General features: G+C 65.3%; 58 protein-coding genes and 4 tRNA genes (2 of these 62 cut by a window edge). 16 read left to right on the top strand and 46 right to left on the bottom strand.

Features of this window, described 5'->3' with window-relative positions; genetic code table 11:
- Together AC13GF_RS09835 and dxs are read left to right on the top strand one after the other, a co-directional pair.
- A protein-coding gene (locus tag AC13GF_RS09835) for an HNH endonuclease (RefSeq protein WP_019336875.1) crosses the window boundary here: on the top strand, window positions 1-106 show its final stretch. It extends 560 nt beyond the left edge of the window; only the last 106 of its 666 coding nucleotides appear in the window; the start codon falls outside the window, past its left edge; its stop codon occupies window positions 104-106.
- 105 nt (window positions 107-211) lie between these two features.
- Window positions 212-2,119: a 1-deoxy-D-xylulose-5-phosphate synthase gene (gene dxs / locus AC13GF_RS09840; RefSeq protein WP_088028425.1), complete on the top strand. Its 1,908-nt coding sequence runs from the start codon at window positions 212-214 to the stop codon at window positions 2,117-2,119.
- Between the two features lie 153 nt (window positions 2,120-2,272).
- Here dxs and AC13GF_RS09845 read toward each other — a convergent pair whose 3' ends face one another.
- From AC13GF_RS09845 to AC13GF_RS09855, 3 genes are all read right to left on the bottom strand, one after another.
- Window positions 2,273-2,476 carry a hypothetical protein gene (locus AC13GF_RS09845; RefSeq protein WP_005417823.1) on the bottom strand — a complete coding sequence of 68 codons (204 nt, stop codon included), beginning with the start codon at window positions 2,474-2,476 and terminating at the stop codon, window positions 2,273-2,275.
- 167 nt (window positions 2,477-2,643) lie between these two features.
- Entirely contained in the window at window positions 2,644-3,207 is a 564-nt protein-coding gene (locus AC13GF_RS09850) for a DUF3011 domain-containing protein (protein ID WP_010486507.1), read from the bottom strand.
- A 133-nt stretch (window positions 3,208-3,340) separates the two neighbouring features.
- Window positions 3,341-3,547 (bottom strand): hypothetical protein, encoded by a 207-nt coding sequence (locus tag AC13GF_RS09855; RefSeq protein ID WP_088026625.1) that lies wholly within the window; start codon window positions 3,545-3,547, stop codon window positions 3,341-3,343.
- A 402-nt stretch (window positions 3,548-3,949) separates the two neighbouring features.
- Here AC13GF_RS09855 and AC13GF_RS09860 point away from each other — a divergent pair, with 402 nt between their 5' ends.
- From AC13GF_RS09860 to AC13GF_RS09875, 4 genes are all read left to right on the top strand, one after another.
- Entirely contained in the window at window positions 3,950-4,234 is a 285-nt protein-coding gene (locus tag AC13GF_RS09860; RefSeq protein ID WP_049445791.1) for a hypothetical protein, read from the top strand.
- Window positions 4,235-4,246: 12 nt separating this feature from the next.
- On the top strand, window positions 4,247-4,480 hold the full coding sequence (locus tag AC13GF_RS09865; protein ID WP_483004499.1) for a DUF1653 domain-containing protein: 234 nt from the start codon (window positions 4,247-4,249) through the stop codon (window positions 4,478-4,480).
- An 88-nt stretch (window positions 4,481-4,568) separates the two neighbouring features.
- Window positions 4,569-5,141: a TetR/AcrR family transcriptional regulator gene (locus AC13GF_RS09870; protein WP_483004500.1), complete on the top strand. Its 573-nt coding sequence runs from the start codon at window positions 4,569-4,571 to the stop codon at window positions 5,139-5,141.
- Window positions 5,142-5,154: 13 nt separating this feature from the next.
- The gene (locus tag AC13GF_RS09875; protein ID WP_483004501.1) at window positions 5,155-5,487 is read left to right on the top strand and encodes an SMR family transporter; all 333 of its coding nucleotides are present in this window, start codon (window positions 5,155-5,157) and stop codon (window positions 5,485-5,487) included.
- A 22-nt stretch (window positions 5,488-5,509) separates the two neighbouring features.
- Here AC13GF_RS09875 and AC13GF_RS09880 read toward each other — a convergent pair whose 3' ends face one another.
- Window positions 5,510-5,683 (bottom strand): DUF1328 domain-containing protein, encoded by a 174-nt coding sequence (locus AC13GF_RS09880; protein WP_006380555.1) that lies wholly within the window; start codon window positions 5,681-5,683, stop codon window positions 5,510-5,512.
- 94 nt (window positions 5,684-5,777) lie between these two features.
- Window positions 5,778-6,419, bottom strand: coding sequence for a LysE family translocator (locus tag AC13GF_RS09885; RefSeq protein ID WP_483004502.1), 642 nt, complete (start codon window positions 6,417-6,419; stop codon window positions 5,778-5,780).
- 156 nt (window positions 6,420-6,575) lie between these two features.
- Between AC13GF_RS09885 and AC13GF_RS09890 the strand changes: the two genes are divergently transcribed.
- Window positions 6,576-7,268 carry an aspartate/glutamate racemase family protein gene (locus AC13GF_RS09890; protein ID WP_060380206.1) on the top strand — a complete coding sequence of 231 codons (693 nt, stop codon included), beginning with the start codon at window positions 6,576-6,578 and terminating at the stop codon, window positions 7,266-7,268.
- A gap of 24 nt (window positions 7,269-7,292) precedes the next feature.
- On the opposite strand, the gene AC13GF_RS09895 is transcribed toward AC13GF_RS09890, so the two are convergent.
- Window positions 7,293-7,688, bottom strand: coding sequence for a hypothetical protein (locus AC13GF_RS09895; protein ID WP_012511691.1), 396 nt, complete (start codon window positions 7,686-7,688; stop codon window positions 7,293-7,295).
- Between the two features lie 240 nt (window positions 7,689-7,928).
- Between AC13GF_RS09895 and AC13GF_RS09900 the strand changes: the two genes are divergently transcribed.
- From AC13GF_RS09900 to AC13GF_RS09910, 3 genes are all read left to right on the top strand, one after another.
- The gene (locus tag AC13GF_RS09900; RefSeq protein WP_483004503.1) at window positions 7,929-8,444 is read left to right on the top strand and encodes a DUF3011 domain-containing protein; all 516 of its coding nucleotides are present in this window, start codon (window positions 7,929-7,931) and stop codon (window positions 8,442-8,444) included.
- A gap of 86 nt (window positions 8,445-8,530) precedes the next feature.
- Window positions 8,531-8,884, top strand: coding sequence for a DUF6713 family protein (locus AC13GF_RS09905; RefSeq protein WP_483004504.1), 354 nt, complete (start codon window positions 8,531-8,533; stop codon window positions 8,882-8,884).
- A complete protein-coding gene (locus tag AC13GF_RS09910; RefSeq protein ID WP_483004505.1) occupies window positions 8,881-9,336 on the top strand; it encodes a GNAT family N-acetyltransferase in 456 nt (151 codons plus the stop codon). The genes AC13GF_RS09905 and AC13GF_RS09910 overlap by 4 nt, the downstream gene beginning before the upstream one ends.
- A gap of 62 nt (window positions 9,337-9,398) precedes the next feature.
- Here the strand turns inward: AC13GF_RS09910 and AC13GF_RS09915 are convergent, their stop codons facing one another.
- The 10 genes from AC13GF_RS09915 to thrS form a co-directional block, all read right to left on the bottom strand.
- A complete protein-coding gene (locus AC13GF_RS09915) occupies window positions 9,399-10,118 on the bottom strand; it encodes a hypothetical protein (protein WP_483004506.1) in 720 nt (239 codons plus the stop codon).
- A gap of 5 nt (window positions 10,119-10,123) precedes the next feature.
- Window positions 10,124-10,200 (bottom strand) — tRNA-Pro (locus tag AC13GF_RS09920).
- Window positions 10,201-10,268: 68 nt separating this feature from the next.
- Window positions 10,269-10,625, bottom strand: coding sequence for a MerR family transcriptional regulator (locus AC13GF_RS09925; RefSeq protein WP_005410431.1), 357 nt, complete (start codon window positions 10,623-10,625; stop codon window positions 10,269-10,271).
- Entirely contained in the window at window positions 10,606-10,905 is a 300-nt protein-coding gene (locus AC13GF_RS09930) for an integration host factor subunit alpha (protein WP_005410432.1), read from the bottom strand. The genes AC13GF_RS09925 and AC13GF_RS09930 overlap by 20 nt, the downstream gene beginning before the upstream one ends.
- A gap of 27 nt (window positions 10,906-10,932) precedes the next feature.
- Window positions 10,933-13,314, bottom strand: coding sequence for a phenylalanine--tRNA ligase subunit beta (pheT, locus tag AC13GF_RS09935; protein WP_483004507.1), 2,382 nt, complete (start codon window positions 13,312-13,314; stop codon window positions 10,933-10,935).
- Window positions 13,315-13,399: 85 nt separating this feature from the next.
- On the bottom strand, window positions 13,400-14,395 hold the full coding sequence (locus AC13GF_RS09940) for a phenylalanine--tRNA ligase subunit alpha (protein ID WP_126929360.1): 996 nt from the start codon (window positions 14,393-14,395) through the stop codon (window positions 13,400-13,402).
- 193 nt (window positions 14,396-14,588) lie between these two features.
- Complete coding sequence (gene rplT / locus AC13GF_RS09945; RefSeq protein WP_005410435.1) at window positions 14,589-14,948, bottom strand: 50S ribosomal protein L20; 360 nt, start codon at window positions 14,946-14,948, stop codon at window positions 14,589-14,591.
- An 11-nt stretch (window positions 14,949-14,959) separates the two neighbouring features.
- Window positions 14,960-15,157 carry a 50S ribosomal protein L35 gene (gene rpmI, locus AC13GF_RS09950; protein ID WP_005410436.1) on the bottom strand — a complete coding sequence of 66 codons (198 nt, stop codon included), beginning with the start codon at window positions 15,155-15,157 and terminating at the stop codon, window positions 14,960-14,962.
- A 266-nt stretch (window positions 15,158-15,423) separates the two neighbouring features.
- Window positions 15,424-15,966 (bottom strand): translation initiation factor IF-3, encoded by a 543-nt coding sequence (gene infC / locus AC13GF_RS09955; RefSeq protein ID WP_005410437.1) that lies wholly within the window; start codon window positions 15,964-15,966, stop codon window positions 15,424-15,426.
- A gap of 48 nt (window positions 15,967-16,014) precedes the next feature.
- Entirely contained in the window at window positions 16,015-17,916 is a 1,902-nt protein-coding gene (gene thrS / locus AC13GF_RS09960) for a threonine--tRNA ligase (protein WP_483004508.1), read from the bottom strand.
- Window positions 17,917-18,345: 429 nt separating this feature from the next.
- Between thrS and AC13GF_RS09965 the strand changes: the two genes are divergently transcribed.
- The 3 genes from AC13GF_RS09965 to AC13GF_RS09975 are packed head-to-tail and all read left to right on the top strand — an operon-like array spanning window position 18,346 to window position 20,475.
- The gene (locus tag AC13GF_RS09965) at window positions 18,346-18,642 is read left to right on the top strand and encodes a hypothetical protein (protein ID WP_317218280.1); all 297 of its coding nucleotides are present in this window, start codon (window positions 18,346-18,348) and stop codon (window positions 18,640-18,642) included.
- Window positions 18,642-18,905 (top strand): hypothetical protein, encoded by a 264-nt coding sequence (locus AC13GF_RS09970; protein WP_099551923.1) that lies wholly within the window; start codon window positions 18,642-18,644, stop codon window positions 18,903-18,905. Before AC13GF_RS09965 ends, AC13GF_RS09970 begins: the two co-directional genes overlap by 1 nt.
- 10 nt (window positions 18,906-18,915) lie before the next feature.
- Complete coding sequence (locus AC13GF_RS09975; RefSeq protein WP_483004509.1) at window positions 18,916-20,475, top strand: PepSY-associated TM helix domain-containing protein; 1,560 nt, start codon at window positions 18,916-18,918, stop codon at window positions 20,473-20,475.
- A 129-nt stretch (window positions 20,476-20,604) separates the two neighbouring features.
- Here AC13GF_RS09975 and AC13GF_RS09980 read toward each other — a convergent pair whose 3' ends face one another.
- The 29 genes from AC13GF_RS09980 to AC13GF_RS10120 all read right to left on the bottom strand — a co-directional run bounded on the left by AC13GF_RS09980 (window position 20,605) and on the right by AC13GF_RS10120 (window position 50,473).
- Window positions 20,605-20,997, bottom strand: coding sequence for a VOC family protein (locus tag AC13GF_RS09980; protein WP_126929364.1), 393 nt, complete (start codon window positions 20,995-20,997; stop codon window positions 20,605-20,607).
- Window positions 20,998-21,087: 90 nt separating this feature from the next.
- A complete protein-coding gene (locus AC13GF_RS09985; RefSeq protein ID WP_483004510.1) occupies window positions 21,088-22,278 on the bottom strand; it encodes a glycoside hydrolase family 18 protein in 1,191 nt (396 codons plus the stop codon).
- Window positions 22,279-22,558: 280 nt separating this feature from the next.
- Window positions 22,559-24,667 carry a polyribonucleotide nucleotidyltransferase gene (gene pnp, locus AC13GF_RS09990; RefSeq protein ID WP_126929369.1) on the bottom strand — a complete coding sequence of 703 codons (2,109 nt, stop codon included), beginning with the start codon at window positions 24,665-24,667 and terminating at the stop codon, window positions 22,559-22,561.
- A 151-nt stretch (window positions 24,668-24,818) separates the two neighbouring features.
- Window positions 24,819-25,079, bottom strand: a complete 261-nt coding sequence (rpsO, locus tag AC13GF_RS09995; protein ID WP_005410445.1) for a 30S ribosomal protein S15 — start codon at window positions 25,077-25,079, stop codon at window positions 24,819-24,821.
- Window positions 25,080-25,251: 172 nt separating this feature from the next.
- Entirely contained in the window at window positions 25,252-26,160 is a 909-nt protein-coding gene (gene truB, locus AC13GF_RS10000; protein ID WP_483004511.1) for a tRNA pseudouridine(55) synthase TruB, read from the bottom strand.
- A 107-nt stretch (window positions 26,161-26,267) separates the two neighbouring features.
- Window positions 26,268-26,651, bottom strand: a complete 384-nt coding sequence (gene rbfA / locus AC13GF_RS10005; RefSeq protein ID WP_005410447.1) for a 30S ribosome-binding factor RbfA — start codon at window positions 26,649-26,651, stop codon at window positions 26,268-26,270.
- Window positions 26,652-26,780: 129 nt separating this feature from the next.
- Complete coding sequence (gene infB, locus AC13GF_RS10010) at window positions 26,781-29,426, bottom strand: translation initiation factor IF-2 (RefSeq protein ID WP_483004512.1); 2,646 nt, start codon at window positions 29,424-29,426, stop codon at window positions 26,781-26,783.
- 92 nt (window positions 29,427-29,518) lie between these two features.
- A complete protein-coding gene (nusA, locus tag AC13GF_RS10015) occupies window positions 29,519-31,030 on the bottom strand; it encodes a transcription termination factor NusA (protein WP_005410449.1) in 1,512 nt (503 codons plus the stop codon).
- Between the two features lie 4 nt (window positions 31,031-31,034).
- Window positions 31,035-31,625, bottom strand: coding sequence for a ribosome maturation factor RimP (rimP, locus tag AC13GF_RS10020; RefSeq protein WP_126929372.1), 591 nt, complete (start codon window positions 31,623-31,625; stop codon window positions 31,035-31,037).
- A 366-nt stretch (window positions 31,626-31,991) separates the two neighbouring features.
- Window positions 31,992-32,068 (bottom strand) — tRNA-Met (locus tag AC13GF_RS10025).
- 84 nt (window positions 32,069-32,152) lie between these two features.
- Window positions 32,153-32,229, bottom strand: a tRNA-Met gene (locus AC13GF_RS10030).
- Between the two features lie 127 nt (window positions 32,230-32,356).
- Window positions 32,357-33,817 (bottom strand): NADH-quinone oxidoreductase subunit NuoN, encoded by a 1,461-nt coding sequence (gene nuoN / locus AC13GF_RS10035; protein ID WP_483004513.1) that lies wholly within the window; start codon window positions 33,815-33,817, stop codon window positions 32,357-32,359.
- 15 nt (window positions 33,818-33,832) lie between these two features.
- On the bottom strand, window positions 33,833-35,341 hold the full coding sequence (locus AC13GF_RS10040; protein ID WP_032128647.1) for an NADH-quinone oxidoreductase subunit M: 1,509 nt from the start codon (window positions 35,339-35,341) through the stop codon (window positions 33,833-33,835).
- A 23-nt stretch (window positions 35,342-35,364) separates the two neighbouring features.
- Window positions 35,365-37,539: an NADH-quinone oxidoreductase subunit L gene (gene nuoL, locus AC13GF_RS10045; RefSeq protein ID WP_483004514.1), complete on the bottom strand. Its 2,175-nt coding sequence runs from the start codon at window positions 37,537-37,539 to the stop codon at window positions 35,365-35,367.
- Between the two features lie 7 nt (window positions 37,540-37,546).
- Window positions 37,547-37,852 (bottom strand): NADH-quinone oxidoreductase subunit NuoK, encoded by a 306-nt coding sequence (nuoK, locus tag AC13GF_RS10050; RefSeq protein WP_005417921.1) that lies wholly within the window; start codon window positions 37,850-37,852, stop codon window positions 37,547-37,549.
- Complete coding sequence (locus AC13GF_RS10055; RefSeq protein ID WP_032128645.1) at window positions 37,849-38,505, bottom strand: NADH-quinone oxidoreductase subunit J; 657 nt, start codon at window positions 38,503-38,505, stop codon at window positions 37,849-37,851. The genes nuoK and AC13GF_RS10055 overlap by 4 nt, the downstream gene beginning before the upstream one ends.
- A 9-nt stretch (window positions 38,506-38,514) precedes the next feature.
- On the bottom strand, window positions 38,515-39,003 hold the full coding sequence (gene nuoI, locus AC13GF_RS10060) for an NADH-quinone oxidoreductase subunit NuoI (protein ID WP_006381128.1): 489 nt from the start codon (window positions 39,001-39,003) through the stop codon (window positions 38,515-38,517).
- Between the two features lie 3 nt (window positions 39,004-39,006).
- Complete coding sequence (nuoH, locus tag AC13GF_RS10065; protein WP_046983974.1) at window positions 39,007-40,101, bottom strand: NADH-quinone oxidoreductase subunit NuoH; 1,095 nt, start codon at window positions 40,099-40,101, stop codon at window positions 39,007-39,009.
- Window positions 40,098-42,332, bottom strand: coding sequence for an NADH-quinone oxidoreductase subunit NuoG (gene nuoG / locus AC13GF_RS10070; RefSeq protein ID WP_483004515.1), 2,235 nt, complete (start codon window positions 42,330-42,332; stop codon window positions 40,098-40,100). The genes nuoH and nuoG overlap by 4 nt, the downstream gene beginning before the upstream one ends.
- Window positions 42,329-43,669, bottom strand: coding sequence for an NADH-quinone oxidoreductase subunit NuoF (gene nuoF / locus AC13GF_RS10075; protein WP_005410459.1), 1,341 nt, complete (start codon window positions 43,667-43,669; stop codon window positions 42,329-42,331). Before nuoF ends, nuoG begins: the two co-directional genes overlap by 4 nt.
- A gap of 4 nt (window positions 43,670-43,673) precedes the next feature.
- Complete coding sequence (nuoE, locus tag AC13GF_RS10080) at window positions 43,674-44,201, bottom strand: NADH-quinone oxidoreductase subunit NuoE (RefSeq protein ID WP_006381132.1); 528 nt, start codon at window positions 44,199-44,201, stop codon at window positions 43,674-43,676.
- Between the two features lie 97 nt (window positions 44,202-44,298).
- Entirely contained in the window at window positions 44,299-45,606 is a 1,308-nt protein-coding gene (locus AC13GF_RS10085; RefSeq protein ID WP_126929376.1) for an NADH-quinone oxidoreductase subunit D, read from the bottom strand.
- The gene (locus AC13GF_RS10090) at window positions 45,603-46,352 is read right to left on the bottom strand and encodes an NADH-quinone oxidoreductase subunit C (protein WP_483004516.1); all 750 of its coding nucleotides are present in this window, start codon (window positions 46,350-46,352) and stop codon (window positions 45,603-45,605) included. The genes AC13GF_RS10085 and AC13GF_RS10090 overlap by 4 nt, the downstream gene beginning before the upstream one ends.
- A gap of 33 nt (window positions 46,353-46,385) precedes the next feature.
- On the bottom strand, window positions 46,386-46,940 hold the full coding sequence (locus tag AC13GF_RS10095) for a NuoB/complex I 20 kDa subunit family protein (RefSeq protein WP_005410463.1): 555 nt from the start codon (window positions 46,938-46,940) through the stop codon (window positions 46,386-46,388).
- Window positions 46,931-47,287: an NADH-quinone oxidoreductase subunit A gene (locus AC13GF_RS10100; RefSeq protein WP_008265012.1), complete on the bottom strand. Its 357-nt coding sequence runs from the start codon at window positions 47,285-47,287 to the stop codon at window positions 46,931-46,933. Before AC13GF_RS10100 ends, AC13GF_RS10095 begins: the two co-directional genes overlap by 10 nt.
- Before the next feature lie 111 nt (window positions 47,288-47,398).
- A tRNA-Leu gene (locus AC13GF_RS10105) sits at window positions 47,399-47,483 on the bottom strand.
- 51 nt (window positions 47,484-47,534) lie between these two features.
- The gene (gene secG, locus AC13GF_RS10110) at window positions 47,535-47,972 is read right to left on the bottom strand and encodes a preprotein translocase subunit SecG (RefSeq protein WP_010486424.1); all 438 of its coding nucleotides are present in this window, start codon (window positions 47,970-47,972) and stop codon (window positions 47,535-47,537) included.
- Between the two features lie 31 nt (window positions 47,973-48,003).
- Window positions 48,004-48,759 carry a triose-phosphate isomerase gene (gene tpiA, locus AC13GF_RS10115; protein ID WP_483004517.1) on the bottom strand — a complete coding sequence of 252 codons (756 nt, stop codon included), beginning with the start codon at window positions 48,757-48,759 and terminating at the stop codon, window positions 48,004-48,006.
- A 778-nt stretch (window positions 48,760-49,537) separates the two neighbouring features.
- Window positions 49,538-50,473: an isopenicillin N synthase family dioxygenase gene (locus AC13GF_RS10120; RefSeq protein ID WP_032128257.1), complete on the bottom strand. Its 936-nt coding sequence runs from the start codon at window positions 50,471-50,473 to the stop codon at window positions 49,538-49,540.
- 195 nt (window positions 50,474-50,668) lie between these two features.
- On the opposite strand from AC13GF_RS10120, the gene AC13GF_RS10125 reads away from it, so the two are divergent.
- From AC13GF_RS10125 to AC13GF_RS10135, 3 genes are read left to right on the top strand one after another with little or no spacing between them, the layout of a single operon-like run.
- Window positions 50,669-52,555, top strand: a complete 1,887-nt coding sequence (locus AC13GF_RS10125) for a DUF3413 domain-containing protein (protein ID WP_483004518.1) — start codon at window positions 50,669-50,671, stop codon at window positions 52,553-52,555.
- A 20-nt stretch (window positions 52,556-52,575) separates the two neighbouring features.
- Entirely contained in the window at window positions 52,576-53,721 is a 1,146-nt protein-coding gene (locus AC13GF_RS10130) for a glycosyltransferase family 4 protein (RefSeq protein ID WP_483004519.1), read from the top strand.
- Complete coding sequence (locus AC13GF_RS10135) at window positions 53,714-54,571, top strand: polysaccharide deacetylase family protein (RefSeq protein ID WP_483004520.1); 858 nt, start codon at window positions 53,714-53,716, stop codon at window positions 54,569-54,571. Before AC13GF_RS10130 ends, AC13GF_RS10135 begins: the two co-directional genes overlap by 8 nt.
- A gap of 81 nt (window positions 54,572-54,652) precedes the next feature.
- On the opposite strand, the gene glmM is transcribed toward AC13GF_RS10135, so the two are convergent.
- On the bottom strand, window positions 54,653-55,568 hold the 3' portion of the coding sequence (glmM, locus tag AC13GF_RS10140) for a phosphoglucosamine mutase (protein WP_010483073.1). Its footprint extends 446 nt past the window's final position; only the last 916 of its 1,362 coding nucleotides appear in the window; its start codon lies beyond the right edge, outside the window; its stop codon occupies window positions 54,653-54,655.

Raw genomic sequence — 55,568 nt, forward strand, 5'->3', positions numbered from 1 at the left:
GCCCAGCTGGATCGAACACCTGATCCTGTCCAACCGCAACATCCTGGCCGACCAGATGGCCTTCCTGAAGGCGCAATTGCCGAAGCGTTCAAAACTGAGCACCTGAACGGCCGAAAATGCAACCCTCACCGTCCTGTCACGGGCGGCGGCGTTTGCTTGCCCCACCCCCGTTTGAGGGCGAAAATGGGCGTTCAGAACAAGTGCGAACATGATGATCGACTCTGCCCGCTATCCCCGCCTCGCGCGCATCCAGACGCCGGATGACCTGCGCACGTTCGACGAATCCGAGTTGACGGCGGTTGCCGACGAACTGCGCGCCTACCTCATCGAATCGGTGGGCAAGAGCGGTGGCCACTTCGCCGCCGGCCTGGGCGTGATCGAACTCACCGTGGCCCTGCACTACCTGTACCAGACTCCGGTCGACCAGCTGGTCTGGGACGTCGGTCACCAGACCTACCCGCACAAGATCCTGACCGGGCGCCGCGACGAGATCCACACCGTCAAGCAGAAGGACGGCGTCGCGCCGTTCCCGAAGCGCGAGGAGAGCGAATACGACACCTTCGGCGTCGGCCACTCCTCCACCTCGATCTCGGCAGCACTCGGCATGGCCATCGCCCGCCAGTCCGAAGGCGACGACCGCAAGGTCGTGGCGGTGATCGGTGACGGCGCGATGACTGCCGGCATGGCGTTTGAAGCGCTGATGCACGCCGGCGGCATGGAGCCGGAGCCGAACCTGCTGGTGATCCTCAACGACAACAACATGTCGATTTCCGAGGCGGTCGGCGGCCTGACCAAGATGCTCGGCCGTGCCACCGGCAGCCGCACGCTCAACGCGCTGCGCGAGGGTGGCAAGAAGATCCTCGGTGACAAGAAGAACAACCCGGCGCGCTTCGTGAAGCGCTGGGAAGAACACTGGAAGGGCATGTTCGTGCCGTCCACGATGTTCGAGGAAATGGGCTTCCACTACACCGGCCCGATCGACGGCCACGACATGCCCGCCCTGCTGTCCACGCTGAAGACACTGCGCGCTTCCAAGGGCCCGAAGCTGCTGCACGTGATGACCACCAAGGGCAAGGGCTACGAGCCGGCCGAAGGCGACCAGATCGGTTACCACGCCGTCGGCCCGTTCGATCCGGACAAGGGCCTGGTGGCCAAGGCCGGTGCCAAGAAGCCGACCTACACCGATGTGTTCAGCGACTGGCTGTGCGATGCCGCCGCCGCCGAGCCACGCCTGTACGGCATCACCCCGGCGATGCGCGAAGGCTCCGGCCTGGTGCGTTTCAGCAAGGAATACCCGCAGCGCTATTTCGACGTGGCAATTGCCGAACAGCACGCGGTCACCCTCGCCGCCGGCATGGCCACCCAGGGTGGCAAGCCGGTGGTGGCGATCTACTCGACCTTCCTGCAGCGCGCGTACGACCAGCTGGTGCATGACGTGGCCATTCAGGACCTGGACGTGCTGTTCGCGATCGACCGCGCCGGCGTGGTCGGCCCGGACGGCGCGACCCACGCCGGCAACCTCGACCTGAGCTTCCTGCGCTGCGTGCCGAACCTGGTGGTGATGGCACCGTCCAACGAGGCCGAGTGCCGGCAGATGCTCAGCACCGGCCTGCAGCACCCGGGCCCGGCGGCGGTGCGCTATCCGCGCGGCACCGGCACCGGCGTGGCTGCCGGCACCGACCTGTCCACCCTGCCGATCGGCAAGGGCGAGCTGCGCCTGCAGGGCAGCCGCATCGCACTGCTCGCCTTCGGCAGCACCGTGGCCGCCGCTGAGCAGGTCGGCCGCGAACTGGGCCTGAGCGTGGTCAACATGCGCTTCATCAAGCCGCTGGACCGCGAGCTGGTGCTGGCTGTCGCCGCCCAGCACGAGGGCCTGGTGACGATCGAAGACAACGTGGTGGCCGGTGGCGCCGGCTCCGGCGTCGGTGAGCTGCTCAATGCCGAAGACGTGCTGCGCCCGATCCTGCACCTGGGCCTGCCCGACAGTTACCAGCATCACGCCAGCCGTGAGGACCTGCTGGCCGAAGCCGGTATCGATGCCGCGGGCATCCGCGCGGCGGTGCTCAAGCGCTGGCCGCAGCTGGCCGCAGGCACCCCGCCGCTCAGCGCGGCAGGCTGAGGCCGGCCACGACCCAGTGGATCCACGCATGGCGTGGATCTACTGCGGAACAGGGGTCGATCCACGCCATGCGTGGAAGCAGATTCGAAGTAGAGCCACGCCATGCGTGGATAGCGGGCTCCGGAAACAGGATCTGGCCCGGAGCCTCAGCCCTCAGCCGTAGCTGACCGCTTCCACGAACGCGCCGCTGGCCTCCACTCGCACCGCAGCGCGCTGCCCGGTGTCGACAAAGTGGAGGCGTGCAAGGGTTTCAGCGAAATCGTAGGCCCGGGCACCATCGCGGAACTCGATCGGTTCCGGCCGGTCCGGGTGCAGCACGCGCCATTGGCGTTGCTCGCATTGCAGGCGGATCAACATGCAGCTCACTCCTTGAGGCAGCGTATCGACGGTGGCGGGACGGGCGTGCCGGTTACGGCAGACTTCATCGCGACGGATCAGGGGCACGCAGAGGTGCCCTGATCGCAGAAGATACGACGTTCAAAATGTGAGCTGTATCAGATTATTCTGATTTTCGAGGGGCGCGCTCAATTCACCTGGAACTGCGCCCGGCAGCCGTCGCTGACCCAGATGCCACGGCGGTCCCAGCCCCAGGTCTGGCCCTCGATGCAGGCGCTGCGTGAATCCTGGCGGACCAGGCGCACACCACGACGGATGCGGGCATCGCAATACTCCTGGCGGTGGCCGTTGGAATGGCAGGTGATCACCTCTCCCCCACCCCAGCCATTGCCGCCATTGCCCCAGCCGTTGCCATGGCCACCACCCCAGCCACCGCCGCGGCGGTACTCGCCAACGAACTCGGCACGACAGCCCTGGGTGACCCAGACCCCGTAGCGGGATTGCCCCCAGGTCTCACCCTCGACACACGGCGAACCCGACAACTGGCGGATCATCCGGGCACGGCCTTCCAGGCGGCATTCATTGCTGCGGTTCTTGATCGATTCGCAGCGTACGATGCCGCCGCCATCACGACCGCCATAGCGATCATCGTCATAACCGTAGCCATAGCTCTGCGCCTGCGCGCCGCCTGCGGCGGCCAGCATCGGCAGCAGCGTGCAGGCCAGGGTGCGCCAGGTGAGTGCCTTGCCCATCGGAATCTCCGGATGAATACGATGGCGCAAGCATCCGGGATTCGTGGCGCGGCGCACAGGGGGGCGCCCCACGGCGGTTTTTTCCCCATTCAAACAACTCAACCGTGGCTGACTGCGGCCCCGGCCGATGGCGTCAACCTCCGACGTGGAGTGCGTCCACGGAATTGCCGAGCGCCTCGACCCGTACCGTGCTGCGCTGGCCGGTACGGCGATGGTGTTCCAGGGCCCGCGCCGCGGCGACATCGAAGGCCTCGGCGCCCCGTGCATAACGGGTGGCGTCATGTGCCTGCGGATCCAGCACGGACCAGTGCCGGGCGTTGCATTGAACGGTAATGACCATTGGAAGACTCCTGCGGAATGAAGGCACGCCGGCAGCGGAAGGCCCTGAGTGCCGGTACACCATCAGGCTAGCGAGCGCCTCCGGGATGGCCCATCAGATTTGTACGAAAATGCCGCGCCACACTGTCAGACCGCGCCGCCCTCACATCCCTGAGGCCGTTTAGTGAATCCCTTTCGTGACCCTTGTCACGGAGTTGGCAGAGCTTCACACTACCGTCATCAACAGGGGCCCCTTCCACATGCGCACCTTCTTCTCGCAGCAGCGTTGGACGCTGCTGAAGTTCTATTTCGTGGCCAGCTATCTGGTGCTGATCGAGGAACTGATCCGCGCCGCCCTGCACTGAGCACTTGCTGCCGTTTTTCCTGCGGCCGACACTGTTGCTTTAGGCACGGAGCTTCGCCGATGAAATCCCTTCTTCTGATTCCAGCCCTGCTGGTCCTGGCCGCCTGTGCCAGCCCAGACAAGGCACCCACGCACGCCGAAGCGGCAGCCACGTCGCCGGCCACGCCGGTGGTCGGCGGTGATCGCGATGCGCATGGCTGCATCGGTTCGGCCGGCTATCAGTGGTGCGAGCACAGCCAGCGTTGCGAGCGCCCGTGGGAACTAGCGCAGGCACAGGGCCTGGCCAATACCGCCGAGGCCATCGATGCCTACTGCGCAAAGCCGGCCAGCCCGGCGCGCAAGTGAGTCGCGCCCACCATGGCTGAGCTGAGTCCGCTACCCGCCCTGGCCCCGGGCCGCTACCGCCACTTCAAGGGCGGCGAGTACGAAGTGCTCGACATCGTCCGCAGCAGCGAGACCCTGCAGCCGATGGTGCTGTACCGCGCGCTGTATGGCGAAGGTGGCCTGTGGGTACGCCCGTACGCCATGTTCGTCGAGCAGGTGCCCGGCGAGCACGGACCGCAACCGCGTTTCGCCCGCATCGACGCATGACGGTTCCGCTGCCGGCCTTGGCCGGCAGCACGCGGTAGCGCGGCGGGCCTGCGTTACAATCGTACCGTCCAGTCGGTTTCTTCCCGCCATGTCCGCATCCCCCTCCCGTTCGCGCCGCAAGGCGCCCGACAGCGTGCGCCAGTCACTGCTGCAGGCCACCATTGAAGTGATCGGTCGTAATGGCCTGGCCGCGCTGACCGTGCAGGACGTCGCGCAGGCCGCCGGTGTCAGCAAGGGTGCGCTGTTCCATCATTTCAGCAGCAAGCAGGTACTGGTGGATGAAGCCATCGGCGCACTCATCGGCGAGTTCGAAACGCGGGTACGTGCCCTGCTGCAGGACAACCCCGAAGGCCATGGCCGTTTCAGCCGCGCCTATGTGCAGGCCAATTTCGAGCATCTGCTGCAGCAGGAACAGGACAACGACATCGGCCTGACCCTGGGCAACCTGATGGAACCGGCCCTGCTCGCGCATTGGCGTACCTGGAAGCGTGCGATGCTGGCCGAGTTCGCCGGCGAAGCCAACGATCCCCGACTGTATGCGGCGCGCTGCGCTGCCGACGGCTACTGGGCCACGGCCTATGGACGTCCGCTGGACGAGGAAGAACGTGCCAACGCATTGGCCATGGCCGAACAGGCCCTGAAACTGTGCGACCCGCAGTGAGCTGGAGCGCTCGATGAATCCCTACCTCTACCTTGCCGCTGCCATCGTGCTGGAAGTGATTGCCACATCACTGCTGAAGGCGTCCGACGGCATGAGCCGGCTGGCGCCGACACTGGGCGCACTGGTTGGCTACGGGCTGTGCTTCTACCTGCTGTCGATGACCATGAAGTCGATCCCGACCGGCATTGCCTACGCAATCTGGTCCGGCGTCGGCATCGTGCTGATCTCGTTGATCGGACTGGTGATATTCAAACAGCGTCTGGATGCACCGGCGTTGATCGGCATCGGCCTGATCTGCGCCGGCGTACTGGTGATCAATCTGTTCTCGCGCAGCAGCGCACACTGAGTACGCTGCTGCGCGCCACACGCTAGCTGACCTTCTTCGCTACGGTCATGCCGAGCAGGAACAGCACCACGGCGATGATGATGCCGGCCCAGAACAGGAACTTGGCGATGCCGACCGCGGCACCGGCAATGCCGCCGAAGCCGAGCACGCCCGCAATGACGCCGATGATGGCGAAGATGATGGCCCACTTGATCATGTCAAACCTTTCCCCGCGGGGACTGCGTACTGGATGATCAGGCTAGGCCGTAGCCGATGCGGCAGTCGTGAACAGGCCGCGTGCGCGGCGTGAATCAGCGCGGACGGAAGCGCAGCAGCGCGACGGCAAACGCCAGGAACACGCTGCCCACCAGCCGCTCGAACCAGCGTCGCGCAAACGGCTTGGCCAGCCAGCGGCGCAGGCCATGGCCACCGGCTGCGTACATCACGTACCAGAACAGTTCGCACGCGGCGAAGGTCGCCACCAGCACGCTGTACTGCAGCGCCTGGCCGCGTGACGGGTCGACGAACTGCGGCAGGAACGCCGCCGCGAACAGCAGCAGCTTGGGATTGCTCAGGCCCACCAGAAGACCGCCACGGAATACCTTCCACGCGCCCAGCGACGCCACAACCGGCAGCGCGGCATCGACCGTTACCGGTGGTGCCGGCCGGCAACTGTCACGCCATGCCTTCAGGCCCAACCAGGCCAGATAGGCCACGCCCAGATAACGCAGCACCTCGAACAGCATCGGCGAGGAATGCAGCAGCGCACTCAGGCCGGCTGCGGAGGCCGCCAGCACCAGCAGCATCGCCAGCAGGCAGCCGGCCATCGCCGGCACACTGCCGCGGAAGCCGAGCCCGACGCTGCGGCCGAGGATATGCAGCATGTTCGGCCCCGGCGTACCACACAGAACGAACACCGTGGCGAGGAACCACCACCAGGTATGCAGGGCCATAGCGCACATCCACTTCAGAAGACCCTATCAGCATAGGGTGCGCCTGCAACGCGCGGCACATACAGCACAGCGTGTATATGGTGGTTACAGATCGCCGCCATCGGCAACCGGGCACCATCTGTGCTGCAATGACGGCTCCCCGGCATGGAGCTGCGCATGAAGACCCTTGGCCTGATCGGTGGCATGAGCTGGGAAAGCTCGGCCCAGTACTACCGGCTCATCAACGAGGACGTGCGGCAGCGCCTCGGTGGCGCACATTCGGCACAGCTGCTGCTGTGGTCGGTGGACTTCGCCCCGATCAAGCAGCTGCAGCACGACGGCGACTGGGATGCACTGGGCGACCACATGGTTGAGGCCGCACGACGCCTGCAGGCCGGTGGTGCCGATCTGCTGCTGGTCTGCACCAACACAATGCACACGCTGGCCGACCGCATCGAGGCGGCCTGCCCACTGCCACTGCTGCACATCGCCGACCCCACCGCCCAGGCCATCGTGCAGGCAGGCGCACGCAAGGTGGGCCTGCTCGGCACCGCCTTCACCATGGAGCAGGACTTCTACCGCGGCCGGCTGCAGGATCGTTTCGGATTGGAGGTGCTGGTCCCCGAAGCCGATGATCGCCGCAGCGTGCACGACATCATCTACCAGGAACTGATCGCCGGTGTGGTCAGCGAGCACTCACGACAGGTCTACGCCGGCGTGATCGCGAGACTGGTGGCGCGCGGTGCCGAGGCCATCATCCTCGGCTGTACCGAGATCATGCTGCTGGTACGGCCGGAGGACAGCGCAGTGCCGCTGTTCGATACCACTGCACTGCATGCGCGGGCCGCCGTGGACGCGGCGCTGGCGTGAATCAATGCGCGCCGGAACGCGGAATCAATCCGCGCCCTGCACTTCCAGCGCGGTGATCAGCCACTCGACCACCGCCTGTGAATCGCACAGGAAGAAGATGGCATCGCCGGAGCGCGCTTCGGTAAGCAGGCGATAGACCGTGATCGCCACCGCTGACTGGTTGGCGATGAACACTTCCGGGCTGCGCGGCCCTTCACTGTGCCCGGCCACGGCATGCAATGCCTTGCGCGCAGCCACGGTGGCAGCCGGGTCCGCGCTGCGGGTCAGTTCCGGCCCGCGAAGGCCCCAGGCAATGAACACATGCTTGCCCTTGAACGTAGTGTCCAGGACCCGCACCTCGGCGCCACCTGCGTCGGCCGAGCGATGAATGACGGTACTGCTGATCAACGCAACCCCCTGTGGTCGTCGTGGTCCGCGCATCCTCCTCCACGGGCCGGCCGCATGCCAGTGACAACAGCCACAGGCTGTGCCGACCGGCGTGGGAGACATGTAAGAGGGTGTAAACCGATGCGATCGGATGTGCAGCGATGATACGGGATGTAAGCCTCTGCATGGGCCCGCGCGTACTACTAAACCGCCACTGAGCCATCTCCGGAACGAAGCGTTCCGGCAGCCTCGGACTGGGCCATTCTTGCCGCCCGCCCCAACCCGAGCCTGCACATGACCCATCGCCTGCTGCTGACGATCACCGGCACCTCCCTTGCCCTGCTGCTGGCCGCCACCACCGTGGCCGCCCAGGACTACGACACCGATCACATTCCGGCGCTGCGCTGCGAATCGCAGTTCAACAAGACCGCGCAATGCCCGATCGAAGGCCCCATGCGCCTGGCCAGGCAGCTGTCGGTGACCCGTTGCGTGGAAGACCAGAACTGGGGCCAGAGCCGGCGCATGCTGTGGGTGACCGACGGCTGCCGCGCCGAGTTCGTCGCCGACGAACATGGCCGCTGGCCGGGGCATGGCCGTGGTCGTGGCCGTGATCGCGACAACGAGGGCGAACGCCTGGTCTGCGAGTCCTACGAGAACAAGGACAAGGAGTGCCGCGTTCGCGTGCGCCATGAGGTACGGCTGGTCAAGCAGAAATCGGTGACGACCTGCATCGAGGACCGCAACTGGGGCTGGGACCGCCGTGGCGTGTGGGTCAGCGATGGCTGCCGGGCCGAGTTCCGGGTGTATTGACTGCCGAGCACGCGCTGGCTGCAACGAGTAGGCGTGCGTGCAAGGCGGAGCCGATAGACTATGGCCCGCATGGCAGGGAGCACGACATGGAACGATGGTATCTGGCGACGCTGCTGGCGTTGATCCTGCATCAGATCGACGCTGCGTTCTGGCAGGAATGGGCCTTGTTCCATGTCCCCGGTGGCATCCAGGGCTTCCTGCTGTTCAACCTGTTCGCAGTCGGCCTAGTGCTTTGGGGCTATCGCCAGACCCTGCTGGGCACATCGACGGCGCGCGGCTATGCACTGGTGTGTGGCGTGCTCGGCATTGGCACGGCGCTGATCCATCTGGCGTTTGCCCTGCTCGGCCGCAACGAATTCGACCTGCCGCTGTCGATCGCCGTCCTGCTCGCCTGCTTTGTGTCGGGTGGCGGCCTGTTGCTGAAGCTGCGCACGCGATGAACCGGACGTCCTCTTCCCCGCACCTGCGCGACGGCATTCCGCAGGACGAAGATGCCTTGATCGCGCTCGACAGTGTGGCAGCCACTGATCCACGGCGAATCATGCAGATTGGCGACTGGCTGGCGCACGGCGGCGTGCAGGTCGCCGAGCAGGACGGCAGGGTCGTTGGCTACGTGGTCACCCATCACCACTTCTTCGGCGAAGCCTTCATTGAAATGCTGATGGTGGCGCGCGAACGGCGCAGCCAGGGCATCGGCGCCATGCTGCTGCGGCACGCAATCGCGCAGCGTGGTGGCGGCAAGCTGTTCACCTCGACCAATGCCTCCAACATCAGCATGCAACGCCTGCTCACTGCCCACGGCTTCGTGGGCAGTGGCATCGTGCATGGGCTGGACGAGGGCGATCCGGAACTCATCTATCGCTTCGCAAGCGCAGAGCAGCTCTCAAGGTAGGGAGTGAACCCGACTCTGACGCAAGACGCACGCGCAGACGGCATCGAGCCATTGGTTCAGCGCTAGCGGCCCTGCGCCTTGCAGGCCGTTGCAAAGTGATAGAGGTTGTCTGCGAGGGATTGGGCATCCAACTCAAGGGTCTTGATTACGCCTGATGCGGAGTGTTCATCAAGCTCCATTTCCCATGTAACCATGGCGAACGCGCGGATGCGTCCATGCATACCCAACGCCTTGGCTATATAGCCAGCCTCGATGCCGTCGAGGCGGTGCAGCCTGCCCACGGTTGCCTGCGCCAGCTCCAGATCGATCAACTGGTACTGCTGGCGAAGCTGATCCCTTCGCTTTCTGGAATGGATCAGCTCATTCATCCCGATGTGCTGGAACATTTCCACCAGCGTCTTGGCTTGGGCGGCAGCGGCTTCAATTTCGCCTCGTAGATAGTCCTTGATGACTCTTGCCTCGCGCTTGCGCTCCGCACTCTCCATTTCCTGCGTCATCTGCGCCAGTGCCTGTGCCGCCTTGGCAACCCCGTTGGCTTCACGACCGAGCTTCCATACGGCAAAAGCAGATACGCCAGCAACCAGAACTCCAACGATAGCCACCAGTAGCGCGACCGCTGCCGTTGCAACTGCCCAGGCATCCCACCAGGCAACACACCCGTCAACTCCGGGCGGCCAGCAGGTGCTCACAGCATCCAAGAGACTCATCTTCACGTCCTTGTTCACATCAGCAACGTACCCACAAAAAAGCCCACGCATTGCTGCGCAGGCTTCTTGATTCATCACAGTGGTCGGGACGGCCGGATTCGAACCGACGACCCTCTGCCCCCCAGGCAGATGCGCTACCAGGCTGCGCTACGCCCCGACTGATGCTGCGATGTGCCCGCCAGTGCGGCGGGCCGTGAAGTATAGCGGATTACGATGGAAATGGGATCAGCGGCGCAACAACTGCAGCACTTCTTCCAGCTCCATGCGCACCTGCTTGATGATCTGGTTGCTCAGCGCCGATTCCTCGCGGGCATCGGGACCATCCAGACGCAGGCGTGCACCACCGATGGTGTAGCCCTGTTCGTACAGCAGGCTGCGGATCTGCCGCACCATCAGCACGTCATGGCGCTGGTAGTAGCGGCGGTTGCCTCGGCGCTTGGCCGGCTCAAGGCTGGGAAACTCGGTTTCCCAGTAGCGCAGCACGTGCGGCTTGACGTCGCACAGCTCGCTGACTTCACCGATGGTGAAGTAGCGCTTGGCCGGGATCGGCGGTAGTTCGCGGTTACTGCCCGGATCCAGCATAAGCTTCCACCCTCTCCTTGAGCTTCTGGCCCGGACGGAAGGTGACCACCGTACGGGCGGAAATCGGAATTTCCTCGCCGGTCTTGGGGTTGCGACCCGGGCGCTGGTTCTTGCGCCGCAGATCGAAATTACCGAAGCCCGACAGCTTCACCTGACGTCCCTGTTCCAATGCTTCACGCAGCACATCGAAAAACGCGTCGACGAATTCCTTGGCTTCCCGCTTGTTCAGACCGACTTCGTCGAACAGCTTTTCCGCCATCTCCGCCTTGGTCAATGCCATTGCCTGCTACCCCCGAGTGCTGCCCGCTCAGCCGCGGATCCGGGCGTGGTGTTCACGCTCGATGGCAGTGACCGCCTCGGCCACCACCGCATCCACGTCGCGGTCCGTCAGAGTGCGCGACTTGTCCTGCAAAATCAAGCCCATAGCGAGACTCTTGAATCCCGGCTCGACGCCCTGTCCGACATAGCGGTCGAACAGGTTCAGGTCACGCAGCAGCGGGCCGGCGGCCTGGCGGACGGTGGCCGCCAGATCGGCCCAGGCCACCTGTTCAGGCACCAGGAACGCCAGGTCACGACGCACCGCCGGGAAGCGCGACAGCTCGCCTGCACGCGGCAGGCGACGGGCGGTCAGCGGCTCCAGGTCCAGTTCAAAGGCGTAGACGTCGGCTTCGATGTCCATCGCCCTGGTCAGGCGCGGGTGGATCTGGCCGATCCAGCCGATCGATACGCCATCGCGGAGCACCTCGGCCGAACGCGCCGGGTGGCCGTAGGCGCGGGCCGACGGACGGAACTCCAGCTGCGCGCCACTGGCGGCCGCCAGCGATTCCAGATCGCCCTTCAGGTCATGGAAGTCGACCTTGCGGGTCGGCAGGCCCCACTGCACCGCCTGCGCCTCGCCGCAGACCGCAGCGGCCACGCGCGGGGTTTCCAGCGGCGCCGGCTGGCCGTCTCCGGCCTGCTGGGCGAACACGCGGCCGAGCTCAAACAGGCGCACGCGGCCCAACTGGCGGGCAGCGTTGCGGCCCAACGTGGCGACCAGGCCCGGCAGCAGCGACGGGCGCATCACCGCCAGTTCGGCCGACAGCGGGTTGGCCAGCGGCACCAGGCCGTCGCGCAGCTGCCACTGGGTCAGCAGTGCGTCGTCGACGAAGGCGAAATTGACGGTTTCCTGCTGGTCACGGGCGATCAGCTGGCGACGCACGCTCAGTGCATCCAGCTGCGTCTCGCTCGGCATCGCCACACGTGAGGCACCGCCCGGCAGCGTGGTCGGGATCTGCTCGTAACCGTGGATACGGGCCAGTTCTTCGATCAGGTCCTCTTCGATGGCGATATCGAAGCGGCGGCTTGGCGCCGTGACCTGCCAACCGTCGGCGGTGGCGATCACGTCCATGCCCAGCGCGCGCAGGATGCGCTCGACTTCAGCATCGTCGATGGTGATGCCGAGCACGCGGGTGATGCGGGCGCGGCGCAGCACGATGGTTGCCGGCTGCGGCAGATCGGCTTCACGCACGGCCTCGGTGACCGGCGCCGGGGTACCGCCAGCCAGGTCCAGCACCAGGCGGGTGGCGTACTCGATCGCGGTGCGCGGCAGCGCCGGATCGACGCCGCGCTCGAAGCGGTGGCCAGCATCGGTGTGCAGGCCCAGCTTGCGGCCACGGCCCATGATCGCGGCCGGCGCAAAGTGCGCGGCTTCCAGGAACACGGCGGTGGTGGCGTCGGTGACACGGGTGTCGAAGCCGCCCATCAGGCCGGCCAGGCCGACCGCACGATCAGCGTCGGTGATCACCAGGAAGCTGTCGTCCAGCGCAGCATCGCGGCCGTCCAGCAGCTTCAGCGTCTCGCCCGCGCGCGAACGGCGCACGGCGATGCTGCCCTGCAGGGTGCCGAGATCGTAGGCGTGCATCGGCTGGCCCAGTTCCAGCATCACGTACTGGGTGATGTCGACCAGCAGCGAGACCGGACGCACACCGCTGCGGCGCAGGCGCTCGGCCATCCACAGCGGGGTCTTGGCAGCGGCGTTGACGCCTTCGATGACGCGGCCCAGGTAACGCGGCGCTTCAGCGCCGGCGTCGAGCTGGATGGCCAGCTCACGGCTGCCGACAGCCGCAATGGCGTCGGCCGCGAAGTCCAGCACTTCGCTGCGGGTGGCGGCGGCGACGTCGTAGGCGATGCCGCGCAGGCTGAAGCAGTCGGCGCGGTTCGGGGTCAGCTTGATCTCGATGCTGGCGTCCGGCAGGCCCAGGTACTCGACCAGGGTCTGGCCGACCGGAGCGTCGTCCGGCAGTTCCAGCAGGCCGGAAGCATCGTTGTCCAGGCCCAGTTCCTTGGCCGAGCACAGCATGCCGTTGGACTCGACGCCGCGCAGCTTGGCCGGCTTGATCTTCAGCTCGCCGATCTGCGCACCGACCATGGCCAGCGGCGCGACCAGGCCCGGGCGCGCGTTCGGCGCACCGCAGACGATCTGCAGCAGCTCGCCCTGCCCGGCATCGACCCTGCACACCTGCAGGCGGTCGGCTTCCGGATGGCGCACGGCTTCAACGATGCGTGCCACGACCACCTGTTCGAGGTCTTCGCCCAGCGCGGTCACTTCTTCCACTTCCAGGCCGATGGCGGTCAGCACTGCGCTCAGTTCATCGCGCGAGGCGGAGGTCGGGACGTGGCTGCGCAGCCAGTTTTCGGAGAATTTCATGGTGTCACCCTGGTGGGCCCGGCGCATGCGCCTGGGCCTGCGAATTTAGAAGCAGTCGAGCAAGCTCGACGCTGCGGACTGGCGCTTACGCGAACTGTTTCAGGAACCGCACGTCGTTCTCGAAGAACGCGCGCAGGTCGTTGACGCCGTAGCGCAGCATCGCAAAGCGCTCCACGCCCATGCCGAAGGCGAAGCCGGTGTAGCGCTCCGGATCGATGCCGACGTTGCGCAGCACGTTCGGATGGACCATGCCGCAGCCGAGCACTTCCAGCCAGCGGGTGCTGCCATCGGGCTGCTGCCAGGCGATGTCCACTTCCGCACCCGGTTCAACGAACGGGAAGTAGCTGGGGCGGAAGCGCATCTCGAAGTCGCGCTCGAAGAACGCACGCACGAACTCGGCCAGCGTGCCCTTCAGGTCGGCGAAGGTCGAATGCTCGTCCACCAGCAGGCCTTCCACCTGATGGAACATCGGCGAATGGGTCTGGTCGCTGTCGCTGCGGTACACCTTGCCGGCGGCGATCATGCGCAGCGGCGGCGCGTGGTCGCCCATGTAGCGCACCTGCACACCGGAGGTATGCGTGCGCAGCAGGCGGCCGTCACCGAAGTAGAAGGTGTCGTGCATGGCGCGCGCCGGGTGGTGCGGCGGGAAGTTCAGCGCCTCGAAGTTGTGCCAGTCATCCTCGATCTCCGGCCCTTCCGACAGCTCATAGCCCAGCCGGCCGAAGATGCCGGTGATGCGCTCCAGGGTGCGGGTGATCGGATGCAGGCCGGCACGGTCGCCATTGCGGCCCGGCAGGGTGATGTCGATGGATTCGGCGGCCAGGCGCGCATCGAGTGCCGCGTCTTCCAGCAGCGCCTTGCGCTCGCCCAGCGCGCGGGTCAGCGCGTCGCGGGCCTGGTTGATCGCTTCACCGGCGGCCTTGCGCTCGTCGGCCGGCAGGGCGCCGAGCTGCTTGAGCTGCGAGGTGATGCTGCCACTCTTGCCAAGCAGGGCCACGCGCAGCTGCTCCAGCACGTCGGGGCTCTGTGCGGCGGCCACATCGGCCAGCGCCTGGGTGGTGAGGGATTGGATGTCGCTCATGGGGGGCCGGAACTCCAGTCGATCTGCCATCGCGATGCGCGAAGGGCCGACCCCTGTCGCCACCGCCGTCCCCGCGCTGCCGCCATGGCCTCGCCGGGACCCAAAAAAGAATGGGGAAGGACTTGCGCCCTTCCCCATGCATTGCCTTGACCTGACACCGTTCCGAGTGAACGGTTACGGCATCGGGAAGGACTTATGCCGCCAGCGCGCCCTTGGCCTTTTCGGCCAGCGCAGCAAAACCGGCTGCGTCGTGCACGGCGATATCAGCCAGGACCTTGCGGTCCAGGGTGATGCCGGCCTTCAGCAGACCGTTCATGAAGCGGCTGTAGCTCAGGCCGTTGATGCGGGCAGCCGCATTGATACGGGTGATCCACAGCGAACGGAAGTTGCGCTTCTTCTGCTTACGGCCGATGTAGGCGTACTGCTGTGCCTTGATGACCGCCTGCTTGGCGACGCGGAAGACCTTGCGACGGGCGTTGTAATAGCCCTTGGCGAGATCCAGAATCTTCTTGTGGCGGCGACGCGCCTGTACGCCACGCTTAACTCGTGCCATTTTTCAGTTCCTCAGAGGTAAGGGAGCATGCGGTCCAGACGGCCTGCGTCTTCTGCACGGACATGGCCCGTCTGACGCAGATTACGCTTACGCTTGGTCGCTTTCTTCGTGAGGATGTGGCTACGGTTGGCGTGGCCGCACTTGTACTTGCCCGAGGCGGTCTTGCGGAAACGCTTGGCCGCTGCCCGGTTGGTCTTGATCTTGGGCATTGCAATGTCCTTGATGGGATATGACCCTGGTTTCTGACTGATCTGGCGGCGGCCTGGGCCGCTCTTTCCGTCCTGCCATGATCGGCGTACGACCCGTCCTGGGTGGGTCGAGCCGGGCATGATACAGGCAAAACCGCCCTGCCACCAGCCCCTGCAACCCTTTCGCCGGCAATTCACCGGCTTCCTGCAAAAGCAAAGGGACGCCAATGGCGCCCCTCTACCCTGAACCATTCAGCCAGGCGCCCCGAAAGGCGGCCCGTCAGGCCTCAGGTCTTCTTCTTCGGCGCGATCATCATGACCATCTGACGCCCTTCCAGGCGCGGACGGGATTCAATGACGATGTCCTCGCCCAGATCGGTCTCGATCCGGTTGGCCATTTCACGGCCCAGTTCCTGGTGGCTCATTTCACGGCCACGGAAGCGGATGTTGACCTTGATCTTGTCACCATCTTCGAGGAACCCGCGCATCTTGCGCAGCTTGATCTGGTAGTCGCCCTCGTCCGTGACCGGACGGAACTTCACTTCCTTGATCTCGACCTGCTTGGTCTTCTTCTTGGCCTCGCTGGCCTTCTTCTGCGCTTCGAACTTGAACTTGCCGAAGTCCATGATCTTGCAGACCGGCGGATCGGCCTGCGGCTGGATTTCGACCAGGTCCAGGCCTTCATCTTCGGCCATGGACAGCGCTTCGTCGCGCGACAACACGCCGATCATTTCTCCGTCACTGCCGATCACGCGGACGCGCGGCACACGGATTTCCTGATTCTTGCGGTTCTGTTTGTTGTCAGGGGTGCTGATATTACGTTCTCCCAAGGGTATCGAACCGGTCCGGGTGCCTGTGCGCCCGGACCGGACCTTTGCTTACGCGCCCTCGGCGTGGAGCCGCTCGATGAAGGCCTGCAGGCTCATGCTGCCCAGGTCTTCGCCAGAACGCGTACGCACCGCCACAGCCCCATTTTCCTTCTCGCGGTCACCAATGACCAGCAGGTAGGGCACGCGCTGCAACGTATGCTCGCGGATTTTATAGCCGATCTTCTCGTTACGCAAATCCGAGCTGACGCGGAAGCCTTGCTCCGCAAGGGTTTTGGTCACGCCCGAGACGTAGTCGGCCTGGGCGTCGGTGATGTTGGCCACCACCACCTGGGTCGGCGCCAGCCAGGCCGGGAACTGGCCGGCATGGTGCTCGATCAGGATGCCCAGGAAGCGCTCCATCGAGCCGACGATGGCGCGGTGCAGCATGACCGGGTGCTTCTTCTGGCTGTTCTCGTCCACGTACTCGGCGCCAAGGCGGCCCGGCATCATGAAGTCGACCTGCATGGTGCCCAGCTGCCAGGTACGGCCGATGGCGTCCTTCAGGTGGTACTCGATCTTCGGGCCGTAGAAGGCGCCCTCGCCCGGCAGCTCCTGCCATTCCACGCCACAGGCGGACAGCGCCGAGCGCAGCGCGCCCTCGGCCTTGTCCCAGGTGGCGTCGTCACCCAGGCGCGATTCCGGACGCAAGGCGATCTTGATCTGGATTTCGTCGAAGCCGAAGTGCTGGTAGACCGCCAGCGCCTGCTGGTGGAAGGCAGTCACTTCCGACTCGATCTGGCTTTCCGTGCAGAACACGTGGCCGTCGTCCTGGGTGAAACCACGCACGCGCAGGATGCCGTGCAGCGCGCCGGACGGCTCGTTGCGATGGCAGGAACCGAATTCACCGTAGCGGATCGGCAGGTCGCGGTAGCTGTGCAGGCCCTGGTTGAACACCTGGATGTGGCCCGGGCAGTTCATCGGCTTGACCGCGTAAGTGCGCTTCTCCGACTCGGTGAAGAACATGTTGTCCTGGTAGTTGTCCCAATGGCCGGACTTCTTCCACAGGCTCACGTCCAGGATCTGCGGGCAGCGCACTTCGCCATAGCCGCTGTTGCGGTAGACCTTGCGCATGTACTGCTCGACCACCTGCCACAGCGCCCAGCCCTTGGGGTGCCAGAACACCAGGCCCGGGGCCTCTTCCTGCAGGTGGAACAGGTCCTGCTGCTTGCCGATGCGACGGTGGTCGCGCATTTCAGCTTCTTCGATGCGCTTGATGTACGCCTCGAGCTGCTTCTTGTCAGCCCAGGCGGTGCCGTAGATACGCTGCAGCTGCTCGTTCTGCGCGTCGCCGCGCCAGTAGGCGCCGGAGATGCGGGTCAGCTTGAAGGCCTTCAGGAAGCGCGTGTTCGGCACGTGCGGGCCGCGGCACATGTCCACGTATTCCTGGTGGTAATACATGCCCATCGCCTGGATGTCGTCGGACATGTCCTCGATCAGGCGCAGCTTGTAGTCCTCGCCACGGGCCTTGAAGATCTCGATCACTTCGGCGCGCGGCGTCACCTTCTTGATGACGTCGTAGTCCTGGGCGATCAGTTCACCCATGCGCTTCTCGATCGCCGCCATGTCGTCCGGGGTGAACGGGCGCTCGGAGTAGATGTCGTAGTAGAAGCCCTCGGCGATCACCGGGCCGATCACCATCTTCACGTCAGGGTACAGCTGCTTCACGGCGTGGCCGACCAGGTGGGCGCAGGAGTGGCGGATGATTTCCACGCCCTCCTCGTCCTTGGCGGTGATGATGCGCAGGCTGGCATCGTGGTCGATGACGTCGCTGGCATCGACCAGCACGCCATCCACGGCACCGGCGATGGTGGCCTTGGCCAGGCCGGCGCCGATCGACTGGGCGACCTGCATGACGCTGACGGGGTTTTCGAATTCGCGGCGGCTGCCGTCGGGAAGAGTAATGTTGATCATCGCAGTGGCTTCGTGCGGGGCCCGCTGGGCGGGCTGGAAAGCGTTCCCGGGGCGGCGCCCGGGCAATAAAAAAGCGCCGCGAGGGCGCCTGGAACACAGGGCCTTCGGGGGCAGGTCAACAGTGGGCGGTCGTAGTGCTCATGTCACACGCTCGGCCGGCGCTGGGCGCGGGCCACCTTGTTCCAGTCAGGGTTCTACGCTGATCTTAAACCAGCGCACGGGAAAGCCCAAGGCCTACCGTACGGTCCGCTGAATGGGTCTCGCTGGCGGCGTGAAATTGCAATGATTACCATGTCGGCGCAGGCCGCCCCGTGCCAGCCTGCCCGCTTTCCCCCAGGACCCTGTGATGCGCCACCCGCTCCGACCGGCTCCCGCCGGCCCCGCCCGTGCCCCGCGTTCGCCGGCCCGCTGCCACGCTGGCCGCCCGCGATGATCACCGTCGGCCTTTCCACGCTCGGCTTCTGCAGCCTGGGCATACTGGCAGCGATGTTCTCGGCGCTGGCCTTCTATGCCGCCTCGCCGCACTGCCGCTGGCCGCGCCTGCGCCGCGCCGGCCGCCTTGGCCGCCAGATCGGCCTGGTCGCTGCTGCCGCCGCGCTGTGGCTGTGGATGGCCGAGCTCGGTTTTGCCGCCGGCCTGGTGGCGATGCTGTGCACCTGGATGCTGGCCGCAATGCTGCTACCGGCGCTGGCCGCGTGGCACCGCCCCGGCACGGAGTCGCCCTGATGTGGCCGCGTGCCCTTGCCGGCATCATCGCCGGTTTCCTCCTCGCCGCAGCCGCCACCGGCCTGCTGGCGTGGCTGCCGCCCGGCCCGTGGCAGCGGGCGCTGGTGCCGACCCTGATCGCCTTCATCCCGCTGTGGATGCTGGCCGCCCTGTGGGCGTTCAGTTTCCGCAGCGCGCTGCGCGCCTGGCTGGTGCTGGCCGGCAGCGCCGCCGCCGGCTTCGCCGTGCTCGGGCTGCTGCGCCTGACCGGCGCGGTGCAATGAGACCTCTCCCATGAAGTTCAGTTCGCAGACGCTGCGCACGTTTACCACCCTGCACACCTGGGTCGGCCTGGTCGCCGGCTTCGGCCTGTTCGTGGCCTTCTACGCGGGTGCGCTGACCCTGTTCCATCACGACCTGCCGCTGTGGCAGACCCCGGGCGCAGCCACCGCACTGCCGGCGGGCCTGGACGACGCGCAGTACCTGCTGGAAGACGTACTGGCGACACACCCGGAAGCCCGCCGCCACATCGGCATGACCTTCCCCGGCGCCGAACATCCGCAGCCACTTGCGTACTGGCAGGCCGGTGATGGCAGCTGGCGCTATGCCTGGCCCGGCCAGATCGCCGGCAGCCCCACACCGCCACAGACCGGACTGGCCGAACTGGTCAACGAGCTGCATTACAGCCTCGGCCTTCCAGTGGCCGGCATCTACGTGATGGGCATCGTCAGCCTGCTGTATGGCATGGCGCTGCTGAGCGGCCTGGTGATCCACCTGCCGAAGCTGTTCGGCGATCTGTTCGCGCTGCGTCCGGGCCGCAACCTGAAGCAGCTATGGCAGGACGCGCACAATGTGATCGGCGTGCTCAGCCTGCCCTTCCACCTGATGTTTGCGGTGACCGGCGCCCTGCTCTGCCTGGTGTTCGTGCAGATGGCCCTGCTCAACCCGTTGATCTACGACGGCAAGGCGCTGCAGGCGGTGCCGACGGCGATGGACACCGCGCCTGTACGCGACGCCAGTGGCATTCCGGCACCGCCAGGCAGCCTGCGCGTGCTGCATGCGCGCGCACTTGAAGTCGCCCGTGCACAGGGCGTGGCCAACTTCGAGCCGGCCTACCTGAAGCTGGCCAATGCCGGCGATGCCAATGCCACCATCGAGATCACCGGCGAATCCACCGGCACGCTCGGCCCGCTTGGCGCGGTGGCACTGGACGTCACCACAGGTAACGTTCTGGCCTCGCAGCTGCCGGGCCAGCGCGACGCCAACCACGCCACGCTCAGCGCCGCCTACGCGTTGCACTTCGGCGAATTCGGCAACGGCGTGGTGGTCTGGCTGTACTTCCTGCTCGGCCTCGGCGGGGCCTTCCTGTTCTACTCCGGCAACCTGTTGTGGATCGAGTCGCGGCGCAAGCGCCGCCAGCCGCAGCAGCCGCGTGCCGGCGTGAACATGGCGCGGGCCACGGTCGGCGTGTGCATCGGCCTGTGCGTGGCGATCTCGGTCGCCTTCGTCACCGCACTGGTGCTGGAGCGGCTGGCACCGTCGGCAGTCGACCACGGCATCCGCTGGGCCTGCTTCGGCAGCTGGGCTGTCTGTGCGCTGTGGGCCGCACTGCGACGCCCGGCGCAGGCGGCACGCGAACTGCTGTGGGCGGCGGCGATCAGCACCGCGTTGGTGCCGATCCTGCACGGCGCACTCAATGGTGACTGGCTGTGGCGTGCTGCGGCGCGTGGCCACTGGCCGCTGTTCTGGGTCGATGCCATCGCGCTGGCCATGGCCTTCGGCTTCGCCCGCCTGGCAGTGGCCAGTCAACGCCGCGCCCGCAACGGCGATCCCAACAGCGTCTGGGCCAACTGAGCCTTCGCCGGGCATGGCCCGGCGCTACCTACCGTTGCGCGCAACGCCCCCTGTAGCGTCGAGCTTGCTCGACTGGCGTTGATTTCGCGCCAAGCACCGTCGAGCAAGCTCGACGCTACACAAGCAGGATCATGCCTCGCCGGGGTAACGACTCACTTCGATCAGGTTGCCATCCGGGTCGCGGAAGTACACCGATTCGATCGGCCCCAGCGCGCCGGTGCGTGCAACCGGCCCCTCCTCCACCGCAACGGACTGCGCCTGCAGGTGGGCCAGCACATCGACTGTCGCCGTACGCGTGACCAGGCACAGGTCGGCACTGCCCGGCGTGGGCCGCAACGCATGCGGCTGCAGCGGGGCACTGGCCGGATGCAGATTGATCTTCTGCTGGCCGAACTGCAGCGCGGTACGGCCCGCGCCGAAGCGCACAACCTGCATGCCGAGCACGCGCTGGTAGAAGTCGCAGCTGCGGTCGATGTCAGCGACGGTGAGGACCAGGTGGTCCAGTCGTTCGAGGTGGATCATGCCCGCAGCGTAACGCTGCGGGCGTGGACGTGCTGTGCGAGGTCGGGCCGATGGCATTGCAGCATTGCGCCGGACATTGCCTGATGCAGCTCAATCGCCGATGCGCGCCTTCTGCCAGGGGCCCAGCATGGCGTTGAGCAGGCTGGCCTGTTCGTCGTCGCCGGTCAGCTCCCACATGAACACCCCGGCCAGGCCCTGCTCACGGGCGAACTGCGCACGCAGCCCGATCGAGCGCGGGTCTTCATAGCTGATGAAGATCTTCTGCCCGGCGTTGTACAGCCACGGGCTCTGCGCCTGCGACTGCCAGTGTTTCGTCCAACCCGGCTGGTCGAGATAGCGCGCCTTGATCACCCGCCAGTCGCCGGCATCAGCCGGCGCACTGTAGGACTGGTACAGGCCATCCGGGGCATCGCCGGTGACCTTGAAGCCGCGCCCGTAGAACGGCACGCCCAACACCAGCTTGTCGGCCGGCACACCGTGCTCGCGGTAGTACTGCACCGCGCCGGCCACGTTGTTCCAGCGCCGCAGCTCCGGCGCCAGCGGATCGGCCGGCACTTCATGCAGCGGCGCATTGAAGGTCGACACCGCAGAGAAACCGGTGCCCATGTCGTAGCTCATCAGGTTGATGAAATCGAACACCTTGGCCAACGCCGGCAGGTCGTAGCTGGCGGCCGGATCGTAGGGGCCATCGGTCTGAAGGCGACCGGCGGCCAACGCGGCGGTCAGCAGCATCGGCTGTCGCTCCTTGCGCCCGTGCGCGTCGAGTGCCACGCGGAACGCCTGCGCGAGCCTGGTCAGATTGGCGCGATCCTGCGGGCGGTGCGCCAGCTCCTTCGGGCCGCCACTGACAGGAAATTCCCAGTCGATGTCCACGCCATCGAAGCTGCCGCCATGGCGATCGAAGAACAGCGCCATGCACGAGTCGACCAGGCGCTTGCGGCTGGCCTCGGTCAGCGCTGCATCGGAGAATCCACCTGCGCCCCATCCGCCAATTGAGATCAGCGTGCGCAGATGCGGGTGCGCCTTCTTCAGCTCGGCCAGCGCAGCGAAATTCTTCGGCGCTTCGGCACCGATCGTGCAGCGCCCGTCCTCTATGGTGGAGAACGCGTAGAACAGGTGGGTGAGGCGCTCGGCCGGAATGCTCGACACCGGGTAGCGCTCGGCCGAACCACCGGGGTAGTAGGCACCGAAGATCGGTGGCTGCGCGGGCGCCGCATGCACGGCAATGGGCAAGGCACCGGCAATCAGCACGGCAAGGACAGCCACGGTCTGGCGGAACATGGGATCTCCCGGTTCGAAGGCGCAGCCACGTTAGCAAACGGATGGGGCTGTGGGACGGTTGTCGCGGCATGTCGTCCAGTGGACAGGTGCGATCCGCGTAACCGTGACAGAACGATGGCCGCGTAGCGCCTCTCATGCACTGCAGCAGGACATGCAACGACCTGGGCGAGCGGTTCTTCATAACAGCGAGGCAAAGAAAAAGCGGGCCGAAGCCCGCTTTTTCATTTGCGAAAGCGTGAGGACCAACGGTCCTCACCCACCGCACAATCAGCAGTACCGATTACTCGGCGCTGACGGCGTCGCCTTCTTCCACGGCCTTCATCGACAGGCGGATACGGCCCTGCTTGTCGACTTCCAGCACCTTGACCTTGACCACATCGCCTTCCTTCAGCACGTCGCCGACCTTCTCGACGCGGTCGCTGGAGATCTGCGACACGTGGACCAGACCGTCCTTGCCCGGCAGGATCGTGACGAACGCACCGAAGTCCATGATCTTGGCGACCTTGCCTTCGTAGATGCGGCCCGGCTCGACGTCCGAGGTGATCTGCTCGATGCGGGCCTTGGCAGCCTGGGCAGCGATGGCGTTGACCGAAGCGATGACGATGGTGCCGTCATCCTGGATGTCGATCTGGGTGCCGGTTTCCTTGGTGATGGCCTGGATGGTCGAACCACCCTTGCCGATCACTTCGCGGATCTTGTCCGGGTGGATCTTGATGGTCAGCAGGCGCGGCGCGTAGTCCGACAGCTCTTCACGCGGAGCGGTCAGGCCGTGGGCCATTTCGCCCAGGATGTGCAGACGGCCAGCCTTGGCCTGCTGCAGAGCCTGCTTCATGATCTCTTCGGTGATGCCTTCGATCTTGATGTCCATCTGCAGGGCGGAGATGCCCTCAGCGGTACCGGCCACCTTGAAGTCCATGTCGCCCAGGTGATCTTCGTCACCCAGGATGTCCGACAGGACGACGAAGCGCTCGCCTTCCTTGACCAGACCCATGGCGATACCGGCAACCGGTGCCTTGACCGGCACGCCGGCGTCCATCAGGGCCAGCGAGGAACCGCAGACCGAGGCCATCGACGAGGAACCGTTCGACTCGGTGATTTCCGAGACAACGCGGATGGTGTACGGGAAGGCTTCCAGCGACGGCATGACAGCCAGCACGCCGCGCTTGGCCAGGCGACCGTGGCCGATTTCGCGGCGCTTCGGGCCCATCATGCGGCCGCACTCACCCACCGAGAACGGAGGGAAGTTGTAGTGGAACAGGAAGTTTTCCTTGTACTCACCGGCAACGGCGTCGATGACCTGGCCGTCACGGGCGGTGCCCAGGGTGATGGTCACGATGGCCTGGGTTTCGCCGCGGGTGAACAGCGAGGAACCGTGGGTACGCGGCAGCACGCCGGTCTTCACGGCGATCGGGCGGACGGTGTCCAGCGCACGGCCGTCGATGCGGACCTTGGTGTCCAGCACCGAGTCACGCATGGTGCGGTATTCCAGCTCGCCGAATTCCTTCGACAGCTCGGCCGGGTTCCAGCCTTCAGCGGCCACACGGCCAGCCAGGCTTTCAACCACGTCCTTCTTGATCGCCGAGATGGCGTCACGGCGCTGCAGCTTGTCACGCACCTGGAAGGCTTCGCCCAGGCGCGGGCCGATGGCTTCCTTCAGGGCGGAGATCAGCACGTCGTTCTTGGCCGGGGCTTCCCAGGTCGACGGCTTGGTGCCGGCTTCGACGGTCAGCTCGTTGATCGCGTTGATGACCTTCTGCATTTCGCGGTGACCGAAGGTCACAGCGCCCAGCATCACTTCTTCGGACAGCAGCGCGGCTTCGGACTCAACCATCAGCACGGCATTGGAGGTACCGGCGACGACCAGTTCCAGCTGCGAGTCAGCCAGTTCGCTGACGGTCGGGTTCAGGATGTACTCGCCGTTCTTGTAACCGACCTTGGCAGCGCCGATCGGGCCCATGAACGGGGTGCCAGCCAGGGACAGGGCAGCCGAGGCACCGATCAGGGCAGCAATGTCGCCGTCCACGTCCGGGTTCAGCGACATGACCGTGGCGATGATCTGCACTTCGTTCTTGTAGTCTTCCGGGAACAGCGGACGGATCGGACGGTCGATCAGACGCGAGATCAGGGTTTCCTTCTCGGTCGCACGGCCTTCACGCTTGAAGAAACCACCCGGGATACGGCCGCCGGCGTAGAACTTCTCCTGATAATCGACGGTCAGCGGGAAGAAGTCCTGGCCTTCGCGCGCGCTCTTGGCGGCGACGGCGGTGACCAGCAGTACGGTGTCGTCCATCTTGACGATGACGGCACCGCTGGCCTGACGGGCAACTTCGCCGGTCTCGAGCGTGACGGTGTGCTTGCCGTACTGGAAGGTTTTGGTGATTTTTGCCACGGAGGGTGTCCTTGGGGATGCTGTCTGCGAATTTGGACCGTCGGCGACCCTTGCCGCCAGCGGGTGGCCGGATCGTTCCGGCCTGAATCGGGGATTGCGGTGCTACAAAACAAAACCGCGGCGCATCGCTGCGCCGCGGGGGATTCGTTGCTTAGCGACGCAGGCCAAGCTTCTCGATCAGGGCCTTGTAACGCTCGACGTCCTTCTTCTTCAGGTAGTCGAGCAGGCTGCGACGGCGGTTGACCATCTGCAGCAGGCCGCGGCGGCTGTGGTGGTCCTTCTTGTGGGTCTTGAAGTGGCCGGTCAGCAGTTCGATGCGGGCGGTCAGCAGTGCAACCTGGACTTCCGGGGAGCCGGTGTCAGCCGAGCTGCGCTTGTTGTCTTCAATGACCTTCTGGGTGTCGATCGACATTTCTTTTTTCTCTGTGATGCGTGGCCGGCAGGAACGCGCTTCGCGCACCGCCAGGCTCGCCGTGGACTACGAGGATGAAACCTGCGCGAGGCAGGCTGCCGGAAAACGGCCGCGAAATTGTAACGGTCGGGGGCTTCCGGGACAAGGACCGGGGCTGAACCGCCCGGGCCGGTCAGAGGTTGAATCGACGCTGCGGCGCCAGCAGGCCACTGTCATCGACCTGGCCCAACCCCTGGACAGCATCGTCCGGACCGAACACGGCCACCAGGCCATGCGGCCAGGACAGGTCACGCTGGCGCTGGCCGACGCAGAAGCGGTGGGTCTGGTCGGCATCCAGGTCGACCCTTGGGTATTCAGCCAGGCCGGCCGCCAGCGGCAGCAGCAGCGCGTCCATGCCGGCCTCATCACCTGCCTCGACCATCGCCCGCAGCTGATCCAGGGTGACCATCGCCGGTTCACGGAACGGCTCGACCCAGAGCCGGCGCAGCGCAGTGATGTGAGCACCGCAGCCCAGGCTTTCGCCAAGGTCGCGGGCCAGGCTGCGGATGTAGGTGCCCGAGCCGCAGGTCACCCGCAGGCGCAGCCGTTCCGGCTGCTGCTCCAGCACCTCGATGGCATGCACCTGCACCTCGCGCTCAGGCGCTTCGATGACGTCACCACGACGGGCCTTCACATACAGCGGTTCCCCACCCTGCTTCAGCGCCGAGTAGATCGGGGCGCGCTGGCGGATGCTGCCGGTCAGCGGCACCAGCGCCGCCTGCAGGGCCTCGGCACTGATCGAAGGCACCGGGCGCTGCAGCAGCACCTGGCCTTCGGAATCGTCGGTATCGGTGGTCTGGCCCAGCATGATCTCGGCGTCGTAGGCCTTGGCCGAGCCGAGCAGCAGGCCGGCGATCTTGGTTGCCTCGCCGAAGCACAGCGGCAACAGGCCGGTGGCCAGCGGATCAAGGCTGCCGGTATGGCCGCCCTTTTCGGCACGGAACAGGCGACGGGCCACCTGCAGGGCGGCGTTGGAGCTCATGCCGGTCGACTTGTCGAGCAGCAGGATGCCATCCAGGCGGCGGAACTGAATTCGGGTCATGACAGGATTTTGTAGAGTCGAGCCATGCTCGACTGCCGCAGCGCGGTCTGCATCAGACATCGCGCAGCCGAAATGCGACGACGCCGGGCATGCCCGGCGTCGCGCGGTTATTCTTCGTCGCTCTCGCGACGCTTCTCCGCGGCCAGCGTATCGGGCAGGTCGCGCAGGATGTTGTCGATGTGCTCACCACGGTCGACCGAGTCGTCGTAGTGGAAATGCAGCTCCGGCACGTGGCGCAGCTTCATCGCGCGGGCCAGGTCCATGCGCAGGCGATAGCCCAGCTCCTTCAGGCCGGCCACGGCTTCGGCCGAACGTTCCGGCATCAGCGCGGTGACGAACACCTTGGCATGCGCCATGTCGCGGGTGATTTCCACGTCGGACACGCTCACCGAGGGCAACCCGTGCTCGCGCACGGCGTTGTGCACCAGGGTGCCGAGTTCACGGCGCAGCTGGGCGGAGACACGGTCGGTTCGATGGAAAGTCTTGGGCACGAGGAGCTCTTGGTTCAGTTGCCGCCCGACCAACGGTCGGGCGCTACCTTTGATTCGATTGTCGCCCGACCAACGGTCGGGCGCTACATGTGCGTGGTGGGGCCCGACCGTTGGTCGGGCCACATCACATTACAGGGTGCGCGGCACTTCGATACGCTCGAAGCACTCGATCTGGTCACCCGGCTTGACGTCGTTGTAGGCCTTCACCGCGATACCGCACTCGGTACCGTTGCGGACTTCCTCGACGTTCTCCTTGAAGCGACGCAGCGATTCCAGCTCGCCCTCGAAGATCACCACGCTGTCGCGCAGGACGCGGATCGGCTTGTTGCGCTTGACCACGCCCTCGATGACCATCGAGCCGGCAACGGCACCCAGCTTGGAGCTGCGGAAGACGTCGCGGACCTCGGCGATACCGATGATCTCTTCGCGGATCTCCACGCCCAGCAGACCGGAAGCCACCTGCTTCACCTGATCGATCACGTCATAGATGATCGAGAAGTAACGCAGGTCGACGCCGTTGGATTCGATGATGCGACGGGCCGAAGCATCCGCTCGCACGTTGAAGCCGATGACGGTGGCCTTCGAAGCGGCCGCCGAGTTGGCGTCCGACTCGGTGATGCCGCCCACGCCGGAGTGGATCACGTTGATGCGGATGTCTTCGTTGGACAGCGCGACCAGTGCCTGGCTCAGGGCCTGCACCGAACCCTGCACGTCGGCCTTGATGACCAGGTTGAGGACCTGCTGGCCCTCGCCCTTGCCCAGGGTCGCCATGATGTCTTCCATGCGGCTGCCGGCGGTGGCGACCAGGCGCGATTCACGGCGCTTGGTCTCACGCTGCTGGGCAACGTCCTTGGCCAGGCGCTCGTCCTCGACGACCACGAAGTCGTCACCGGCTTCCGGCACGCCGGACAGGCCCAGGACCTGCACCGGGATGGACGGGCCAGCGAATTCCGGCTGCTTGCCGGTTTCGTCGAACAGCGCACGCACGCGGCCGTACTGGATGCCGCACACCAGGTAGTCGCCCTTCTTCAGGCGGCCCTGCTGCACCAGCACGGTAGCGACCGGGCCGCGGCCCTTGTCCAGCGACGATTCGATCACCACGCCCGAGGCGCGGCCTTCGTCGACGGCCTTCAGTTCCAGCAGTTCGGCCTGGATTGAGATGGCATCCAGCAGGTCGTCGACGCCCAGGCCGGTCTTGGCCGAGATCTCCACCATCTGGGTGTCACCACCGAAGTCTTCGGCCACGACCTGCTCGGACAGCAGTTCGTTCTTGACCCGCATCGGGTCGGCATCGGACTTGTCGATCTTGTTGATCGCCACGATCAGCGGCACACCCGCAGAACGCGCGTGCTGGATCGCTTCCTTGGTCTGCGGCATGACGCCGTCATCGGCGGCCACGACCAGCACCACGATGTCGGTCAGCTTGGCGCCACGCGCACGCATCGAGGTGAATGCCGCGTGGCCCGGGGTATCCAGGAAGCTGATCACGCCCTTCGGCGTATCCACGTGGTAGGCACCGATGTGCTGGGTGATGCCGCCGGCTTCGCCGGTGGCAACCTTGGTGCGGCGGATGTAATCCAGCAGCGAGGTCTTGCCGTGGTCGACGTGACCCATGATGGTGACCACCGGCGGACGCTGGGTGGCTTCGCCCTGGTTTTCACCGGTCGAGGCCAGCAGTGCGTCTTCGGCGTCGTTGTCGTTGGCACGGATCGCCTTGTGGCCGAGTTCCTCGGTCACCAGCGCGGCGGTGTCGTGGTCGATGGACTGGGTGATGGTGGCCATCACGCCCATCTTGAACAGCGCCTTCACCACCTCGCCGCCCTTCAGCGCGAGCTTCTGCGCCAGGTCGGCCACGGTGATGGTGTCGCCGATCGCCACTTCACGCACCACCGGTGCGGTCGGACGTTCGAAAGCGTGCGGACCCGCGTTGTTGCCACCACGCGACATGTCGCGACGGCCACCGCTCTGGTTGCGGCCACCGGGGCGACCGCGGGTGTTGCTGTTGTTGCTGTTGCCACGACGCGCACGATCAGCCGCCGACAGGTGCATCTGGCCGGCGAAACGATCGCCCGGGCCACGCTCGTTGCGCGGCGCGCTGCGGTTGTTGCGGTCGTCGCTGCGCGGCGGCGGCGGTGCACTACGCGGCGCAGCCGGGGCTGCGGCCGGGGCGCGCGGCGGGCGCGGCGCGGTTTCGTCGATCGGAGCGCGCTTGGGCTTGGTGGCAGCCTGCGCCTCGGCCACCTTGGCGGCAGCGGCAGCTTCCTCGGCGGCCTTCTTCTCGGCCTCTGCGCGTTCCTTGGCGGCAACCTCTTCCTCACGGGCGCGGACGATGGCTTCGTCGCGCAGACGATCCTTTTCGGCCAGGGCCTGCTGTTCGGCGAGGTTGCGCGCGCGCGACTCTTCCAGCTTGCGCAGGATGTCGGCGCGCTCTTCGTCCGGGGTCATGGCGCGAGCACCATCCTTGACGTAGGTACGCTTCTGGCGCACCTCGACATTCACGGTCGTCTTGCTGCGACCGGAACTGACCGTCACTTCCTGCTGTTTCCGGCGGTTGAGCGTGATCTTCTTTGCAGACTGATCGGTCTCTTCCGGGGCCTGCTCGGGCTTGCCGTGCGAACGACGAAGGAAGCCCAGGAGCTTCACCTTCTCGGTGCTGGTCACGACCTGGTCGGGACCGCTGAACTTCATGCCGGCACCGGCCAGCTGTTCCAGCAGTTTTTCGACCGGCGTGTTGACCAGTTCGGCAAGCTTGCGGATGGTGGTTTGCTGCGACATTCGGATCCTATGATCTTGTGGGCGCCCCCCCGCATATGGAGGTGGCGCGGATTCTACGCCCTGAGCGGCTCAGGGCCCTGTTCATTGCCGGCTCATTCGCCGCGTTCCAGTCGGGCGATCTCCTCGGCACGCGCGGCCAGGATCAGCGCAGCGGCGCGCGCCTGATCCAGCCCTTCGATGCCGAAGTCCATGACCTCGTCGGCGGCCAGATCGGACAGGTCCTCACTGGTGCGCACGCCGTGGCCGGCCAGCGCATACGCGGTGGCTTCGTCCATGCCCTTCAGGGACAGCAGGTCCTGCGCCGGCTGGCCGTCTTCAAGGCCTTCCTCGACTGCCAGGGCCTCATTGAGCAGCGCATCGCGGGCACGAGCGCGCAGCTCTTCGACGATGTCTTCGTCGAAACCTTCCACGGCCAGCAGTTCGCCGACCGGGACATATGCGATTTCCTCGACGGTGCCGAAGCCTTCGCTGACCAGGATGCCGGCGATTTCCTCGTCCACTTCCAGCTTGTCCATGAACAGCTGGCGGGCCGAAGCCTGCTCGGCCTCCGACTTGGCGGTGACCTGGTCCTGGGTCATCACGTTGAGCTGCCAGCCGGTCAGGCGGCTGGCCAGGCGCACGTTCTGGCCGCCCTTGCCGATCGCCTGGGCCAGGCGGTCTTCGGCAACGGCCAGGTCCATCGAGTGCTTGTCTTCATCGACGATGATCGACTGCACTTCAGCCGGCGCCATCGCGTTGATGACGAAGTTGGCCGGGTTGTCGTTCCACAGCACGATGTCCACGCGCTCGCCATTGAGCTCGTTGGACACGGCCTGCACGCGCGAACCGCGCATGCCGATGCAGGCACCGATCGGATCGGTGCGCTGGTCGTGGGCCAGCACGGCGATCTTGGCGCGGTCGCCCGGATCGCGGGCGCAGGCCTTGATTTCCACCAGGCCCTGGCCGACTTCCGGCACTTCCAGCTTGAACAGCTCGATCATGAATTCCGGGGCGGCGCGGCTGATGAACAGCTGCGGGCCACGCGGTTCCGAACGGACTTCGGCCAGGTAGCCGCGCACGCGGTCACCGGCGCGCAGCACGTCGCGCGGAATGCCCTTGTCCTTCGGGATGAAGCCTTCGGCGTTGCCACCGAGGTCGACATAGATGTTGCCGCGCTCGGCGCGCTTGACCACACCGGTGATCAGCTCGCCGACGCGATCCTTCCACGCATCCACGACCTGCTGGCGCTCGGCTTCGCGCACGCGCTGGACGATGACCTGCTTGGCGGCCTGGGCGGCAATGCGGCCGAAATCCGGGTTTTCGATCTGCTCTTCGATGTAGTCGCCGACGTCCACGCCTTCGGCTTCATCGACAGCATCCATCAGGCGGATCTGGCGATCCGGCGATTCCATGACCACGTCATCGGCCACCACTTCCCAGCGGCGGAAGGTTTCGTAGCTGCCATCCTTGTGGTCGATGACCACGCGGGTCAGCACTTCCTCGTCGGGATAGCGCTTCTTCGCTGCCGAGGCCAGGGCGGCCTCGATGGCATCGAAGATCACTTCACGCGGCACGCCCTTCTCGTTGGCGACCGCGTCGACTACCAGCAACAGTTCCTTGCTCATTGGCTCACTCCGCGCGCGGCTTTTTTGCCGCCGGCTCGTTGGAAGAAGAATTCGTGTTCGGCTTCGGACGCTTCGGTGCCGGACCAGTCGGCTTGCTCGGGGCCAGCCCCAGCGCCACCCAGTCGGGCATGATCCGTGCCTTGTCGATGTTGTCGGCCGACACGACCACTTCGGCCTTGTCGACGACGAAGGTGATGGCACCTGCAGTCTCGTCGATGGCTTCGATGCGGCCCTGCAGGCGACGACGGTTGTCCTGCGGCAGCTTCAGCGTGACCTTGGCCATTTCGCCGAGGTGACGGCCGAACTGCTCCAGGTTGAACAGCGGACGATCGACGCCCGGCGAAGACACTTCCAGCGTGTAGTTACCGCTGATCGGGTCTTCGACGTCCATCTGCGCCGACACTTCGCGGCTGACCCGCTCACAGTCGTCGACATTGATGATGCGCTCGGGCTGTTCAGCCAGCGGCACGTCGATGTAAAGGCGCAGGGTCGCACCGCCGGGGGCCGGCAGATACTCAACGCCCAGCAGCTCCAGGCCCAGCGACACAACGGTCGGGGCGAGCAGATTCGCGATGTCGGTTGCCTTGTCGCTCACAGCCTGCCTTGATCTCTTGGTTGGGTGCCGGCCTTGGCCGGCATGGAAACATGACGCCCCGGAAACGACAAAGGGCCCGCTGGGCCCCTTTTCCGGAAAGACTCCGGTGACTGGATTCCGGTTGCAACCTGCAGTGCCTGCCGGTTGCGGCCCTCCTTCCGGGTCCGGACTCCCGCTGGGAGGCCGCCTTCAGGGGTATTGCTAGGCCGCTGATGATAGCGACTGCACCGCGCTGGTGCAAGGTGCGGACCCGGGGTCAGATCCCTTTTCCGCGGGGAAAGGGATCTGACCCCAAGCACGCGGAAAGGACACAAACCCCAAAGAAAAACGCCCTCGAAGCAGGACTTCGAAGGCGATCTCTTTACTTGGTAGCGGGGGCAGGATTTGAACCTGCGACCTTCGGGTTATGAGCCCGACGAGCTGCCAGACTGCTCCACCCCGCATCAGAAGCGGAATTATGAGGCATAACTTCAAAACCTGCAAGCTTTTCCTCATTCATCGAACCGGTTGGCGCCGATTCGATGTTTTGGTAGCGGGGGCAGGATTTGAACCTGCGACCTTCGGGTTATGAGCCCGACGAGCTGCCAGACTGCTCCACCCCGCACCGGAAGTGTTTGAACTGCTGCCCTGCTCTTTCGAGGAGGGCTACCGCAACGATGTTCTGGCTGAACCGCTGCAGTGACAACTCAGGCTGCGCATATTACACGAATCGCGCAGCTTTGTGTCAACTTTTATGCAATGTGCGCAAATGCCTTCTGGCACCAGACCATGATCGGGTTCCAGGCCAGGCCCAGCGCCAGCAGCGCCAGCGCGTTCACGCCCAGCACCAGGCCCAGCACGCGGTCGTTGTCGCGCGGCATGGCCTCGCCCACCGGCTCATCGAAGTACATGACCTTGATGACGCGCAGGTAGTAGAAGCAGCCGACCACGGCACACAGCACGCCGAGGATGGCCAGCCACAGCAGGCCGCCGTTGACAGCCGCGCCCAGCACCGCCAGCTTGGTCCAGAAACCCAGGAACGGCGGGATGCCGGCCAGCGACGCCATGATGCACAGCACCAGGCCGGCCATCCACGGGTTGCGGGCATTCAGGCCCTTGAAGTCTTCGATGTTCTCGGCTTCGAAACCGGCACGCGACAGCGCGATGATCGCGCCGAAGGCGGCGGTGGACATGATGGCGTAAGCCAGTGCGTAGAACAGCGCGGCGGCATAGCCCTGCGAACCGCCACCGGCGATGCCCATCAGCAGGAAGCCGATGTGCGAGACGGTGGAGAACGCCAGCATGCGCTTGAGGTTGCTCTGCGCGATGGCCATCAGGTTGCCGATCACCAGCGAGACCGCGGCCAGGCCGGCAATCAGCAGCTGCAGTTCGGTCGACAGCGGGCCCACGCCCATTTCCAGCAGGCGGTAGGCCATGCCGAACGCGGCCAGCTTCGGCGCCGAGCTGATGAACAGTGCGATCGGTGCCGGGGCACCCTGGTACACGTCCGGCAGCCACATGTGGAACGGCGCGGCACCCAGCTTGAAGGCGACGCCGGCGATCATGAACACCGCACCGGTGATCAGCAGCACGCGCTCTTCCGAGTGCGGGATGGCCTCACGGATGACGTCCAGGTGCAGGCTGCCGGTGGCGCCGTAGATCAGCGACATGCCGTACAGCAGCAGGCCCGAGGCCAGCGAACCCAGCACGATGTACTTCATCGCCGCTTCCGAGGCCAGGCCGTTCTCACGGTTGCTGGCAACCAGCGCGTAGGAGCACAGCGCCAGCAGTTCCAGGCCCAGGTAGACCATCAGCAGGCTGCCGGCCGAGACCAGGATCATCATGCCGGCGGTGCCGAACAGGATCAGCACCGGGATCTCGCCCTGGAACAGGTTGCGGTCACGCAGGTAACGCCAGCCGTAGACCAGGGTCAGGCCGCTGAGCAGCACGATCCCGGTCTTCATCACGTCCGCGGCGGTATCGCGCACGAACATGCCATGGAAGACCTCCCCCTGCCCGCCCACGCCGGTGGCCAGCATGAACAGCACCACGGCCAGCGCAGCGAGCGAGAACAGGTGGGTGACGATCTTGTTCCGGTTGCTGACGAACAGGTCGAGGATCATCAGGGCGAAGGCGCTGCCGATCAGCACCAGCTCGGGAGCGAGCGGTGGCAGGTCAGCGGCGGTCAATGGCAGCAGCGGCGAGGTGGTCATCATCAAATCCTGGAATTACAGCAGCTTGCTGGATGCGATCTGCATCGCCAGCTTCGCGATCGAGGGCTCCATCAGGTCGGTCAGCGGCTTGGGGTAGATGCCCAGGGCCAGCACGCCGATGGCGAACACGCCCAGCACCAGCCATTCGCGACCGTTGATGTCCTTCAGTTCGGCAACGTGGCTGTTGGCCACTTCACCGAAGAAGATGCGCTTGTACAGCCACAGGGTGTAGGCGGCGCCGATGATCAGGGTGGTGGCCGCGCCCAGTGCGATCCACGGATTACGCTGGAAGGCCGCGAGGATGACCATGAACTCGCCGACGAAACCGCTGGTGCCCGGCAGGCCCGCATTGGCCATGAAGAACAGCATGGCGAAGGTCGCGAACCAGGGCATCACGTTGACCACGCCGCCGTAATCGGCGATGCGGCGGCTGTGCATGCGGTCGTACAGCACGCCCACGCTGGAGAACATCGCGCCGGACACGAAGCCGTGCGAGATCATCTGCACCATGGCGCCCTGCAGGCCCAGGCGGGCCGCATCGGCGTTGCCAGCTTCACGCACCAGCCACAGCGCGATGAAGGTGCCCAGGGTGACGAAGCCCATGTGCGCGATCGACGAATAGGCGATCAGCTTCTTCATGTCGTCCTGCACCAGGGCGACCAGGCCGACGTAGATCACCGCGATCAGCGACAGCGCGATCACCAGCCATGCCCATTCCTGCGACGCGTCCGGGACGATCGGCAGGTTGAAGCGCAGGAAGCCGTAGCCACCGATCTTCAGCGCGATGGCAGCCAGGATCACCGAACCGGCGGTCGGCGCTTCCACGTGGGCGTCCGGCAGCCAGGTGTGGACCGGGAACATCGGCACCTTGACCGCGAAGGCGATCAGGAAGGCGAAGAAGATCCAGGTCTGTTCCTTGGCCGACAGCGGCAGCGCGTACAGGTCGGCCAGCTGGAAGCTGCCACCCTTCATGTACAGGTAGATCAGCGCCACCAGCATCAGCACCGAGCCGAGGAAGGTGTACAGGAAGAACTTCAGCGCGGCGTAGATGCGGCGCGGGCCGCCCCAGACACCGATGATCAGGAACATCGGGATCAGCATCGCCTCGAAGAACACGTAGAACAGCATCGCGTCCGTGGCCGAGAAGATACCGACCGTGACGCCTTCCAGGATCAGGAAGGCGGCCACGTACTGGTTGACGCGCTTGTCGATGGCGCTCCAGGCGCCGATCAGGGCAAGCACGCTGACCAGGGTGGTCAGCAGGATCAGCGCCACGGCGATGCCGTCCACGCCCAGGTTGTAGCCGATCTTGTACGCCGGGATCCAGGCATGGGTCTCGACGAACTGCAGACCGTCGATGCCCGCGTTGTAGCCGCTCAGCAGCGAGAGGCTCGCCACGAACGTCAGCACCGCTACGCCCAGCGACGCCCAGCGGGCGGTCTGCGCATCACGGATCGCAAGGATCAGGGCGCCACCGATGATCGGCAGCCAGATGAGGACACTGAGTAGAGGCCAGTTCGACACGTCTTCTTATTCCGTACAGGTCATCAACGCAGGTAATGCATCAGCACGCCCAGAAGGGCAATCAGGCCGATGATCATCGCGAAGGCGTAGTGATAGAGGAAACCGGATTGGGTACGACGCAGCACGCCGGCTGCGACGTCCACAACACGTGCCGAAAGATTGACCACGCCGTCGACGATGTTGCTGTCGATCCAGCGTGCGACCTTGCCCAGCTTGACGCTGCCACCGGCAAAGCCATCGATCCACAGCTTGTCGAAGCCGTACTTGTTTTCCAGCACCGACACCAGCGGGGCGAAGGTCTTGCGCGCCTTGCCCGACAGGTCCGGCTTCCACAGGTAGAACAGCGCAGCCAGCAGGAAGCCCGCCAAGGTCAGCCAGAACGGCGGCAGCATCATGCCGTGCAGCGCGAACGCCACCGGCCCGTGGAACTCTTCGCCCAGGAAGGCAACGGTGTTCTTGGCCGGGTCGTAGAAATCGACGATACCGGTGAAGAACGTGTTGACCTGGCCCTTGATGGCGTCGTGTGCATGGTGGCCGGCCCAGTCGGTGCCGTGCAGCATCGGACCGATGCTGAAGAAACCGATGGCGATCGACGGGATGGCCAGCAGGATCAGCGGCAGGGTCACCACCCACGGGGTTTCATGCGGCTCATGCGGACCATGGCCATGGCCGTGGTCGTCATGGGCATCGCCGTGGTGGGCATCAGCATGGTGGGCGTCAGCGGCGTGGTGATCGTCATGGCCATGACCATGATCGTCGTGTGCGTCGCGGAAGCGCTCCTTGCCGTGGAAGGTCAGGAACAGCAGGCGGAAGCTGTAGAAGCTGGTCACCAGCACGCCACCCAGCACAGCCCAGTAGCCATAGGTGGCCACCCAGCTGTTCTGCATGTGTGCGTGGATTTCGGCTGCCTCGATGATGGTGTCCTTCGAGTAGAAGCCGGAGAAGAACGGCGTACCGACCAGGGCCAGCGTACCGATCCACATGGTGACGAAGGTGATCGGCATGTACTTGCGCAGGCCGCCCATCTTGCGCATGTCCTGCTCGTGGTGCATCGCGATGATGACCGAGCCGGCACCCAGGAACAGCAGCGCCTTGAAGAAGGCGTGGGTCATCAGGTGGAACACGGCGGCCGAGTACGCCGACACGCCCAAGGCAACCGTCATGTAGCCCAGCTGCGACAGCGTGGAGTACGCGACGACGCGCTTGATGTCGTTCTGCACAATGCCGATCAGGCCAGTGAAGAACGCGGTGGTGGCACCGATGAAGAGGATGAAGTTCAGCGCGGTCTGCGACAGCTCGAACAGCGGCGACATGCGGGTGACCATGAAGATACCGGCGGTCACCATCGTCGCGGCGTGGATCAGTGCCGAGATCGGGGTCGGGCCTTCCATCGAGTCCGGCAGCCACACATGCAGCGGGACCTGGGCCGACTTGCCCATGGCACCGATGAACAGGCAGATGCAGATGACGGTGGCGATCGACCAGATCACCGGCTCGTTCAGCAGCTGCATGCCGAACATGGTGCCGTCCCAGATCTGCAGCTGGGCGCGCGGGTCAGCCAGCATGCCGGCCTGCGAGAACACCTGCGAGTAGTCCAGGGTACCGAACACCCACAGCACGCCGGCGATACCGAGCAGGAAGCCGAAGTCACCGACGCGATTGACCAGGAACGCCTTCATGTTGGCGAAGATCGCGGTCGGACGCTTGAACCAGAAGCCGATCAGCAGGTACGACACCAGGCCCACCGCTTCCCAGCCGAAGAACAGCTGCAGGAAGTTGTTGCTCATCACCAGGGTGAGCATCGAGAAGGTGAACAGCGAGATGTAGCTGAAGAACCGCTGGTAGCCCGGATCGTCCTGCATGTAGCCGATCGTGTAGATGTGGACCAGCAGCGACACGAAGGTCACCACCACCATCATCATCGCGGTCAGCTTGTCGACCATGAAACCGACGTGGGCCGAGTACTGGCCAACTTCGAAGAACGTGTAGATGTTCTGGTTGAACGGCTGCGCACCGCCCCACAGCAGCTGGTAGAGCGTGTACATCGACAGGCCGCAGGCAACCGCGACGCCGAGGATGGTGATGGTCTGCGCGCCGAAGCGCTTGACCTGGCGACCGAACAGGCCGGCGATGATGCTGCCGAACAGCGGTGCAAGCACCACTGCGATCAACAGACTCTTGGAGAGAGTGATTTCCATCTGTGGATCAGCCCTTCAACGAATCGACTTCGCCGACATTGATCGTGCGGCGTGTACGGAACAGGGTCACCAGGATCGCCAGGCCGATGGCGGCTTCCGCGGCGGCGACGGTCAGGATGAAGAACACGAACAGCTGGCCGGACGGGTCGCCCAACTGGCGCGAGAAGCCGACGAAGTTGATGTTCACCGACAGCAGCATCAGTTCGATCGACATCAGCAGGACGATGACATTCTTCCGGTTGAGGAAGATGCCGGCCAGACTGATGGCGAACAGCACCGCGCCCAGCGCAAGGATGTGGCCAAGGGTAATCACGGCTGGGTCTCCTCGCCGGCGGCCGGCTTGCTGTTGCTGTGCACGACCGGCGCTTCGGCGCCCATCTTGACCATGCGCAGGCGCTGGCCGGCCTTGACCATGGTCTGCTCGCCCGGGTTCTGGCTCTTCACGCCGGTACGGCGACGCAGGGTCAGCATCACGGCGGCAACCACGGCCACGGTCAGGATGACGGCGGCGAACTCGAACGGCAGCAGGTACTCGGTGAACAGCGTACGGGCCAGCCAGGTGACGTTGGAGCTGTCGGCAGCGACCGCGGCGGCGTTGTCGGCCGGGAACGGGTTGACCGCCCTGCCCTTCACGCCGATCAGGATCAGCATCTGCACCAGCATCGCCACGGCCACGATCAGGCCGACCGGCAGGTAACGCACCCAGCCCTCACGCAGCTTGGTGGGATCGATGTCCAGCATCATCACCACGAACAGGAACAGCACCATCACCGCGCCGACGTAGACCAGCACCAGTGCCACGCCGAGGAACTCGGCGCCGACCAGCAGCCACACGCAGGCAATGGAGAAGAAGGTCAGCACCAGGCAGAGCACGGCGTGAACCGGGTTGCGCACGCTGATCACCGCACCGGCCGAAACCGTTGCCGCGATGGCGAACACCCAGAAAGCGATATTTACCCAATCCATCTCTCGACCTCAGCGGTAAGCGGCATCGGCGGCGCGACGCTCGGCGATCTCGGACTCGAGACGGTCGCCCAGGGCCAGCAGCTGCGGCTTGGTAACGATGTTTTCGCCACGATTCTCGAAGTGGTACTCGAGGATGTGGGTTTCGACGATCGAGTCCACCGGGCAGCTTTCTTCGCAGAAGCCGCAGAAGATGCACTTGAACAGATCGATGTCATAGCGCGTGGTACGGCGGGTGCCGTCTTCGCGCTTGGCCGAGTCGATGGTGATGGCCAATGCAGGGCACACCGCTTCGCACAGCTTGCAGGCGATGCAGCGCTCTTCACCGTTGGGGTAACGGCGCAGGGCGTGCAGGCCACGGAAGCGCGGCGACTGCGGGAACTTCTCCATCGGGTACATCATCGTGTACTTGGGCTTGAAGCTGTACTTCAGCGTCAGCCAAAGGCCGCCCAGCAGTTCGAGCAGCAGCAGGCTCTTGAAGTAATGGGTAATCCTGTTCATCACTTAGACGCCCTTTTGAATCACGCCGAAGAACACCATGACGGCGGTAACCGCGATCCACAGAATGGCCAGCGGGATGAAAACCTTCCAGCCCAGGCGCATGATCTGGTCATAGCGGAAGCGCGGGAAGCTGGCACGGAACCAGATGTAGGCACTGGCGAAGAAGAACACCTTGACGAACAGCCACGGTGCACCGCCCTTCCAGATCCAGTCGACCAGCGGCGAGATATCACCCGGATTGACCCAGCCCTGGATCGGGCTCAGCCAGCCACCAAGGAAGAAGATCGAGATCAGGAAGCTGATCAGGATCATGTTGGCGTATTCGGCCAGGAAGAACAGCGCGAACGCACCGCCCGAGTACTCGACCATGTGGCCGGCGACAATTTCCGATTCACCTTCCACCACGTCGAACGGCGCGCGGTTGGTTTCGGCAACGCCCGACACCCAGTAGATGACGAACAGCGGGAACAGCGGCAGCAGGAACCAGTCGAAGAAACCGGAATTGCCGGCCTGCGCCATCACGATGTTGCTCAGGTTCAGGCTGCCCGACGCGATCATCACGCCGACCAGGGCGAAGCCCATGGCGATTTCGTAGCTGATCATCTGCGCCGAGGCGCGCATCGCACCCAGGAACGCATACTTCGAGTTGGATGCCCAACCGGCCAGGATGATGCCGTAGATACCCAGCGAGGTCATCGCCAGCAGGTACAGCAGGCCGGCGTTGGCATTGGACAGCACGATCTGCGAATCGAAGGGCACCACCGACCAGGCCGCGAAGGCCGGCGCCAGGGTGATCAGCGGTGCCAGCAGGTAGATCGCCTTGTTGGCGCTGCTCGGCTGGACCACTTCCTTGAACAGCAGCTTGAAGACGTCGGCGAAGGCCTGGAAGATGCCCATGCCCACGTACATCGGTCCGTGGCGGACGTGCATCCAGCCGATCAGCTTGCGTTCCCAGACCACGTAGAAGGCCACCGAGATGATCACCGGAACGGTGATCACCAGGATCTTCAGGATGATCCAGATCAGCGCGCCGATGTCACCGAGGCCAAGCAGCCACTGGTGCAGCGGGTCGACCGCGTTCAACAGCAATTCGTTCATGCAGCCACCACCGTTACGCGAGCGGCACCCAGCGGCGCGGTCGCGCCGTGGCCCGATTCAATCCAGACCGAACCCGCAGCGACGCGGGCGTCGACCACCACCGGCAGGGTGGCCTTGCCGGCATCGGTGCCGACCTTGGCCATCTGCCCTTCCTGCAGCAGCAGGCGAGCGGCATCTTCAGCGTTCAGCACGATGCGCGGGGCGTTGTTGAGCGGATGCGACTGCAGCGCCGGCGCACGACGGACCACCGCATCGGTGCGGTAGATCGCGGCGGTCGAAGCCACTTCCAGGCCTTCGCCGGCAACCACCGGCTGCGCCGAAGCCGCAACAGCGACCGACACCGGGGCCAGGCTGGCGCGCAGGCCGGCCAGGTCGGTGAAGTCGAAACCGGCAACCGCCAGCTCGCCGCCCAGGGCACGCAGCACGCGCCAGCCTTCACGGGCCTCGCCCGGCAGCTTGCCACCGGCACGGGCCGACTGCTCGCGACCATCGAGGTTGGTCAGGGTGGCGTCGATTTCCGGCAGCGCGCCGATCGGCAGGATCACGTCGGCAACGTCGCGGGTGGAGACGCAGGCGAACTGGCTGAAGGCCACCACCTTGGCGCCGACCAGCGCCTTGCGCGCGGCAGGTGCATCGGCGAAGTCCAGGCCCGGCTCGAGGCCGTACACCACGTAGGCCTGGCGCGGCTGCGCCAGCATCGCGGCGACGTCCTTGCCGGCCGGCAGCACGCCGGCGCGGGTCAGGCCCACGGCGTTGGCGCCCTGCGGGATGCGGCACAGCTTGGCACCGGTGGCGGCAGCGAAATCACGCGCGGCGGCGCGGATCGCGGCAGCCTGCGGGTGGTTCTCGGCGATGCCACCGACGATCAGCACGGTGTTGTTGCCGCCCTGCACAGCCGAACGCAGCTCGGCGTTGGCCAGCGCGTCGACGAACTTCGACGGTGCGACGATCTGCTTGCCGGCAATGCTGAAGGCGAAGTCGAAGTCCACCGGGTTGACGACGTGGATCTTCGCGCCGTTGGTGGTCTGTGCCTTGCGCAGGCGGGCGTGCAGCAGCGGCAGTTCGTGGCGGATGTTGCTGCCCAAAACGACGATGCGGTCGGCGCCTTCGATTTCGGCCAACGGCAGGCCGAACACTTCGGCGGTTGCGGCGTCGGAGAAATCGCGGTTGTTGATGCGATGGTCGATGTTGCTCGAGCCCAGGCCCTTGGCCAGGCGGGCCAGCAGCGCGCCTTCCTCGTTCGAGGTGGACGGATGCACCAGTACGCCCAGGTTGTCGCCCTGGTTGGCCTTGAGGATCTCGGCAGCCGCAGCCAGGCCTTCGGCCCAGCTCACTTCCTTCCACTCGCCATTGACCTTGCGCAGCGGCTTGACCGCACGGTCTTCGCTGTACAGGCCCTGGTGCGAGTAGCGGTCACGGTCGGACAGCCAGCACTCGTTCACCGCTTCGTTGTCGCGCGGCACGGTGCGCAGCACTTCGCCGCGACGCACGTGCAGGAACAGGTTCGAACCCATCGCGTCGTGGTAGCCCAGCGACTCGCGCGCGGTCAGTTCCCACGGGCGGGCGCGGAACTGGAACACCTTGTTGGTCAGTGCGCCGACCGGGCAGACGTCGACGACGTTGCCGGACAGTTCGGTGGTCAGCGGCTTGCCGTCGAAGGTACCGATCTGCAGGTTCTCACCGCGGTACATGCCACCCAGTTCGTAGGTACCGGCAACATCGGCGGTGAAGCGGACGCAGCGGGTGCACTGGATGCAGCGGGTCATCTCGGTGGCGACCAGCGGGCCCATGTCCTCGTCCGGCACCACGCGCTTGCGCTCGTTGAAGCGGCTGACCGAACGGCCATAGCCCAGCGACACGTCCTGCAGCTCGCACTCGCCGCCCTGATCGCAGATCGGGCAGTCCAGCGGGTGGTTGATGAGCAGGAACTCCATCACCGAGCGCTGGAACTTCAGTGCCTTTTCGCTGCGGGTGGCGACCTTCATGCCATCCATCACCGGGGTGGCGCAGGCCGGCGCCGGCTTCGGCGACTTTTCCACGTCCACCAGGCACATGCGGCAGTTGGCGGCGATCGGCAGCTTCTCGTGGTAGCAGAAGCGCGGAATCGAAATGCCGGCCTTGTCGGCCGCCTGGATGATCATCGAACCCTTGGGCACGACCAGGGACTTGCCATCGATTTCGATGGTCACGTGATCCGGTGGCACGTTCGGGTTTACGGGTTGCGCGCTCATGCGGCGGCTGCCTCCACCTTCTTGCCGTCAACCATCGAATGACCGTTGACGATGTAGTACTCGAATTCGTCCCAGAACTGGCGCAGGAAGCCCTGGATGGGCCATGCAGCCGCTTCACCGAACGCACAGATGGTGTGGCCTTCGATCTGGCCGGCCACCGCCTTCAGCTGGTGCAGGTCTTCCATCGTGGCCTTGCCGGCGACGATGCGCTCCAGCACGCGATGCATCCAGCCGGTACCTTCACGGCACGGGGTGCACTGGCCGCAGGATTCCTTGTGGAAGAACTGGCTGATGCGGCAGGCGAACTTGACGCAGCAGACGCTGTCGTCGAGCACCACGATCGCGCCCGAACCCAGGCCGGAGCCCAGTGCACGGATGGTGTCGTAGTCCATCGGCAGGTCCTTCAGCTCGGCCGCGGTCAGCACCGGCATCGACACGCCGCCCGGAATCGCGCCCTTCAGCGTGCGGCCCGGACGCAGGCCACCGGCCATTTCCAGCAGGTCGTGGAATTTGGTGCCGAGCGGCACTTCGAAGTTGCCGCCATTCTGCACGCAGCCGGACACCGAGAAGCACTTCGGACCGCCGTTGGCGGTCAGGCTCAGGCCCTTGAACCACTCCGGACCGTTGCGGATGATCGCCGGCACCGAACCGTAGGTTTCGGTGTTGTTGATCGTCGACGGCTTGCCATACAGGCCGAAATTGGCCGGGAACGGCGGCTTGTAGCGCGGCTGGCCCTTCTTGCCCTCCAGCGATTCCATCAGTGCGGTTTCTTCGCCGCAGATGTACGCGCCGGCGCCCAGCGCACCGTAGATGTCGATGTCCACGCCCGAGCCCATCACGTTCTTGCCCAGCCAGCCGTTCGCATAGGCGTCAGCCAGGGCCTGCTCGAAGTGCTCGAACGGCTCGTGGTGGAACTCACCGCGCAGGTAGTTGTAACCCACGGTCGAACCGGTGGCGTAGCAGGCGATCGCCATGCCTTCCACCACCGAATGCGGGTTGTAGCGCAGGATGTCGCGGTCCTTGCAGGTGCCCGGCTCGGATTCGTCCGAGTTGCAGAGGATGTACTTCTGCATGTTGCCCTTGGGCATGAAGGACCACTTCAGGCCGGTCGGGAAGCCTGCGCCACCGCGGCCACGCAGGCCTGAGGCCTTGACCATCTCGATGACCTGCTCCGGCGGGATCTTCTCTTCGAGGATCTTGCGCAGGGCAGCGTAGCCACCGGTCTTCAGGTAGCTTTCGTACGACCACGGGGTGTCGTAATGCAGGGTGGTATAGACCACCTGGTGCGGCAGCGGCGCGGGGCCGACCGGACCCTTGGATTCGTGGTGATGTGCCATGCCCTTACTCCAGCCCGTCCAGCAGCTCGTCGACCTTTTCCAGGGTCAGACGCTCATGGTAGTGACCGTTGATGACCATCATCGGCGCGCCACCGCAACCGGCCAGGCACTCTTCCTCGCGCTTGAGGTAGACGCGGCCGTCCGGGGTCGATTCACCGTGCTTGATGCCCAGCTTCTTCTCGCAATGGCGGACGATGTCCTCGGCGCCATTGAGCCAGCAGCTGATGTTGGTGCAGATGGCCACGTTGTTGCGGCCCACCTTCTCGGTCTCGAACATCGAGTAGAAGCTGGCGACCTCGTAGGCCCACACCGGCGGCAGATCAAGGTACTTGGCCACGCCGGCGATCAGCTCGTCGGTCAGCCAACCCTCGTTCTGCTCCTGGGCCGCATGCAGGCCCTGCAGCACGGCAGAGCGCTTGCGGTCCGGCGGGAACTTGGACAGCCAGTGATCGATGTGAGCGCGGGTCTTGTCGCTCAGCACCACCATCGGGTCGACGTCGCGCGCCGCCTCGAAATTACCTGTCGCCTTCATCGGCCGACCTCAGCGAAATGCATAACGTGAAATTCCAGAAACTGCGGCGCCGGCTTGCGCCGGCTGCCTGCAGCGGGCGTTGGCGTGGCGGACGGCATTACCGGTCAACCTCGCCGAACACCAGGTCGTAGGTACCGATCATCGCCACCACGTCGGCCAGCATGTGGCCGCGCACGATCGAATCGATCGAGGACAGGTGGGCAAAGCCCGGTGCGCGCAGGTGCACGCGGAAAGGCTTGTTGGCGCCGTCTGAGACCAGGTAGCAGCCGAACTCACCCTTGGGCGCTTCCACTGCCGCGTAGGTTTCGCCGGCCGGCACGCAATAGCCTTCACTGAACAGCTTGAAGTGATGGATCAGCGCTTCCATGTCGTCCTTCATGTCCTCGCGCTTGGGCGGAGCGACCTTGAAGTTCTTGACCATGACCGGGCCGGGGTTGGCCTTCAGCCATGCCACGCACTGCTTGATGATGCGGTTGGACTCGCGCATTTCGGCAATGCGGACCAGGTAGCGGTCGTAGCAGTCGCCTTCCTTGCCCAGCGGGATGTCGAAATCGACGGCATCGTACTTGGCGTACGGACGCTTCTTGCGCAGGTCCCAGGCGATGCCCGAGCCGCGCAGCATCACGCCGGTCATGCCCCACTGGTGAGCCAGTTCCGGAGTGACCACGCCGATGCCGACGGTACGCTGCTTCCAGATACGGTTGTCGGTCAGCAGGGTTTCGTATTCGTCGACGCGACCCGGGAATTCGTTGGTGAAGTTCTCCAGGAAGTCCAGCAGCGAGCCTTCACGCGAAGCATTGAGCTGTTTCAGCGCCTTGCCCTTGTGCCAGCGCGATTCCTTGTACTTCGGCATGTGGTCCGGCAGGTCGCGGTAGACGCCGCCCGGACGGTAGTACGCCGCGTGCATGCGCGCGCCAGAAACCGCTTCGTAGCAGTCCATCAGCTCTTCGCGTTCGCGGAAGGCGTACAGCATCACCGCCATCGCACCCAGATCGAGCGCGTTGGAGCCCAACCACATCAGGTGGTTGAGGATGCGGGTGATTTCGTCGTACATGGTGCGGATGTACTGCGCACGCTCCGGCGCCTCGATGCCCATCAGGGTCTCGATCGCGCGCACGTAGGCGTGCTCGTTGCACATCATCGACACGTAATCCAGGCGATCCATGTAACCGATCGACTGGTTGAACGGCTTGGACTCGGCCAGCTTTTCGGTACCACGGTGCAGCAGACCCACGTGCGGGTCGGCGCGCATGATGGTTTCGCCGTCCATTTCCAGGATCAGGCGCAGCACACCGTGAGCGGCCGGATGCTGCGGGCCGAAGTTCATGGTGTAGTTGCGGATTTCCTGCCGGCTTTCGGCGGCGTTGCTGGCGAATGCTTCGCCGGCCTGGTGTACGTGGCTCACTTCACTGCCTCCTGCGCGCGCTCGCCTTCTGCGGTCTGCAGACGGGCGTCGTCGCGGATCACGCGCGGCACGCCGACACGCGGCTCCACCGAGGTGACCGGTTCGTAGATCACGCGCTTCTTTTCTTCGTCGTAGCGGACTTCGACATTGCCGATCAGCGGGAAGTCCTTGCGGAACGGATGGCCGACGAAACCGTAGTCGGTCAGGATCCGGCGCAGGTCCGGGTGGCCTTCGAAGATCACGCCGTACAGGTCGAACGCTTCGCGCTCGAACCAGTTCAGGCCCGGCCAGATGCTGGTCAGCGAGGACACCACCGGCAGCGCTTCGTCAGGGGCGAAGCAGCGCAGGTGCATCATCAGGTTGTGCTGGTACGAACGCAGCTGGGCGACCACGGCGAAGCGCTGGGTCGGCATGTGCTGCGGGCGGGCACCGTCGGCACCGTTTTCCTCGGTGGGGAACTCGCCCCACGCGAAGCGGCCCTGGGCCTTGCCTTCGACACCACGGCTGAAGCCCTGCGAGGACACGTCGGCGGTGTCCCATTCGTCGGAGCCATAACCGAGGTAGTCGACGCCGCAGAGATCCACGGCCTGCTCGAAACCAAACTCGTCACGCAGCGTCAGGGCGGTGGCGTGCCACTCGGCGGCAGGCACTTCCAGCGTCACTTCGCCGCGGGGTTCGACCACGATGACCTTCGCACCTGCGAAACGTGCGGAGAGTCGGTCGATGAAGGATGCTTGCTCTGCCATGGGGGCTTGGCGCGCTCTTGTCAGGTGAAGGGGTCAGCGGGCGATGGTCTGTGTACGCCAGATCTTCTTCTGCAGCTGCAGGATCCCGTACACCAGCGCCTCGGCGGTCGGCGGGCAGCCCGGGACGTAGACGTCCACCGGCACCACGCGATCACAGCCGCGCACCACAGAATAGGAGTAGTGGTAGTAGCCGCCACCGTTGGCGCAGCTACCCATCGAGATGACCCACTTCGGGTCCGGCATCTGGTCGTAGACCTTGCGCAGCGCCGGGGCCATCTTGTTGACCAGGGTACCGGCCACGATCATCACGTCGGACTGACGCGGCGACGGGCGGAACACCACGCCGTAGCGGTCAAGGTCCAGGCGCGCGGCACCGGCGTGCATCATCTCGACCGCGCAGCAGGCCAGACCGAAGGTCATCGGCCACATCGAGCCGGTGCGCGCCCAGTTCAGCAGTGCATCGACGCTGGTGGTGACGAAGCCCTTTTCCAGCAGCGGGTTGTCGCCTTCCGGCCGCAGGATGTCATCAACCCGGCCTTCCGGCGTGGGGTTGTTCATGAGGCCATCGAGAGTCTGAATCACTCCCATTCCAGCGCTCCCTTCTTCCAGACGTAAATGAAACCGAGGAACAGCATGCCGACGAACAGGCCCATGGTGATGAGCGAACGGGCACCCAGCTCCATGAAGACCTGGGTCCACGGCACGATGAAGATGATTTCCAGGTCGAAGACGATGAACTGGATCGCGATCAGGTAGTAGCGCACGTCGAACTTCATGCGCGCGTCTTCGAAGGCCTCGAAGCCGCACTCGTACGGCGACAGCTTTTCCAGATCGGGGCGGCGGGGACCGAGGAATCGACCAACCAGCATCAGCGTAATGCCGATACCGGTGGCAACGATCAGAAACAGCAGAGACGGCAAATATTCGGCCAGCACAGCGATTCTCTCTTGCCTCTGCCGCCGCGCCTGCAGGCGCTTTGGCATGGGGGAGTGGACGGGAATCTGCCTGGCGCCTTGCGCGCCAGACGAACCCGCTTTACTTACAAATGGTGCCCAAGAGGGGACTCGAACCCCTACGACTTGCGTCGCTACCACCTCAAGGTAGTGCGTCTACCAATTCCGCCACCTGGGCAAACGATCACATCAGACTATCTTCCCGATGCGCCGCGTATTGTAACCGGCTTCAGTCTTTCTGGGAGCCTTCCGAAGGCTTTTCTTCACCAGAAACCGAAGATTCCGCCTGAGCCGGCACATTCGCGGCCGGAACCGGGGCGGCCGGGACCGCATCGGCCTTCGGAACGGCCGGCAGTTCGCCCGCCGGAGCCGCCGGAGCGACTGCCGCCGGGGCGGACATCAGACCCAGATCCTGGTCGGCCGCCGGGCGGCTGCCGTGACCGGCATACCAGGCCATGAAGAGGCTGATGCCGAAGAACACGACTGCCAGCCACTTGGTCGACTTGGACAGGAAGTTCGAGGCGCCGCGCGCACCGAACACCGTACCCGAGGCACCGGCACCAAAGCCCGAACCCGCCGCCGCACCCGAACCACGCTGCATCAGGATCAGCGCGATCATGGCCACAGCGACCAGCACGTAGACGACATTGAGGATCAACATCAGCATTGGAAACCGCCCTCGGACAAAACTTCTAGGATTAGTTCGCGGCCGCCGCCCTTGCGATGGCCAGGAAGTCCGCGGCCACCAGGGAGGCGCCGCCGACCAGCCCACCATCGACATCCGGCTGCGCGAACAGTTCCCCGGCATTGTCGGGCTTCACGCTACCGCCGTAAACAATGGGCAGTGAATCAGCGATTCTAGCATCGATACGCGCGACTTCGCCACGGATGAACGCGTGCACCTGCTGCGCCTGCTCCTTGGTAGCAGTACGGCCGGTACCGATGGCCCAGACCGGCTCGTAGGCAACCACGGCCTTGGCGAAACCGGCCGCACCGACCAGCTCCAGCACCGGTGCCAGCTGACTGGCGATGACCGCTTCGGTCTGCCCGCCCTCGCGCTGTTCCAGGGTCTCGCCCACGCACAGCACCGGCACCAGGCCGGCATGCTGGGCGGCGGCGAACTTGCGCGCGACCAGCTCGCTGCTTTCGTGGTGGTACTGGCGGCGCTCGGAATGGCCAACCAGGCCATAGCGGGCCCCGACCTCGACCAGCATGGCCGCGCAGACCTCGCCGGTGTAGGCGCCCTTCTCGTTGCTGCTCACGTCCTGCGCGCCAAAGGCCAGGCCGGTCGCGCCGAAGTCCTCGACCAGCTCGCCCAGGTACGGCAGCGGCGGCAGGATCACCACGTCCACCCCCTCCAGCGGCAGCCCGGCGACGACCTGCCCCAGCAGTTCATTGGCGAATTGACGGCTGCCATGCAGCTTCCAGTTTCCAGCGACGATCTTGCGGCGCATGAGCGGGTGGCTCCTGTGTGAAGTCAGCCGGTCATGATACCCGTTGCGGCAAAAATCCGTTTCCCTGTAAGCGGTTACATGGATTTTCAGCCAACGGCGCAGCCCCTCGTGGCGGGGGTTGGGATTGGGGTTGGGGTTGGGTTGGTCGAGGAGAGTCCGGCTAGATACGAGGCTTGGCCGGGCGGGTGGGGATGGCGGGGGACGCCGCAAACCCTTCCCTGGGGGCTTGGCCGCGGCATCCATGCCGCGGACACCCCCGTCATCCCCACCCGCCCGGCCTCTGACACATTCCGGCGGTTCCGCCCGCCACGGAAAGAAAAAAGAAGATCGAAAGCAGAAGCAGCATTCCGGGTGGCTGCCGGGGTCAGATCCCTACCCCACTTCGATCTGACAGATCTCATCCACGCATGGCGTGGATCTACCGTGTCGACCAAGGTCGACACCCACCAACCGTCACCGGGAAGCTGTCGGGGGTGGGGCGGTGTGGGTTGGCAGGACCGTTGGCGCCATGGATGGCGCCATCGAGCCCCCAGGGGTGAGGGCGCTTTGCTTGCGAAGCACTGCTTCGCAAGCGCCCGAACGCACAGCCGCCAGCGGCTGGGCCGGACCGCGGAGCGGGGTTCACGGCGTGTCCTGCCAACCCACACCGCCCCGCCCAACCCGCAGAAACACAGAGCCGCTTTGGCTTTGGACTTGCCGGCCAGCGGCCGGCACTACCGCGGGTGCAGGGTGCAACCCTGCAAAGAAAAAGGCCGCCTTTCGGCGGCCTTCTCACTCATTACTTCAGCTTGATCTCGCGCAGGCGTTCCTCGAGGAAGCCGTGGGCGGTGATCGCCTCCGGGTACCGGCTCGGGTTCTCCGGAGTGATGCAGGACGGCAGCACGTCGATCAGGTAGTCCGGGTTCGGATGCAGGAAGAACGGCACCGAATAGCGCGGCTGGCGCGCCAGCTCACCCGGGGGGTTGACCACGCGGTGGATCGTGGACGGATACACGTGGTTGGTCAGGCGCTGCAGCATGTCGCCGATGTTGACCACGATCGTGTCCGCATCTGACGTAAACGGCACCCACTCACCTTCATGCGACTGCACTTCCAGGCCCGCGGCGCTGGCGCCGACCAGCAGGGTGATGAAGTTGATGTCGCCATGGGCACCGGCACGCACGTTCGGGATGTCGTCGGTGGTGATCGGCGGGTAGTGGATCGGGCGCAGGATCGAATTGCCGAAGTTGGTCTTGTCGGCGAAGAAGTCTTCCGGCAGGCCGATGTGCAGGGCCAGCGCCGACAGTACGCGCGAACCCAGGTTGTCCAGCGCCTGGTACAGGCCGTAACCGCGCTCACGGAAGCCCTCGACCTCGGTCGGCCACAGGTTCGGCGCCATCACGTCACGGTACTTGGAGTCGTCGGCGATCTCACGACCGATGTGCCAGAACTCCTTCAGGTCGAAGTGCTTGGAGCCCTTGGCGGTTTCCACCCCGAACGGGGTATAGCCGCGGGCGCCGCCACTGCCGGCCACGTGGTACTTGCGCTTGACCTCTTCCGGCAGGGCGAAGAAGGCCTTGAAGGCATCGTAGGCCGCGTCGATGTCGGCCTGCGGGATGCCGTGGTTGCGGATACCCGCGAATCCCCATTGGCGGTAGGCCGCGCCCAGCTCGGCCACGAAGGCCTCGCGGTCGCTGTCGAAACGGGTGATGTCGAGGGTGGGGATCTGGCTCACAGCGGTTCCTGGCTTGTCGTTGGGTCTGGGAGGGCCAGCGCATTCATGGCCCACCTGAACATTGTGACAGATCGCCCGGCGAACGCGACTCGATACAAGGAAACAAACCGATACAATGCGCAACCCGCGCGCGGATTAACGATTCCGTCACAACCGGGACTCCCGCCCCTGTATCACCTGCCGCCTCCGTCCTTCATGCACCCTGCTGCTCCTTCTGCCAACACCCCCCTGCCCTCCAACCCGGCACGCCATTGGCGCCGATTGGCCTGGTGGTCGCTGTTCGTCGCCGGCAATGCGCTGCTGGCCATGGCGATCACGCTTGGCAACGTGCCGTTGGCCGACAACCCCGGTGGCAGCGCGGGCCTGGCCTATCTGGCCGTCGCCCTGCCCGGTCACCTGCTGGCGTTCGGCGCCCTCGCCGGCCTGCTGCCGCTGCTGCTGGGCCTGTGGCCGCGCAGCGCGCGCACGCTGAGCATCAGCGCCGTGCTGCTGCAGGGCCTGTGGCTGTGCCTATTGCTGGTTGATGCGAAAGTTTTCACTCTGTATCGGTTCCACCTCAATGCGATGGTGGTGAACATGGTGTTCGGCGGCGCGCTGCAGGACCAGGTCGCGCTGTCGTGGAAAACCTGGCTGCAGGCCGGACTGCTGGTGGCCGCCATCTTCGCTGCCGAAGGATTGTTGGCCTGGGCCTGCTGGAAGCTGCTACCTGCCCTGCCGCGCCGCCGCCGGGTCCTGCAGGCCTGGGCCGTGGTTGCACTGCTGATGGCCGGCGGCCAGGTCGCTACGGCCTACTACGATGCCCGCGGCGACCGCGACGTCATCGCACAGTGGAACTACCTGCCCTGGGCACAGCCGATCACCGCCAAGAGCTTCATGCGCAGGCTCGGGGTCATCAGCGAACAGCAGGCAGGCCTGCCCGACCCGCGCCATGCGCAGCTGCTGTATCCGCTGCACCCCCTGCGCTGCCAGAACCCACACCGGCCGAATGTGCTGATGGTGGTACTGGAGTCGCTGCGCCACGACGCCATGACGCCACAGCTGATGCCCAACACGACGGCACTGGCACAGACCGCGCGAACGTACGAGCACCATTTCAGCACCGGCAATGCCACCCGCTACGGCCTGTTCGGCCTGCTCTACGGCCTGCCCGGCGGCTACTGGCAGAGCATGCTGGACGAACAGCGCGGCTCGCAGCTGTTCCAGGTGCTGGGCCAGCAGGGCTACGACCTGCACCTGTACGGCAGTGCGCCGCTGTACAGCCCGGAGTTCGACCGCACGGCCTTCGCCGACGTGCGCGACCAGCTGCACCAGGGCCCCTCCACCCTGACGCCGGACAAGCGTGACGCAGCCATCGTCGCCGCGCTGCAGACCGATATCCGCACCAGCCAGGCCGCGCAGCATCCATGGTTCGGCTTCGTGTTCCTCGACTCCACCCACGCCGGCTACCACCTGCCTGCCCGCTACCCGCCGGTGGCCACACCGATGGCCAAGGAGATCGACTTCCTGTCCTTCGGACCGGACCACGACCCGACGCCGGAGCTCAACCGCTACCGCACCGCCGTGCACTACGCCGACAGCCTGATCGGCTCGCTGCTGGACGACCTTCGCGCGCAAGGCCTGGCCGAGGACACCATCGTGCTGGTCACCGGTGACCATGCCGAAGAGTTCAACGACCTCAAGCTGAACTACTGGGGCCACAACGGCAACTTCTCCGACTACCAGCTGCAGGTGCCGTTCGTGCTGCACTGGCCCGGCCAGGCCAGCGGCCATGAGACACGCACCAGTTCGCATGAGGACTGGGTGCCGACGTTGATGCGCCACGCACTGGGCTGCGAGAACGCATTGAGCGACTTCAGTACTGGCCAGGACCTGCTGTCCGCGCCCAGCACCAGTGAACGTGCGCTGGTAGTGGAGAGCTGGTCGCAGCGCGCGGTACGCCATGGCGATGCCATCTACGTGTTCGACAAGTTCGGCAACGCCACCGCGCTCGACCGGCACTACCGCCCGCTGCCGCAGCAGGCTCCGGACGCTGCCGCCATCCGCTCCGCATGGGAAGCGCTGACCCGCTTCCGCAACCGCTGATCTTCAAGGACCGATCCTGCATGAACCGTCCGCTGCGCATCCTGCACACCGAAGCCGCCAAGGGAATGGGTGGGCAGGAGATCTACATCTTCCGGCACATGCAGGTGATGCGCGCGCGTGGCCATGAGGTGTCGTTGCTGTGCCAGCCCGATGCGCGCCTGGCCACACTGGCACGCGACGACGGTTTCACCGTGCATACGCTGCGCATGGGAGGCCTGGCGCGCCTGCTGCGCGGCGTGTGGTCGGTATCGCGACTGGTGCGCCGCGAACACTACGACGTGGTCAACACCACCAGCCGCCGTGATGCGCTGATCGCCGCCACCGGTGCACGCCTGGGCGGCACGCCGCTGGTGGTGCGCTCGCGCCATCTGATGAGCCCGGTCAATTCGCTGCTGACCTATACCAGCCTTCCGCACCGGGTGTTGACCGTCAGCAGCTTCGTCAAGCAGCTGCTGGCCGACCGTGGCATTCCGGCCGAGCGCATCGGCATCGTGCCGCCGATCGCGGTTCCGCCGCGCTGGAGCGAGATCCGCAGGGCCGATCCCTGGCAGTGCCTGCAGGAGGTGCGCGCGCAAGTGCGTGCCGAGCTCGGTTTCGGCGAACAGGACATCGTGGTCGGCTGCGTGGCGGTGCTGCGCGAGCCCAAGGGCCATGCCGACCTGCTGCAGGCGATGGTGCCGCTGTGCAAGTCCAACCCGGACCTGCACCTGGTGATCGTCGGCGATGGCCAGGCCGTGACGGAACGACTGCAGGCGATGTGCGCCGAGCACGGGCTGCAGCGCCAGGTGCACCTGCTCGGCTACCGCGATGGGGCCTGCCGGCTGATGGCCGGCTTCGACATCTTCGCACTGGCCTCGCACAAGGAAGCAGCCGGCACCGTGTTCCTGGAAGCGGCTTATGTGGGCGTACCGATCGTGGCCACGCGGGTGGGTGGCGTGCCGGAGATGGTGGTCGATGGCAGCAATGCGATCCTCACCCGTTTGGGTGACAATGCCGCCCTGACAGGTGCATTGCGCCTGCTGGTGGACGACCCGGAACGGCGGCGGCAGATGGGCCGCGCTGGCTGGGACTGGATGCACGGCGCACACCGCTTCACGCCGGACGGCCACGGTGAAGCCACCGAACACTACTACCACCAGTGGCTGAAGGAGCTGGGACATGGCTGATGCGCGAACCGTTCCGGTGCTGATGCACCACCATGTCAGCCCCTCGCCAGGCATGATCACCGTGTCGCCGGAAAACTTCGAAAGCCAGATCGCGTGGCTGGCAGGCAATGGCTGGACCTCACTGACGCTGGACCAGTACGCCGGCTTCCTGGCCGGCAAGCCGGTGCCGCGCAAGTCGATCGTCATCACCTTTGATGATGGCTACCTCGACAACTGGGTGTATGCCCATCCGATCCTGCAGAAGTACGGGATGCATGCGGTGGTGTTCGTGGTCACCGGCTGGATGGGCGAAGGCCCGGAACGTCCGCACGCCGGCATTGCCGGAGCGACGCTGCCGTCGACGCCGGACCATCGTGGCTGCGAAGCGGCGATCTACGAGCAGGGCCGCAGTGACGATGTGATGATGCGCTGGAGCGAAGCGCGTGCGGCCATCGCCGCCGGCACCTTCGAAGTGCATTGCCACACCCATACCCACACCCGCTGGCTGCGCCGCGACGATCTGGACCGTGCGCAGCGCCGCGCAGGCCTCAGCCGGGATCTGGCGATCTCGCGCGAAGTCCTGCAGGACAAGCTCGGCGAGGTGTCCGATACGCTGTGCTGGCCGTACGGTGATTTCGACCAGGATCACATCGAAGTGGCGCGCGAGCAGGGCTTCCGCTACCTCCACACCACCCACCCGTTCGGTCGCAACGTGATCGGTGGCGACCCGGAACGCATCTATCGTTTCGCGATCCGCAACCGTCCGGCCAACTGGCTGCGCAAGCGCATCCGCCTGAGTTACAACCCGCTGATCGCGCCGCTGTTCAATGGGTTCAAGGCGCGCCAGAAGAAGATGGTGCCGGGGCCCTGAGCACGCCATCCACCTGGGCCGCCGCAAAAGAAAACGCCCCGGAATTCCGGGGCGTTTTCTTTGTACGGATGTGCAGCCTCCTCAGCTGGCGGCTTCACGCACCGCAGCGGACAAGCGGTCCAGCGTCTGCTGCATCAGCGTGGCGTCATCGGCTTCCACGGTGACCCGCACCACCGGCTCGGTACCGGACGGACGCAGGAACGCGCGGCCACGGCCGGCGACGGCCTGCTGCGCCACAGCCAGCGCGGACTGCACGCTTTCGGACTGCACCGTGGCCTTGGCCGAGACATTGCCCAGGCGCACGTTGACGGTCTTCTGCGGCACCCGTACCAGGCCCTTCAGTGCCTGGCGCAGGGTCTGCCCACTGTTGCGCAGCGCGACCAGCACCTGCAGGGCACTGACGATGCCATCACCGGTGGTGGCCCGGTCCAGGCACAGCAGATGGCCCGAGGCTTCACCACCGAGTACGCCGCCGCCTTCGACCAATGCCTGGTGCACGTAGCGGTCACCGACGTTGCTGCGCACGAACGGGATCTGCAGATCAGCGAAGGCCTTCTCCACGCCATAGTTGCTCATCAGCGTGCCGACCACCGGGCCGCGCAGGCGGCCTTCGTCCTTCCAGGCGCGGGCCAGGATGTACAGCAGGTCATCGCCGTCGACCGGGTTGCCCTGGTCGTCGGCCATCAGCACACGGTCGCCATCACCATCGAAGGCGATGCCGAGATCGGCGCGGGTCTCGCGGACCTTGGCCGCCAGGTTGTCGATATGGGTGGAGCCCACGCCTGCGTTGATGTTGACGCCATTCGGCTCGGCGCCGATGCCGATCACTTCGGCACCCAGTTCGCGGAACAGCAGCGGTGCGATCTGGTAGGTGGCGCCGTGTGCGCAATCCAGCACCAGGCGCACGCCACGCAGGTCGAACGCGCGCGGCACGCTGGCCTTGCAGAACTCGATGTAGCGGCCGACCGCTTCGCGCGCGCGCGACGCCTTGCCCAGC

The sequence above is a fragment of the Stenotrophomonas sp. 22LJNL06-5-1 genome (assembly GCF_056861455.1).

Excerpts from the sequence above, each read along its gene's own strand:
- dxs (WP_088028425.1), top strand. The coding sequence starts at position 212 with ATGATCGACTCTGCCCGCTATCCCCGCCTCGCGCGCATCCAGACGCCG.
- AC13GF_RS09845 (WP_005417823.1), bottom strand. The coding sequence starts at position 2,476 with ATGTTGATCCGCCTGCAATGCGAGCAACGCCAATGGCGCGTGCTGCAC.
- AC13GF_RS09850 (WP_010486507.1), bottom strand. The coding sequence starts at position 3,207 with ATGGGCAAGGCACTCACCTGGCGCACCCTGGCCTGCACGCTGCTGCCG.
- AC13GF_RS09855 (WP_088026625.1), bottom strand. The coding sequence starts at position 3,547 with ATGGTCATTACCGTTCAATGCAACGCCCGGCACTGGTCCGTGCTGGAT.
- AC13GF_RS09860 (WP_049445791.1), top strand. The coding sequence starts at position 3,950 with ATGAAATCCCTTCTTCTGATTCCAGCCCTGCTGGTCCTGGCCGCCTGT.
- AC13GF_RS09865 (WP_483004499.1), top strand. The coding sequence starts at position 4,247 with ATGGCTGAGCTGAGTCCGCTACCCGCCCTGGCCCCGGGCCGCTACCGC.
- AC13GF_RS09870 (WP_483004500.1), top strand. The coding sequence starts at position 4,569 with ATGTCCGCATCCCCCTCCCGTTCGCGCCGCAAGGCGCCCGACAGCGTG.
- AC13GF_RS09875 (WP_483004501.1), top strand. The coding sequence starts at position 5,155 with ATGAATCCCTACCTCTACCTTGCCGCTGCCATCGTGCTGGAAGTGATT.
- AC13GF_RS09880 (WP_006380555.1), bottom strand. The coding sequence starts at position 5,683 with ATGATCAAGTGGGCCATCATCTTCGCCATCATCGGCGTCATTGCGGGC.
- AC13GF_RS09885 (WP_483004502.1), bottom strand. The coding sequence starts at position 6,419 with ATGGCCCTGCATACCTGGTGGTGGTTCCTCGCCACGGTGTTCGTTCTG.
- AC13GF_RS09890 (WP_060380206.1), top strand. The coding sequence starts at position 6,576 with ATGAAGACCCTTGGCCTGATCGGTGGCATGAGCTGGGAAAGCTCGGCC.
- AC13GF_RS09895 (WP_012511691.1), bottom strand. The coding sequence starts at position 7,688 with ATGCGCGGACCACGACGACCACAGGGGGTTGCGTTGATCAGCAGTACC.
- AC13GF_RS09900 (WP_483004503.1), top strand. The coding sequence starts at position 7,929 with ATGACCCATCGCCTGCTGCTGACGATCACCGGCACCTCCCTTGCCCTG.
- AC13GF_RS09905 (WP_483004504.1), top strand. The coding sequence starts at position 8,531 with ATGGAACGATGGTATCTGGCGACGCTGCTGGCGTTGATCCTGCATCAG.
- AC13GF_RS09910 (WP_483004505.1), top strand. The coding sequence starts at position 8,881 with ATGAACCGGACGTCCTCTTCCCCGCACCTGCGCGACGGCATTCCGCAG.
- AC13GF_RS09915 (WP_483004506.1), bottom strand. The coding sequence starts at position 10,118 with ATGAATCAAGAAGCCTGCGCAGCAATGCGTGGGCTTTTTTGTGGGTAC.
- AC13GF_RS09925 (WP_005410431.1), bottom strand. The coding sequence starts at position 10,625 with ATGCTGGATCCGGGCAGTAACCGCGAACTACCGCCGATCCCGGCCAAG.
- AC13GF_RS09930 (WP_005410432.1), bottom strand. The coding sequence starts at position 10,905 with ATGGCATTGACCAAGGCGGAGATGGCGGAAAAGCTGTTCGACGAAGTC.
- pheT (WP_483004507.1), bottom strand. The coding sequence starts at position 13,314 with ATGAAATTCTCCGAAAACTGGCTGCGCAGCCACGTCCCGACCTCCGCC.
- AC13GF_RS09940 (WP_126929360.1), bottom strand. The coding sequence starts at position 14,395 with ATGAGCGACATCCAATCCCTCACCACCCAGGCGCTGGCCGATGTGGCC.
- rplT (WP_005410435.1), bottom strand. The coding sequence starts at position 14,948 with ATGGCACGAGTTAAGCGTGGCGTACAGGCGCGTCGCCGCCACAAGAAG.
- rpmI (WP_005410436.1), bottom strand. The coding sequence starts at position 15,157 with ATGCCCAAGATCAAGACCAACCGGGCAGCGGCCAAGCGTTTCCGCAAG.
- thrS (WP_483004508.1), bottom strand. The coding sequence starts at position 17,916 with ATGATCAACATTACTCTTCCCGACGGCAGCCGCCGCGAATTCGAAAAC.
- AC13GF_RS09965 (WP_317218280.1), top strand. The coding sequence starts at position 18,346 with ATGATCACCGTCGGCCTTTCCACGCTCGGCTTCTGCAGCCTGGGCATA.
- AC13GF_RS09970 (WP_099551923.1), top strand. The coding sequence starts at position 18,642 with ATGTGGCCGCGTGCCCTTGCCGGCATCATCGCCGGTTTCCTCCTCGCC.
- AC13GF_RS09975 (WP_483004509.1), top strand. The coding sequence starts at position 18,916 with ATGAAGTTCAGTTCGCAGACGCTGCGCACGTTTACCACCCTGCACACC.
- AC13GF_RS09980 (WP_126929364.1), bottom strand. The coding sequence starts at position 20,997 with ATGATCCACCTCGAACGACTGGACCACCTGGTCCTCACCGTCGCTGAC.
- AC13GF_RS09985 (WP_483004510.1), bottom strand. The coding sequence starts at position 22,278 with ATGTTCCGCCAGACCGTGGCTGTCCTTGCCGTGCTGATTGCCGGTGCC.
- rpsO (WP_005410445.1), bottom strand. The coding sequence starts at position 25,079 with ATGTCGATCGACACCCAGAAGGTCATTGAAGACAACAAGCGCAGCTCG.
- truB (WP_483004511.1), bottom strand. The coding sequence starts at position 26,160 with ATGACCCGAATTCAGTTCCGCCGCCTGGATGGCATCCTGCTGCTCGAC.
- infB (WP_483004512.1), bottom strand. The coding sequence starts at position 29,426 with ATGTCGCAGCAAACCACCATCCGCAAGCTTGCCGAACTGGTCAACACG.
- nusA (WP_005410449.1), bottom strand. The coding sequence starts at position 31,030 with ATGAGCAAGGAACTGTTGCTGGTAGTCGACGCGGTCGCCAACGAGAAG.
- nuoN (WP_483004513.1), bottom strand. The coding sequence starts at position 33,817 with ATGACCACCTCGCCGCTGCTGCCATTGACCGCCGCTGACCTGCCACCG.
- nuoL (WP_483004514.1), bottom strand. The coding sequence starts at position 37,539 with ATGGAAATCACTCTCTCCAAGAGTCTGTTGATCGCAGTGGTGCTTGCA.
- AC13GF_RS10055 (WP_032128645.1), bottom strand. The coding sequence starts at position 38,505 with ATGGATTGGGTAAATATCGCTTTCTGGGTGTTCGCCATCGCGGCAACG.
- nuoI (WP_006381128.1), bottom strand. The coding sequence starts at position 39,003 with ATGAACAGGATTACCCATTACTTCAAGAGCCTGCTGCTGCTCGAACTG.
- nuoH (WP_046983974.1), bottom strand. The coding sequence starts at position 40,101 with ATGAACGAATTGCTGTTGAACGCGGTCGACCCGCTGCACCAGTGGCTG.
- nuoG (WP_483004515.1), bottom strand. The coding sequence starts at position 42,332 with ATGAGCGCGCAACCCGTAAACCCGAACGTGCCACCGGATCACGTGACC.
- nuoF (WP_005410459.1), bottom strand. The coding sequence starts at position 43,669 with ATGGCACATCACCACGAATCCAAGGGTCCGGTCGGCCCCGCGCCGCTG.
- nuoE (WP_006381132.1), bottom strand. The coding sequence starts at position 44,201 with ATGAAGGCGACAGGTAATTTCGAGGCGGCGCGCGACGTCGACCCGATG.
- AC13GF_RS10090 (WP_483004516.1), bottom strand. The coding sequence starts at position 46,352 with ATGGCAGAGCAAGCATCCTTCATCGACCGACTCTCCGCACGTTTCGCA.
- AC13GF_RS10095 (WP_005410463.1), bottom strand. The coding sequence starts at position 46,940 with ATGGGAGTGATTCAGACTCTCGATGGCCTCATGAACAACCCCACGCCG.
- secG (WP_010486424.1), bottom strand. The coding sequence starts at position 47,972 with ATGCTGATGTTGATCCTCAATGTCGTCTACGTGCTGGTCGCTGTGGCC.
- tpiA (WP_483004517.1), bottom strand. The coding sequence starts at position 48,759 with ATGCGCCGCAAGATCGTCGCTGGAAACTGGAAGCTGCATGGCAGCCGT.
- AC13GF_RS10125 (WP_483004518.1), top strand. The coding sequence starts at position 50,669 with ATGCACCCTGCTGCTCCTTCTGCCAACACCCCCCTGCCCTCCAACCCG.
- AC13GF_RS10130 (WP_483004519.1), top strand. The coding sequence starts at position 52,576 with ATGAACCGTCCGCTGCGCATCCTGCACACCGAAGCCGCCAAGGGAATG.
- AC13GF_RS10135 (WP_483004520.1), top strand. The coding sequence starts at position 53,714 with ATGGCTGATGCGCGAACCGTTCCGGTGCTGATGCACCACCATGTCAGC.